The sequence below is a fragment of the Myceligenerans indicum genome (assembly GCF_016742955.1).
GTDB classification, from domain to species: domain Bacteria; phylum Actinomycetota; class Actinomycetes; order Actinomycetales; family Cellulomonadaceae; genus Myceligenerans; species Myceligenerans indicum.
Genome location: NZ_JABBYC010000016.1, coordinates 1 through 56519 on the forward strand (window position 1 = coordinate 1; position 56519 = coordinate 56519).

Sequence of the window (56519 nt, forward strand, 5' to 3'; positions counted from 1 at the left end):
CCTTATCGTCGGCAGCGTCAGATGTGTATAAGAGACAGCCACCCGCCGCCCCCCCGCGGCCGACGCCGACGCCCACGCCGTCGCCGGCCACGACATCGCCGTCGATGGAAGCGCGGCCATCAACAGGAACGTCGTGGTCGGGCGCGGACATCGGCGAGGTGGTGGCAGATCTGGTCGGCGGCGCCGATCTCGTTGTGGCCTCGCCCGGGTGGCCGCCGTCGTCGCCGCTGCTCGTCGCCGCAGCCGCGGCCGGGCTTCCCGTGTGGAGCGAGATCGAGCTGGCGTGGCGGCTCCGGGTGGATCGGACGCCGTCGGACCGTGATCCCGCGGGCCGGCGCGGCCCTGCGCTGGGGTTGGATGGTGCCGGTCCTGGCCCGGCGCCGTGGCTCGCCGTGACCGGAACCAACGGCAAGACCACCACCGTCGAGATGCTCGACTCGATCCTGCGGGCCGCCGGGCTGCGGTCCGTGGCGGTCGGGAACGTGGGCCGCCCGCTGATCGAGGCCGCGCTCGACCCCGAACTCGACGTGCTCGCCGTGGAACTGTCCAGCTTCCAGCTGCACCACACCCACACGATGGCGGCCGAGGCCGCCGCAGTCCTCAACCTGGCCCCCGACCACCTCGACTGGCACGGCTCCTTCGAGGCGTACGCCGCGGACAAGGGCCGCATCTACGAACGCGCCCAGGTGGCCTGCGTGTACAACAAGGCAGACCGGCACACCGAGGACCTCGTGCGCGCGGCCGACGTCGCCGACGGTGCCCGCGCCGTCGGGTTCGTCGCCGGCATCCCCGGACCCGGCGACGTCGGTCTGGTCGAGGACGTGCTCGTCGACCGCGCGTTCCACCTCGCCGCCGACGACCCCGCCCGCGGCGGCGGCGCCGCCGAGCTCGCCACCCTCGCCGACCTCGAGCACCTGTCCGGCGGCGTCACCCCGCCCGCGCACGTCGTGGCGAACGCCCTGGCCGCCGCCGCCCTGGCCCGCGCCCACGGCGTCCCGGCCGCCGCGGTGCGCGACGGACTGCGCGCCTTCGCCCCCGGCGACCACAGGATCCGGCGCGTCGCGGTCATCGACGACGTCACCTACGTGAACGACTCCAAGGCGACCAACGCGCACGCCGCGGCCGCGGCGCTCTCCGGCTTCCCGCACGGCACCGTCGTCTGGGTGGCCGGAGGCCTCGCGAAGGGCGCCGAGTTCGACGAGCTCGTCGCCGGCCGCGCCGACCGGCTGCGCGCCGCCGTCGTCATCGGAGCCGACGCCGCACCGATCACCGGCGCCCTCGAGCGACACGCGCCCGGGATCCCCGTGGTCCGAATCGATCCGGGCGACACTGGGACCGTGATGCGCCGGGCCGTCGCCGCCGCCCGCGGCCTCGCCCGGACAGGAGACACCGTGCTGCTGGCACCCGCCGGCGCGTCCATGGACCAGTTCGCCTCCTACGCCGAGCGTGGCGAGGCCTTCGCCGCCGCGGTGCGCCACGAGGCGCGGCGCGGCACCCGCGACGGTGAGCCCGACCAGACGCACGACGGGGCCGGGCACCAGCACTGACGAAGCGAGGGGAGCATGGCGACGACCTCGTCTGCCGGGAACGCGCGCGACGAGCGCGAGTGGCTGGGCCAGTGGAACAACGCCGTGACGAGCTACTTTCTGCTCGTCGGCGCCACGGGCCTGCTCACCGTCATCGGCCTCGTCATGGTGCTGTCCAGCTCCGCGGTCACCTCCATCGCCGACGGCGACTCCCCGTACCGCGACTTCGTCACCCAGGCGCAGTACGCGCTCATGGGCCTGCCCGTGATGCTCGTGGCCACGCGCGTGCCCCTGCGCTGGTACAAACGCCTCGCCCTGCCCGCCCTGCTGGTTGCGATCGTGCTGCTCTTCCTCGTGATCTTCCTCGGAGAGATCCGTAACGGGCAGCAGAACTGGCTGGTCCTCGGCCCGATCACCTTCCAGCCGTCCGAGCTCGCCAAGCTCGCGCTCGCGCTCTGGCTAGGTACCGTCCTCGGTCGCAAGCAGGCACTGCTGGGCTCCTGGTCGCACTCGATCATGCCCGCCGTGCCCGGCGCCGTCGTCGTGCTCGGACTGGTGCTGGCCGGCGGTGACCTCGGCACGGCCATCGTCGTCGGGATGCTGGTGGCCGGAGCCTTCGTGGTGGCCGGCGTGCCCGCCGGCCTGCTCGGCCTCGGAGCCGGCGTCGCCGGCGTCGTCGGCTACGTGTTCGTGGTCCTGCAGGAGAGCCAGGACCGCCTGGACCGCATCCTGGCCACGTACGGCGCCGACTGCGACGCGTCGAGCGAGTGCTACCAGTCCCTGCACGGGCTGTTCGGCCTCGGCACGGGCGGGCTGTGGGGAGTGGGGCTCGGAGCCGGCCGCGAGAAGTGGTCCTACCTGCCCGAGGCCCACAACGACTTCATCTACGCCGTGATCGGCGAGGAACTCGGCCTGCTGGGCACGCTGCTCGTCCTCGGCCTGTTCGCCGTCCTCGGGCTCGCGATGAGCCGGATCGTCCGGCGCCACGAGGACCCCTTCGTCAAGGTCACCACCGCCGCCGTGGCGTGCTGGATCGTCGGGCAGGGACTGGTGAACATCGGCGTGGTGATCGGCCTGCTGCCCGTGATCGGCGTGCCCCTGCCCCTGGTGTCGGCCGGCGGGTCCGCGCTCATCACGACCATGGGCGCGCTCGGGATGGTGATCTCCTTCGCCCGGACCGAACCGGGTGCGTCGGAGGCGCTCGCCGCACGCGGTAGCGTCATCCGCAGGTCGCTGGCCGTGCTCGGCGCGGCGACGAGAAAGAAACGATGACGAGGTGGAACTGAGTTGACCCAGACAAACGTCCGGTCGGTGGTGCTCGCCGGGGGCGGGACCGCGGGACATGTGAACCCCCTGCTCGCGGTCGCGGACGAGATCCGCCGCCGGGATCCTGAGGCCAGGGTGCTCGCCCTGGGGACCGCGACCGGCCTCGAGGCCGACCTGGTCCCGTCCCGCGGCTACGAGCTCCGGCACGTTCCCCGCGTACCACTGCCCCGCAAGCCCTCGGCCGACCTGTTCGCGCTGCCCGGCCGGCTGCGCGAGGCCGTGCACGCCGCCGAGGCGGCCATCGAGGAGATCGACGCGCAGGCCGTGGTCGGATTCGGCGGCTACGTGTCCACCCCCGCCTACCTCGCCGCCCGGCGCAAGGGCGTCCCCGTCGTGATCCACGAGCAGAACGCCCGCCCCGGCCTCGCCAACAAGCTCGGCGCCCGCTGGGCCGCCCGCGTCGGCCTCACCTTTCCCGGCACCCCGCTCAAGGGCGGCGTCGTGACAGGTCTGCCGCTGCGCGCCGAGATCGCCCGGCTCGTCGACGAACGCACCGCCGACACCGCCGCCGCCCGAGCGCGGGCGGCCGCCGCCCTCGGCCTCGACCCCGCCCGGCCCACCCTCGTCGTCACCGGCGGCTCCCTCGGGGCGCTCAGCCTCAACCGCGCCGTCGGCGGCGCCGCACGCGCCATCACCGCCACCGGCGCCCAGGTGCTGCACCTGACCGGCAAGGAGAAGGACGGCCCCGTACGGGAGGCCGCCGCGGCGCTGCCCCCTGAGACCGCCCCGCTCTACCAGGTGCGCGACTACCTCGCCGAGATGCAGCTCGCCCTCGCCGTCGCCGACCTCGTCGTGTGCCGCGCCGGCGCCGGGACCGTCGGGGAGCTCGCCGCCCTCGGCATCCCCGCCGTGTACGTCCCGCTGCCCATCGGCAACGGCGAGCAGCGGCTCAACGCCGCCCCCGTCGTCCAGGCCGGCGGCGGACTCCTCGTCGACGACGCCGACCTGACCACCGACTGGGTCACCGCCACGATCCCCGCCCTCCTCGGAGATCCCCAGCGGCTGGAGGTCATGGCCAAGGGCGCCGCGACCGCCGGCGTGCGCGACGGCGCCTCCCGCGTCGTCGACCTCGTCGCGGAGGCGATCGCGTGACCTACGCCGTCGCCGACCTCGGCAGGGTCCACATGATCGGCATCGGGGGAGCCGGCATGTCCGTCATCGCTCACCTGCTGCACGCCCGGGGGGTGCCCGTGCAGGGCTCCGACGGCGTCGACTCCGCCACCGTCACCCGCCTGCGCGACGCCGGTGTCCCGGTCTGGGTCGGGCACGACGCCGCGCACGTCTCCGGCGAGGACGGCGACGGCGACAGCCCCGCCGGCCCGGACGCGGACGGCGGCGGCCCGGTCGCCCGTACCGGTCCGGCCGACACGGTCGTCGTGTCCAGCGCCGTGCGCGACGGCAATCCCGAGCTCGCCGCCGCCCGCGCCGCCGGGTTGCGGGTGCTGCACCGGTCCGAGGCGCTCGCCGCCCTGATGGCAGGGGGCCGGGGCGTGGCGGTCGCGGGGGCGGCGGGCAAGACCACGACGTCCGCCATGCTCGCCGTGGTGCTGCGGGAGACCGGGGCCGACCCGTCCTACGCGATCGGCAGCACGGTCCGAACCGCCGGCACGGAGACCCCGGGCGGCCACCTCGGCTCCTCGGACATCCTGGTCGCCGAGGCGGACGAGTCCGACGGCTCCTTCCTCAACTACGAGCCCGTCGTCTCGGTCGTCACGAACGTGGAGCCGGACCACCTGGACCACTGGGGCACCACGGAGGCGATCCACGACGCGTTCGTGGAGTTCGCCGGACGCCTCAGGCCCGGCGGGATGCTGGTCGCGTGCGCCGACGACGACGGTTCGCTGGCGGTCGCGCGCCAGGTCACCGCGTCCGGAGGACGAGTGGTCACCTACGGCGAGTCGGCCGGCGCGGACGTGCGCGTCACGGACGTCACCACGACGGCCGACGGGGCCGGCGCGACCCTGACGGGAGCACCGCTCGGCCCGGAGCCGCTCGCGATGCGGCTGGTCGTCACGGGACGGCACAACGTGCTGAACGCGACGGCGGCGGTGGTCGCCGCCGTGCTGCTGGGTGTTCCGGCACGGGACGCCGTCGCGGCGGCGCGGGCGTTCACCGGCACCGGGCGCCGGTTCGAGCTGAGGGGCAGCGCCGGCGGGGTGCGCGTCGTCGACGACTACGCGCACCACCCCACCAAGGTGGCGGCGCTCCTGGAGGCGGCCCGTACCGTCGCCGCCCCCGGGCGCGTCCTGGTCCTGTTCCAGCCGCACCTGTTCTCGCGCACCCGGGACTTCGCCGCGGACTTCGCCCGCGTGCTGTCACCGGCGGACAAGGTGGTCGTCACCGGCGTGTACGCGGCGCGTGAGGACCCCGACCCGCAGGTGGGCCCGCGCACCATCACGGCGCTGATGTCGCCGGACACGGCCCGCGCCGTCGACGACATGCACGACGCCGCCCGCGAGGTGGCGGACCTGGCCCGGCCGGGGGACCTCGTGCTCACCGTGGGCGCTGGGGACGTCACCCTCCTCGGTCCCGAGATCCTGGACCGGCTCGCCGCGCGCGTGGCGGCGGGAGAACTGGCCGATGCGGGGACCGCACGCGGATGAGACCGCCGTCGACGCCCGCACGGCGGGGACAGCAACCGGCTCGGGGGGAGGACCGCGGGACGCGCCGCCAGGTGCGGGCGGAGCGTGAGGACGTGCCCGCGCCGGCGCGCCCCCCGGCCCAGGACGCCGATCCGGACAGCCCGGTCAGCGTCGTCGACCGCATCGCCGAGCGGGACGCGGAGCGTAGGGCCGTGGTCCGCACCCGCCGTTGGCGCCGCGCCGCCTGGACCGCGGGCGGCGTGGCGGCGGGTGCGGCGCTGGGCTGGCTGGCCTTCGTCTCGCCCGTGCTCGCGCTGGACCCCGCGGAGGTCCTGATCTCCGGGGAGGGCACCACGATCGACGTCGGCGACGTCCGTGACCAGATCCTCCCGGCAGGCGGCGTGCCGCTGCCGCGCCTCGACACGGTCGCCCTGCGTGAGCGGGTGCTGGAGCTGAACGGCGTCAAGGACGTGCGGATCATGCGCGACTGGCCGCGGGGGCTGACGGTCGAGCTCACCTCCCGGGAGCCGGTCGTGGCCGTGCCCGACGGCGGTGCGTACGCGCTGCTCGACGAGGACGCGGTGCGAGTGGGAACCGCCGGCTCGGCGCCCGGCGTGCCGGTGGTCAGCGTGCCGCTGACCGACGACGCCACCTCGCGGGCCGCCCTCTTCGCCGCGCTCGACGTCATGGCGGCGCTGCCGCCCGATCTCGTCGGCACGGTCACGTCGGTCACGGCCGGTACCCAGGACGACGTGCGCACCCGCCTGGAGGACGGGACGACGGTGGTCTGGGGGAGCGGCGACCGCCTCGAGCTGAAGGCGCGGGTGGTCACCACCCTGCGCGCCGCGGAGCCGGACGCGCGCATCATCGACGTCTCGTCACCGGACCTCCCGGTCACGCGCTGAGGCCGTCCTCTGTTGCCGCGGGCGGGTGAAATCACATGAGTGTGATTCGAGCGTGCGTCGCGGCGCGACACGCGCGACGATGTTCTTGGACCGGCAGTGGTACGCACATACCGTCGGAGTCAGCAGCAACGTGACATAACACTAACCCTCTACCTTAACCTGAGACTTTCTCGCAGGACAGGGGGCGGTCGCAACAACCCGGATCGAAAGGCGACGACGTGGCAACTCCGCAGAACTACCTGGCAGTGATCAAGGTGGTCGGCATCGGGGGCGGTGGTGTGAACGCCGTCAACCGCATGATCGAGGTCGGCCTCAAGGGTGTCGAGTTCATCGCGATCAACACCGACGCGCAGGCGCTTCTCATGTCGGACGCCGACGTCAAGCTCGACGTCGGGCGCGAGCTCACCCGTGGTCTGGGCGCCGGGGCGGACCCCGAGGTCGGCAAGAAGGCCGCCGAGGACCACGCCGAGGAGATCGAGGACGTGCTGCGCGGCGCGGACATGGTCTTCGTGACCGCCGGTGAGGGCGGCGGCACGGGCACGGGCGGCGCGCCGGTGGTGGCGCGCATCGCGCGGTCCCTCGGAGCCCTCACCGTCGGCGTCGTGACCCGCCCGTTCACCTTCGAGGGCCGCCGCCGCGCGGTCCAGGCGGACCAGGGCATCGAGAACCTGCGGGACGAGGTCGACACGCTGATCGTCATCCCGAACGACCGGCTGCTGTCCATGTCGGACCGCAACGTGTCCGCGATCTCCGCGTTCCACTCGGCCGACCAGGTGCTGCACTCCGGTGTCCAGGGCATCACCGACCTCATCACCACGCCCGGCCTGATCAACCTCGACTTCGCCGACGTGAAGTCCGTGATGCAGGGCGCCGGGTCCGCGCTCATGGGGATCGGCTCGGCCCGTGGTGAGGACCGGGCCGTTCAGGCAGCCGAGCTGGCGATCTCCTCGCCGCTGCTGGAGGCGTCGATCGACGGCGCCCACGGCGTGCTGCTCTCCATCCAGGGTGGCAGCGACCTCGGCCTGTTCGAGGTGCACGAGGCGGCGCGCCTGGTGCAGGAGGCCGCGCACCCGGAGGCCAACATCATCTTCGGCACGGTCATCGACGACGCCCTGGGCGACGAGGTGCGCGTCACGGTCATCGCCGCCGGGTTCGACGGCGGCGTCCCGCAGCAGCGCAAGGACTCCGGTGCGCTCGGCACGGTCGCGGGCGGGCGCAGCTCGGCCCTGGCCACCGCGCAGGTCCCCGCCGTCTCGTCCTCGGACGCGGCGCGCCGGGCGCCCGAGCCGGTGCCGGCGCCCCCGGGTGACGACCGGCCCGTGGCGATCCCGCCCGCGGCCGGGGTGACCACGCTGCCGCACGTCGTGACCGACGACGGCGGTGACGACGTACCCGAGAGCCTGGACGAACCGGCCGTGGTGGTCGCGCCCGCGTTCGACCGCCGCAACGCCGGGGACATGTCGGGTGGCGGCGCGCGCGTGGAGGTGCCGCCGCTGTACGACGAGTCGCGGCGGCCGGCAGACGAGCTGGACGTTCCCGACTTCCTGAAGTGACGCGCGCGGCGTGCCGGAGGACCCCGTAGGCTCGCGTCCATGACAGCGGCCACCGGTATCGACGCGATCTCCGTCGACCTGGGCGAGGGGGTTCGGGCCTTCTTCACCACGGCGTCCGGGGGCGTCTCCCCGGCGCCGTGGGCGGGCCCGTCCGGCCCCGGCCTCAACCTCGGCCTCAACGTGTCCGACGACGTCGTCCGTGTCCGGGAGAACCGGGCGCGGCTCGGTGTGGTCCTGGATGGGGCCCCGGTGGCGTTCGCCACCCAGGTGCACTCCGACCGGGTGATCCCGCTCGGCTCCCGGGACCGCTCACGGTGGTCCACCGAGCCGGCCCCGGAGTCGGCGGGCCACGGTGACGCGCTCGTGACGGCCGAACCCGGCCTGGGTCTGGGCGTCCTCGTCGCCGACTGCGTGCCCGTGCTGCTTGCCGACCCCGAGGCAGGAGTGGTCGGCGTCGCGCACGCCGGGCGCAAAGGTACCGCCGCCGGCGTCGCCCTGCGCGCGCTGGAGTCCATGACCGAGCGGGGCGCCCGTCCCGACCGGGTGCGGGCCGCGGTGGGCCCGGCGGTGTGCGGTCGCTGCTACGAGGTGCCCGACGAGCTGCGGGACGAGGTCTCCGCAGCGGTACCGAGCGCCTTCGCCCGGACATCCTGGGGGACACCGGCGCTCGACCTGCCCGCCGCGGTCAGCGCCCAGCTCTCCGGCGCGGGAGTCGCCGTGACACGGGTCCGGCGGTGCACCCTCGAGGACGAGACGTTTTTCTCCCATCGCCGCGCGACGGCTCGCGGCACGGCGACGGGCCGGCAGGCGGGCGTCGTCGCGCTGGCCTGAGGCCCGCGCCGCCTCTCCGCGGCGGGAGCACGGCGCTCCCACGGCGATGTCAGACACTCCGGTTACCGTTCGAGACCTGACCTGCAGAAGCACAAAGCTGTAATTTCAGGGGGCGCAAGTTGAACAACTTTGGCAAAGTTGGTCACGGCGCGGCGTGTCGCACTTCGGTGTCGGAACGCGCCAGGCTACTTTTGTCAAGCCGCCCGGGTTCGTGCGGTGACACGCAGGCAGACCGGATGGCAGAGAAGGACTCGCAAGAGGGCGACGAACGGAGAGAGCGATGGCCGGAGCGCTTCGAAAGACCATGCTGTATCTGGGCCTCGCCGACGAGCAGGGCGAGCGGGACGCGTACTACGACGAGTACGAGGACGTGGAGGAGACCGTGCAGGACCACCGACACGCCCAGGTGACCCCGCTGCACCCTGACGGCGCCCCCGGCGACGTCCCGTTGTCGACGTCGGAGCTGCGCCGCATCACCACGGTGCACCCGCGCTCGTACAACGACGCGCGGATGATCGGCGAGGCGTTCCGCTCGGGTACCCCGGTCATCATGAATCTCACCGACATGGACGACGCCGACGCCAAGCGCCTGGTCGACTTCTCGGCGGGCCTGATCTTCGGGCTGCACGGCTCGATCGACCGCGTCACCAACAAGGTCTTCCTGCTGTCGCCGGAGCACGTGGAGATCGCCGGCGAGGAGCAGGTCGAGCAGCCGCCCGCCGGTAAGGGCGGCTTCTACAACCAGAGCTGACAGCACCCCTGCGGGGCCGGTTCCTGCCGACCGGTCGGGCGCGCCGGGCATCGGTCACCGATGCCCGGCGCGCCCTTCTGTGTGCGCGTCCCGCGGTGCGCTGGTACCGCACGGCAGCGTGCATCGCGTAGGTTGGTCCCGTGGCTCTGTTCTGGGGAATCATCAACTTCGCGTTGTTCGCGTTCCTGCTGCTCCTGATCGGGCGGTTGATCTTCGACTGGGTGCAGTACTTCGCCCGCGACTGGCGGCCGTCCGGGGTGGCCCTTGTGCTCGCCGAGGCCATCTACACCGTCACGGACCCGCCCCTGCGGGCGCTGCGGCGGATCATCCCGCCGCTCCGGCTGGGCTCGGTGCAGTTGGACCTTGCTTTCATGGTGCTCTTCTTCCTGGTGGTTATTGCCAGGCAGATCGTCGGCGGGCTTGCATTCGCCGCCGCGTGACTGTGACCCTTGTCATGGTGCATGTGATGAGTTCGTGACCGGACGGGGTCCTGGTGTCCAGCCCGGTAACAATCCGCTAACGTGGGAACCCGGCGGATGCGCCGGCAGCCACCGTCGTCGGTGAGCGCCCGTGTTCCGCCGAGCAATTCCGGCTTCAAGGCATTGAGGTGACATGCATGGCACTGCTGACAGCTGAGGACATCCTGAACAAGAAGTTCTCTGCAACAAAGTTCCGTGAAGGGTATGACGTCGAGGAAGTCGACGACTTTCTTGACGAGGTGGTGCGGACCCTCACGTCCGTCCAGGAGGAGAACGAAGGGCTGCACTCCAAGCTGGCAGCCGCCGAGCGGCGTATTGCCGAGCTGTCGCGCGGGGAGGGTGCCGCGCAGCGTCAGGCAACCCCGGCGCCGGCCCCGGCTCCCGCCCCGGTCGCGGCGCCGATGGCCGGTCCGCAGGGTGCGCCCGAGCCGGAGAACGCCACAGGGATGCTCCAGCTGGCGCAGAAGCTGCACGACGACTACGTGCGTTCCGGCCAGGAGGAGGGCGACCGCCTGATCACCGAGGCGAAGGCCGAGGGTGCCAGGATCGTGCGGGACGCCGAGGAGACGAGCCACCGCACCCTGTCGCAGCTCGAGCAGGAGCGTTCGCTGCTGGAGCGCAAGATCGACGAGCTGCGTCTCTTCGAGCGCGACTATCGCACACGCCTGAAGAGCTTCCTGCAGAACCTGCTCGGCGACCTCGACGCCCGCGGCTCCGCGCTCCCACAGGGGCGCGGCCCCCAGCAGCAGGGCCGTCCCGCGGAGATGGCTCAAGGAATCTGACGCCCCGGCGGGCGGAGCGGCCGCAGGCCTCCGTCCGCGGTCGCAAGGGCGCCGAGCGCCGGCCCCGGAAGACGACCTCATTGCCACCGGCGCGCGGCGGCACGGTCAGCGGCCCGTACAGCGCGGAATCGCCGTTCTCACGGCGAGTCCCGTTGTGCGGGCCGCTACTTGTGCCTACGCTGCTCGGACTTGACCCGGGGCGGCCGTGAAGGGGTACCCATGACCAAGATTTCGACGACGACGCGCACCGCGCTGAAGCAGTCGTTTCCGAACCTTGCCAAAGATGTGAAGAAGTTCCCGGTGCGCGATGGCGAGGACCCGTGGACGCTGCGTGAGGTCGAGGAGCTCGCGGTCCTCCTGCTCGAGGACAAGGAGCGCCTGGAGGGCGAGCTGCGGGCGGCCGATGCCGAGCTCAGCGACCTCCTGCGCAACTCCGGCGACGGCGCGGGCGACGACCAGGCGGACTACGGCTCGAGCGCGCTCGAGCGCGAGCAGGAGTTGACGCTCGTCAACAACATGCGCGACCTGTTGGAGCAGACGGAGCATGCCATCGACCGCATCGCGGCGGGCACCTACGGTGTCTGCGAGGTCACGGGCCTGCCCATCGGAAAGGCGCGGCTCCAGGCCTTCCCGCGAGCCACGCTCTCGGTGGAGGCAAAAGCTCGCGAAGAGCGTCGCTGAGCGCTTTTTCGGGATGGTTCTCGCTGTCCGTGTCGAGCGGATATCTGCTCGAATATCAATGTGGTGATGTCCGGGTTGCGGTTGTTGCTGGCGCATTGTGTTGAGATTCTATCGTGAAATGTCGCATTCATCATTGATGTTTCTCCTGACGTTCCGATTGACATGATGTATTTCTCGACAGATGCTCTTCTCGATGAATCACACGCATGTCATTCATGCGTGTGATTCGTCGGTTATCACACGACGCTATCGAGGAGACACAATGAAGCGAGGAATCCGTGCGGCAGGTCGTGCGGTTGCGGCCGTGGTCATGGCGGCCGGCGTGGTCGGCGCCGCCGCGACGGGTGCGAGCGCGGCGACCAGCGCCGAGAGCGTGGCCCAGGCCGCGGGCGACGGCAGCCTCAACGTGCTGAACAACGTCTGTGTCGCGCCGTGGTACTGGGAGGGTCCGGGCAACGCCAGCAACAGCGGCAACCTGACCAGCTACGTGGCCTGCAACGGCGAGCAGGCGGAGCTCGGCGGCGAGGGCTCGATCAACGTGCTCAACAACGTCTGCCTCCTGCCGTGGCACTGGGACGGCCCGCTGAACCTGCTCAGCACGGCCAACGTGACCGAGTACACGGCCTGCAACGCGCAGCCCGCCACCGTCCAGTCGGTCTACTGACCGTCCGCGGGGCCTGCGGCTGAAGCAGGCTGCCGCGTACGTTCGTGCGGTACGGCGCCGCCTTGGCGGCGCCGGATCTGGTGAGGCCCTTTCCCGGAACCCGGGAAAGGGCCTCACCTACTTCTGCCGCGTTCCGGGTGCCGGGGATCTCGCGGCCGTGCCGCATTGTCCTTCCGAGAGGCGTGTGACGTTCTTGGGAAGGGGCACGCGGCCGCGGTCCGCCCATCGCTCGCCGCATGGGAGACTTTGCCTGATGTCTACTCCCGCAGAATCCTCCGCCTCGGCCGGCGACGAGATGAGCTCCCCGGCCACGCCCCCGCCGTCGGGCAGCCGCGTGCTGATCGCCTGGACCGGCGTTCTCGCGGCCGGTGTCCTCGTGGCCGACCAGCTCACCAAGTGGTGGGCGGAGTCGGCCCTCAGCACGGGCGGGGAGCCGGTCGAGCTGATCGGGGATCTCCTCCAGCTGCGGCTCGTGTACAACTCGGGTGCCGCGCTGTCCATCGCCACGGGGATGACCTGGGTACTCACGATCATCGTGGTGGCCGTGGTGATCGCGATCCTGCGGCTGATGCGCAGGATCGGCTCGCGGGGCTGGGCGGTGTCGCTCGGCCTGCTGCTCGGCGGCGCCGTGGGGAACCTCGTGGACCGTCTGCTGCGTGACCCCGGGTTCGCGCGCGGCCACGTGGTCGACTTCATCGACTACGCCGGATTCTTCGTGGGGAACGTCGCCGACATCGCCATCGTGGTGGCCGCGGTGTGGATCGCGGTCCTCTCCCTCCTGGGGATCGGCGTCGACGGACGCCGCGACGGCGCCGAGCGCGACCCGGCGTCGGGCGGGAACGATGCCCCCGCGTCGTCCGGTGACGGCGACGGCAGCGGTGACGCCGACGGCGCCGACGCGCCCGGCCGCCCGGCCGGGTCCGTCTGATGCCGCTGCGCACCCTGCCCGTCCCCGACGGGCTCGACGGCGACCGCGTGGACGCCGCTCTCGCCCGGATGCTCGGGTTCTCCCGGACACGGGCGGCCGACCTGGCGGCGTCGGGCGCCGTGCGGCTGGACGGCCGTGAGGTCGGCAAGTCGGACCGCGTCCTGGCCGGTTCGAGCCTCGAGGTGGACGTGCCCGACGAACGTCCGGCGGCGGAGGTCGTCGCCGAGCCGGTCGAAGGCATGGCCATCGTGCACGACGACGACGACGTCGTCGTGATCGACAAACCCGTCGGTGTCGCAGCGCACCCGTCGCCCGGCTGGACCGGGCCGACCGTGGTCGGGGCACTGGCCGCGGCCGGCTACCAGATCTCCACCTCGGGTGCGCCCGAGCGGCAGGGGATCGTGCACCGGCTCGACGTCGGCACGTCGGGCCTGATGGTGGTCGCGAAGTCGGAGGCCGCGTACTCCGCGCTGAAGCGGGCGTTCAAGGAGCGCACCGTCGAAAAGGTCTACCACGCGCTCGCGCAGGGCCACCCGGACCCGACGTCGGGCACCATCGACGCACCGATCGGCCGGCATCCGAGCGCGGACTGGAAGTTCGCGGTGACGGCCGACGGGAAGCCGTCGGTGACGCACTACGAGACCCTCGAGATGCTGCCCGCCGCCTCACTGGTCGAGGTGCACCTGGAGACCGGGCGGACGCATCAGATCCGCGTGCACTTCGCCGCGTTGCGGCATCCCCTGGTCGGAGACCTGACCTACGGTGCCGACCCGGTGCTGGCGAGCCGGGCGGGGATCACCCGGCAGTGGCTGCACGCGGTGCGCCTCGGGTTCGACCACCCGGGAACGGGGGAGTGGCTGGAGGTCACCTCCCAGTACCCGGCCGACCTCGAGGCCGCGCTGGAGGCGGTCGGGGGAGACTACCGCTGAGGCGGTGACCGTGCAGGCCCCGGCAGCGCCGGACCGGCACTCGGCCTGTGCCCGACCGCACCCGGATCGCACGGTCAGGGGCCGGTTCCGGCACCGCGAGGCCCCGCCCGTGGAGGCGGCGCCGGGGGCGTGCCCCTGACCTTTCCCGCACCCTGCGCGTTGCTCTTCGTCCGTGTCCGACACCCCGCATAGGATCGGCCCATGCCCACCGCGACTGCTCCCTCCGCCGCCTCGAAGAGCGAGGATTTCGTCCACCTCCATGTCCACACCGAGTTCTCCATGCTGGACGGTGCGGCACGGATCGGGGACCTCATGGAGGAGGTCGGGCGGCAGGGCCAGACGGCAATCGCGACCACCGACCACGGGTACCTGTTCGGCGCCCACGAGTTCTGGGCGCAGGCCACGAAGGCGGGCATCAAGCCCATCATCGGGGTCGAGGCGTACGTGACGCCGGGAACCAGCCGCTTCGACCAGACGCGCGTGCGGTACGGCGAGCAGGGCCAGGAGTCCGACGACGTCTCGGCGCGTGGCGCGTACACGCACATGACGCTGCTGAGCAAGAACAACACGGGCATGCACAACCTGTTCCGCGCCTCGTCGCTCGCGTCCATCGAGGGGCAGATGGGCAAGTGGCCCCGGATGGACCGCGAGCTTCTGGAGCGCTACTCCGAGGGCCTCATCGCGACCACGGGCTGCCCGTCCGGCGAGGTCCAGGTGCGCCTGCGCCTCGGGCAGTGGGACGAGGCGGTGCGCCAGGCGGGTGAGCTGCAGGAGATCTTCGGCAAGGAGAACTACTTCGTCGAGCTGATGGACCACGGGCTCGAGATCGAGACCCGGGTGACCAAGCAGCTCCTGGAGCTGGCCAAGCACATCGGCGCCCCCCTGGTGGCCACGAACGACCTCCACTACGTGCAGGAGGGCGACGCCACCAGCCAGGAGGCCCTGCTCGCCATCAACTCCGGGTCCACGCTGGACGACCCGAACCGGTTCAAGTTCGACGGCACCGGCTACTACGTGAAGTCGGCCGCCCAGATGCGGCAGATCTTCGCCGAGTTCCCCGAGGCCTGCGACAACACGCTGCTCATCGCCGAGCAGTGCGAGGTGTCCTTCGACACGAGCGCCAACTACATGCCGCGCTTCCCCGTGCCGGACGGCGAGGACGAGATCTCCTGGTTCGTCAAGGAGGTCGAGGCGGGGCTGCACCGCCGCTACCCGTCCGGCATCCCGGACGCCGTGCGCAAGCAGGCCGAGTACGAGACCGACGTCATCATCCAGATGGGGTTCCCGGGGTACTTCCTCGTGGTCGCCGACTTCATCAACTGGTCCAAGGCGCAGGGGATCCGTGTGGGACCGGGTCGTGGCTCCGCGGCGGGCTCGATGGTGGCCTACGTCATGGGCATCACCGAGCTCGACCCGCTCGAGCACGGCCTGATCTTCGAGCGGTTCCTCAACCCCGAGCGCGTGTCGATGCCCGATGTCGACGTGGACTTCGACGAGCGCCGGCGCGGTGAGGCCATCCAGTACGTCACCGAGAAGTACGGCGACGACCGCGTGGCGATGATCGTCACCTACGGCACCATCAAGGCCAAGCAGGCGCTCAAGGACTCCGCCCGGCTGCTCGGCTTCCCCTTCGCCATGGGGGAGAAGCTCACCAAGGCGATGCCGCCCGCCGTGATGGGCAAGGACATCCCGCTGTCCGGGATCTTCGACCCCAAGCACCCCCGGCACGCCGAGGCGTCCGAGTTCCGGCAGCTGCACGACACCGACCCCGAGGCGCAGCGCGTCGTCGAGCTCGCGCGCGGCATCGAGGGGCTGAAGCGCCAGTGGGGCGTGCACGCCGCGGGCGTCATCATGTCCAGCGACCCGCTCATCGACATCATCCCGATCATGAAGCGCCTCCAGGACGGCGCCATCATCACGCAGTTCGACTACCCCACGTCCGAGGGCCTCGGCCTGATCAAGATGGACTTCCTGGGGCTGCGCAACCTCACGATCCTCGACGACGCGCTCGAGAACATCGTGATGAACGGCAAGGGCCCCGTCGACATCGAGAACGTCGCACTCGACGACAAGCCGACCTACGAACTGCTCGCCAGCGGCAACACGCTCGGCGTGTTCCAGCTCGACGGCGGGGCGATGCGTTCCCTGCTGCGGCAGATGCGGCCCGACAACTTCGAGGACGTCTCCGCCGTCATCGCCCTGTACCGGCCCGGTCCGATGGGCATGAACTCGCACATCAACTACGCGCTGCGCAAGAACGGGCAGCAGAAGATCGAGGCGATCCACCCGGACGTCAGGGAGCCGTTCGCCGAGATCCTGGACGAGACCTACGGCCTGATCGTCTACCAGGAGCAGGTCCAGCGCGCCGCCCAGATCATGGCCGGGTACTCGCTCGGGCAGGCCGACCTGCTGCGCCGCGCCATGGGCAAGAAGAAGCCCGAGGTGCTGGCCAAGGAGTACGTGAACTTCGAGAAGGGCGCGAGGGAGAAGGGCTACAAGCCCGATGCGATCAAGGCGGTCTGGGACACGCTGGTCCCGTTCGCCGGGTACGCCTTCAACAAGGCACACTCCGCCGGCTACGGCCTCGTCGCGTACTGGACGGCCTTCCTCAAGGCGAACTACCCGGCCGAGTACATGGCCGCGCTGCTGCAGTCGGTGGGTGACAACAAGGACAAGATGGCGCTCTATCTCAACGAGTGCCGTCGCATGGGCATCACCGTCCTCCCGCCGGACGTCAACGACTCGGCCGTGAAGTTCACCGCGGTCGGAACCGACATCCGCTTCGGCCTCACCGGTGTGCGGAACGTGGGCAAGAACGTGGTCGACGCGATCGTCGCAGCCCGTGAGGAGCACGGCGCCTACACCTCGTTCACCGATTTCCTGGACAAGGTGCCCGCCGTGGTCTGCAACAAGCGCACCATCGAGTCGCTCGTCAAGGCCGGCGCCTTCGACTCCCTCGGGCACACGCGGCGCTCGCTGCTCGTCGTGCACGAGCAGGCGGTCGACTCCGTGATCAGCGTCAAGCGCAAGGAGGCGGAGGGCCAGTTCGACCTGTTCGCCGACCTGGGCGGCGGTGACGCGGGCGACGACGGCGGGATGAGCTTCGCGGTCGAGGTACCCGACCTGCCGGACTGGGAGAAGAAGCAGAAGCTCGCCTTCGAACGGGAGATGCTGGGCCTGTACGTCAGTGACCACCCGCTGTCCGGTCTGGACCATGTGCTGTCACGGGCGTCGGACACGTCGGTGGCCTCCCTGCTCGGGGACGGTGAGCGGCCGGAGAACTCCGTGGTCACGGTTGCCGGCCTGCTCACGTCCGTGCAGCGGAAGATGAGCAAGAACGGCAACCCCTGGGCCGCGGTCACCCTCGAGGATCTCGAGGGTGCGGTCGAGGTGATGTTCTTCGGCGAGACGTACCTGGCCTACTCCACGGTCCTGGCCGAGGACCAGGTCGTGGTGCTGCGCGGCAAGGTGCGCAAGCGCGACGACCAGGTCTCGCTGCAGGCGATGGAGGTCGCGCTGCCGGACATCACCGTGGGTGCGGACTCCCCGCTCGGTGTCACCGTGCCGCACACCCGCGCGGTCGAGCCCGTGATGGTGCGCCTTCGGGAGGTCCTGGCAGACCACCCCGGGTCGGCCGAGGTGCACGTGGCGGTGGACGAACCCGGCAAGCGGACGATCGTCCGGGCCGCGGACTCGCTCCGCGTCGAGAAGACCCCGGCGCTGTTCGGCGACCTCAAGGCCCTGCTCGGGCAGAGCTGCCTGTCATGAGCGATCCCACGAGTGTGCGAGAGGACGGGACCACCACCGTGCCCCTGGAGAACGACCGCTACGACGAACGGGACCACGAGCGGTTCGCGCTGGTGCCTGCCGCATACGTGGTGCTGCGGCGCCAGGCGCGGCCGGACCAGTGGGCCCGCGTGGGGGCACGGTCCGGGCAGGGCGCGCCCGGTCCCGGTGAGGTCCTGCTCCAGCTGCGCCAGAACACCGGGTACCGGGACGGCTTCTGGGCCTGTGCCGCGGCAGGCCATGTCGAGGAGGGCGAGTCCGTCGTCGAGGCGGCCGTGCGGGAGGCAGCCGAGGAGCTCGGCGTGACGGTCGACCCGGCCGACCTGCGGCCGCTCACAGTGCTGCACCGCGGCGAGCCCGGCGGCCCCGCCGTCGAGCAGCGTGTCGACTTCTTCTTCGAGACCACGCGCTGGGCCGGGACGCCGCGGATCCTGGAGCCGGAGAAGGCCGCGGACCTCGCATGGGTGCCGCTCGCCGAGCCGCCCGTGTCACTGGTGCCGCACGAGGCCGTCGTGCTGGACGCGCTTCGCGTCCGTGAGACCGGCGGGCCCGAGGTGCCGCCCCTCATGACCGTCGGGTTCGGCACGGCGGGAGGTGCCCGGTGATCCGGCTCAACCCGGAACAGCTCGTCTTCGTCACCGAGCGCCACCTGGCCACGCTCACCACGCTGCGCCAGGACGGCACACCGCACGTGGTTCCCGTGGCGTTCACCTGGGACGCCGCCGCCGGCGTCGTGCGCATCACGGCGAACCGCGGCTCGGTCAAGGCACGTAACGCGCGAGGCTACCCGCCGCGCGAAGGCTCCCCACGGGCGGCGGTGTGCCAGGTCGACGGGGGCCGCTGGATCACTCTGGAGGGACAGATCGACGTCAGCGAGGACCCGGACGAGATCACGGCCGCCGTGGCGCGGTATGCGAAGCGGTATCGCGAGCTGCGCCCGAACCCGGAGCGCATCGTGCTGCGGCTGACCCCGGACAAGGTCATGTCCAGCACCTACATGGCCTGACACCTGCATGGCCTGATACGGGCCCGCCTCAGCCGACGACGGCGCTGGCCTCCCCGTCCGGCCCCTGCACGGTCACGCGATCCCCGCGCGCGAGCTGCCGGCCCCGGCGGGTCTCCGTGAGGCCGTTGACCAGGACGTCGCCACCGGTGACGAGCTCACGAGCCTGGACGCCGTCCTCGGCGAGGCTCGCCAGCTTGAGGAACTGCCCGAGCCGGATCGACTCGTCCCGGATCGGGACGCGGTCGGGGTCGGGCAGGGCACCGGGCTGGGGGTCGCGGATCTTCACGGCTCCATCATCGCGCATCATCGTGGGCGTCCGTCCCCTGCCCGGCGTCTTCCGCGCCGGCCCGGCACTCCGCGGCCTGGCCGGCGTTCTCCTCCGACCGTTCCTCTCATCCCCCGCGGCGCTCCGTCCATGACCCGGCCGCGACACCCCGCGCCCGGCGGCGGAAACTAGACTGATCCGCGTGATCCAGCGCATCGATCTGACCGGGCGCGACCTGACGTCCCCGGCCGCCCGCCGAGACCTGCTTGCCACCCTGCCGCGTGCCGAGCTGCGCGTGGACGACGCCGTCCGCGTCGTCGAGCCGATGCTGCATCAGGTGCGCGAGGACGGCGCGGAGGCGCTGCGCGACATCGCCGAACGGTTCGACGGCGTGCGGCCCGAACACCTGCGCGTCCCGCCGGGAGCGATCGCGAATGCTCTTGAGAACCTCGCCCCGGACGTCCGTGACGGCCTGACCGAGGCGATCCGCCGCGTGCGCGAGGTGCACGCCGCCCAGGTCCCCGCCGAACGGGTCACGGAGCCTGCCCCGGGCGCCGTCGTGCGCCAGCGGTACGTGCCCGTGCAGCGCGTGGGTCTCTACGCGCCCGGCGGCCTGGCCGTCTACCCGTCGAGCGTCGTCATGAACGTCGTCGCGGCGCAGACCGCCGGCGTGCCCGGCATCGCGCTGGCGTCCCCGCCGCAGAAGGACCACGGCGGCCTCCCGCACCCCACGATCCTGGCGGCGTGCGCGCTGCTCGGCGTCGACGAGGTGTACGCCGTCGGCGGTGCGCAGGCCGTGGCGATGTTCGCCTACGGGGCGGCGGGCACCGCGCCGCAGGACGGCGAGACGTTGTGCGAGCCGGTCGACGTCGTCACCGGCCCCGGAAACGTGTACGTCGCCGCGGCCAAGCGCCTCGTGCGCGGCGTGGTCGGGATCGACGCCGAGGCAGGACCCACCGAGATCGCGGTCCTCGCCGACCGTACCGCCGACGCCACCCACGTCGCCCTCGACCTGATCAGCCAGGCCGAGCACGACCCGATGGCGGCCTCCGTGCTGGTCACGGAATCCGTCGAGCTCGCCGACGCGGTCGCCGGCCGGCTGGCGGACCTCGCCGCCGCCACCAAGCACAGCCGGCGCGTGGCCACGGCCCTGGAGGGCCCGCAGTCCGCCGTCGTGCTCGTGGACGACATGGAAGCGGGCCTCGCCGTCGTCGACGCCTACGGCGCGGAGCACCTGGAGATCCAGACGGCCGACGCCCCGGCACTCGCGGACCGCGTGCACAACGCGGGCGCCATCTTCGTGGGACCGTGGTCCCCGGTGTCCCTCGGCGACTACCTGGCCGGGTCCAACCACGTGCTGCCCACCGGTGGTACGGCGCGGTTCGCCAGCGCGCTCGGGGTGCACTCGTTCCTCAAGCCCGTTCAGGTCATCGAGTACACCCGGGATGCGTTGGAGCAGGTGGCCGGGCACATCACGGCCGTCGCGGAGGACGAGGACCTTCCGGCGCACGGCGAGGCCGTGCGGGGCCGGTTCCGCTGACGTCCTGCTCCCGGCTCGGTCGCATCGACGCGGGCGCTGGTCGCCGTCGGCCGGAGGCCGTCGGCGGCGCGTCCGTGGCGATGGTCCGGGCGGCGTCTGCGACCGCCGTGTGGGAATCCCTCATGCGTGACCACGAGGCAGCTTGCTAGCGTCCTGAACAAATACCGTGGCATCCCGCGCGGTCCGGACGTGGAAACTGAGGTGGTCGTCGTGAGATCCCGTCGTTACCCGCTGTTCGTGGCGGCCTGTGCGGCCGCCGCGCTGGTCACAGGCGCCGTCGTCGTGCCGGGTCTGGCGCTGCCCGCCATGGCGGCCGAGTGCACGGCGCCGGTCTGGGCCGAGGGCTCCAGCTACACGGCCGGCGATCAGGTCACGTACCAGGGCCGCACGTACACGGCGCTCGTCACCCACACGGCGTACGCCGGTACGGGCTGGAACCCCGCCGACACGCCGTCGCTCTGGACCGACGGCGGAGCCTGTGAGGGCGACCCCCAGCCGACACCGAGCGAGCCCGACCCGACGCCCACCCCTGATCCGACGCCCACCCCTGATCCGACACCGACTCCCGACCCGACACCGACCGACCCGCCGGACACCACCTGCGGGGTGCAGGGGCGTCCGGGAGGCAAGGTCCTGCAGGGCTACTGGGAGAACTGGGACGGTGCCTCGAACGGGGTGCACCCGGGCATGGGCTGGATCCCGATCGACGATCCCCGGATCTCGGACCACGGGTACAACGTCGCGATGCTGGCCTTCCCGGTCATCCTCCCCGACGGCACCGCGCTGTGGGAAGACGGCATGGACAGCGGCGTGGACGTGCCGAGCCCTGCCCAGATGTGCGCCGCGAAGGCGGACGGCACGCGCCTCCTGCTCTCGATCGGCGGCGCGACGGCGAGCATCGACCTCAGCAGCCAGGCCGTGGCGGACCGGTTCGTCGAGACCATCGTGCCGATCCTGCAGGACAACCACTTCGACGGGATCGACATCGACATCGAGGCAGGACTGGTCGGCAGCGGTGACATCGGCACGCCCTCGACCCAGCAGGCGAACCTGATCCGCATCATCGACGGAGTGCTCGCCCGTATGCCGTCCGGTTTCGGGCTCACGATGGCGCCCGAGACGGCCTACGTGACCGGCGGCAGCGTCACGTACGGCGGAATCTGGGGTGCGTACCTGCCGATCATCAAGAGGTACGTCGACAACGGCCGACTCTGGTGGCTGAACATGCAGTACTACAACGGGGAGATGTACGACTGCGACGGCAACGGGTATGCGGCCGGAACGGTCCAGGGCTTCGTGGCGCAGACCGACTGTCTCGACGAGGGCCTGGTGATCCAGGGCACGACGATCCGCCTCCCGTACGACATGCAGGTCCCCGGCCTCCCCGCACAGGAGGGCGCGGGCGGTGGATACATGTCGCCGTCGCTCGTCAGCCAGGCCTACTCGTCGTACAACGGGCAGCTCAAGGGCCTGATGACCTGGTCGATCAACTGGGACGGGTCACGGGGCTGGACGTTCGGAGACACCGTCACAGGGTTGCAGGGGCGCTGATCCCGGCTGTCCTCCGCCCGGGCCGGGCGGCCAGGGACCTCGGGAGCCGTGCGGCTCCCTGGCACCCGTCCGGCTCGGGTGGTCGCTGCGTGCGGCGGAGTCCGCTCAGGCGACCGCGAGCAGGGCACATCCGCCGTCGGACGCGTCGTCCTCGGGCGGCTGCACGTGGCGCTCCGTCTCGCGCAGCCCGGCCTCGGACATCCATCGTGCGACCTGGTCGGGCGTGAACGGATACCGCACGAGCTCGACGTCGTGGCCGTACCGGCGGTAGGCGGGCGCGACGTCGCGGACACCCGCGCCCGTCTGGAAGCCCGCGAGCACCCACCCGCCCGCGCGCACCACACGCCGGACCTCGGCGAAGATCGCAGGCTGGGCGTGAGCCGGCGTGTGGATGATCGAGTACCAGAGCAGGACACCGGCGAACTCCCCGTCGTCGTACGGCAGGTCCGTGAGCGTCCCGACGTCGAACGGGACTCCTGGCTGGGCCCGGCTCGCCTGCGCGATCATGCCCGGGGAGAGATCGAGGCCACGGACCGCCGTCCCGCGGGCTGCGAGGTAGCGGCTCATCCGGCCGCTCCCGCAGCCGGCGTCGAGGACGGAACCGGGTGCGGGACCGGCGGCCACCGCGTCGGCGAACGCGTCGATCACGGCGAGGTTGTCCGGTGTGTCGGTGCGGGCGTCGTGGAAGTACGCGGCGTAGTCCTCCGCGACGGTGTCGTAGGCGCGGCGGACGCTCGCGGCCTTCTGGGTCCCTGCCACGTGGAAAGAGTATCGGCCATTGGCGCCGCTGCAGGTCAGAAGGCCGTCGAGCCGTCGGTGGCCTACCGGATCCCCAGCACGAAGGGAAGCACCCGAGCCGCGCCCGCCTGGCGCAGCAGCCGGGCGGCGACCGTGAGGGTCCAGCCCGAGTCCGTGTAGTCGTCCACCAGGAGCACCGTCCGGCCCGGCAGGCCGCGCAGCGCACCCTCCCCGAGGTGCAGTTCGAGCCTGCGTGCCACACCGGCGAGACGCATCGCCGAGTTCACGTCGTGCCGGCCGGGTTCCTCCTGCCCCTGAGCCGGGCCCACGGCACCGATCATGGGTACTCCCAGATAGGCCGCCAGTCCCGTGGCCAGGTGGTAGGACAGCTGAGGCCGTGTCACGGACCGCACGCCGACCACGCCCTCGACCACGAGACGTCCAGGTGCTGCCCCGGACTCGTCGGCGGCGGCCGGAGCGCCGTCCGCGTCGTCCTGGCCGGCCGCCTCACGCAGCGCCGGCCAGTCGTCCAGAACGCGGGCCGCGGCGCGGCGCAGCGGGACCGGCAACTCGCCGTCGGGCGTCGCGGCGGCGAACAGGTCGCGCAACGGTCCGGACCAGCCGAGCCCGTCCAGGCGGGCGACGGCCCGGCCCTGCTCGGCCTGCTCCTCGGCGGGGATCTTCCCGCGCAGCTCCAGCCCGAGCGAGGAGAGTCCGCTGGGCCACATGCGGCGTGCCTCGATCGAGGTTCCCGGACGGTCCATCTCGGAGCGGGCCTCCGTGACGGCGTCAGGGTCGGGAGGATCGGGAAGATCCACGCCGTCGCACCGGTCGCACCGCCCGCACGTCCAGTCCTGGGCGAGATCCGGGTCGTCGAGCTGAGCTCGCAGGTACGCCATGCGACAGCCGGGTGCGGCGACGTAGTCGATCATCGCCTGCTGTTCGGCGGCCCGCGTCGCGGCGACCCGCTCGTAGCGTTCCCGATCGTAGGCCCACTCCTGCCCGGTCGACTCCCAGCCGCCCTTGACCCGGCGCACGGCGCCGTCGACGTCGAGCACCTTGAGCATGGTCTCCAGGCGTGAGCGCTTGAGATCGACGTGTGTCTCCAGCGCGGCCGTCGACAGCGGCGTCCCCGCCTGCCGCAATGCCTCCAGCGTGGCACGCACCTGCGGCTCCGCAGGGAACGCCTGCGCGCCGAACCAGTCCCAGATCGCCTTGTCCTCCTGCCCCGGCAGCAGCACCGCCACTGCCTGATCCACACCACGTCCGGCGCGGCCGACCTGCTGGTAGTAGGCGATCGGGGAGGAAGGAGCTCCGAGGTGCACGACGAACGCCAGGTCGGGCTTGTCGAAGCCCATGCCCAGGGCGGAGGTGGCGACCAGTGCCTTGACACGGTTCTCCTTGAGGTCGCCCTCCAGCTGCTCGCGCTGCGCGGGCTCCGTGCGCCCGGTGTAGGCCGCCACGGCCAGTCCGGCGGCGCGGAGCTGCTCGGCGACCTGCTCGGCCGCCGACACCGTCAGGCAGTAGACGATGCCCGAGCCCTCGACATCCTGCAGCGTCTGCGCGAGCCATGCCAGCCTGGTCGGCTGGTCGCCCAGTTCGAGGACCGCCAGGTGCAGTGACTCGCGGTCCAGTGCTCCGCGCAGCACGAGCACGTCCTCCCGTGGCGCGGCAGCGGCGTGCACGCCGAGCTGCTCGGCGACGTCGTCGGTGACGCGCCGGTTCGCCGTGGCCGTCGTGGCGAGTACCGGAATCCCGGAGGGCAGGTCCGCCAGGAGCGTCCGGATGCGCCGGTAGTCCGGACGGAAGTCGTGTCCCCAGTCGGAGATGCAGTGCGCCTCGTCGATCACCACGAGGCCCGCGTCGGCGGCCAGTCGTGGCAGGACGTCGTCCCGGAACGCCGGGTTGTTCAGGCGTTCGGGCGAACACAGGAGCACATCCACGCTGCCGGTCGCGATATCGGCGTGCACCTGCTCCCACTCGGTGACGTTGGCCGAGTTGATCGTCACGGCGCGGATCCCGGCGCGCTCGGCCGCCGCGATCTGGTCGCGCATGAGCGCCAGCAGGGGCGACACGATCACGGTCGGGCCGGCTCCGCGCGCACGCAGGAGTTTGGTCGCCACGAAGTACACCGCGGACTTGCCCCATCCGGTCCGCTGCACCACCAGCGCCCTGCGCCGGAACGCCGCCAGGGCCTCGATCGCCCGCCACTGGTCCTCGCGCAGCGCGGCATCGTCCCGGCCGACGAGCGTCCGCAGGGCGGCCTCGGCCTCGGCCCGCAGCCCCGATCCCGGAGCCGCTGCGACCGACCGCGGCGCGGGCTCGTGGACGGCGTGAGCCTCGTCGGCAGCCTCGGCACCGGGAATCCCGGCACCGGTCTCCTCGGCGCCGTGCCGTGCGGGTCGCGGCTCGTCACGGCGCGGCTCCGCGCGTGCCGTGTCGGGCGCACCGGACACCGCGCCGTCGTCATCGGCCTCAGGGGCGACACCGCCGGCCCCGCGGGCGGAGGTGGTACCGCTCGAGCTGTCCGCCTCGTCGAGCAGCCCGCGCAGCATCTGGAGCCTGGCCGCCTGTGTCTCGGGCGTGTTGCGGGCCGACGGCGGCAGCGCGGGGTCGCCGAGATCGACGAGGACGGCGTCGTCGTCCGGCGGCTCCTCCACGGCGAACGGGAGGTCTGCGAAGGGATCGTTGGTCACGCCGTCGATCGTAGAGGCGACCACCGACACGCGTCCGCTCCGCCGCCGAACCTGTGGAAAACCCTGCCGGTCGCGTCGCTACGCGGCGCCCCGTTCCCGCAGCATCGCCATGCCCGAGCCGACGATCGCGGTGAGGTCCGCCATCGCGGAGACGATCTCCGCCGTGCCCGCGAACTCGAAGGGCGTCATCACGCTGAAGAACCCGACGGTCGCGGACAGCACGTACGCCGTCAGCGTGAGCAGGCCGAAACCGATCCCGCCCAGCAGCGGAAGCCAGTGGCGCCACACCAGGATGGCCACGGCCAGAACCACTCCACCCGCGGCGTTGAGCAGGAACAACGGGCCGACGACCTCCAGATCTCGATATCCCTGGAACCAGAGCACGAGATGGACGGCGGCGGACGCGAGAACGCCCACGGCGCCGATCCAGCGCCATACGGTCGCCGCGGAGGAGCGGTTCGGATGCATCGCTGGCGTGTCGCCAGGTGAAGGGGCCATGATCGACATGCTGCCGAATGCGGCCCCGGTTCGCCAGAGGCATTTCGCCCCGGCAGAGCCCGGACACCGGACCAGCACCTGCCCCTCGGCCACCCACGCGAAGGACGAAGCCTGATGACACGAACCCGAACCGACCCGGCAGCCACGGCTCCCGCGGTGTCACCGGAACCGGCGCGCGACCCGACCCGCCGCGAGATCCTGCGCGGTGCGGGAGTCGCTTCCGGGGCGCTGGTCGGCGGTGCCGCGCTCGCCGCCTGCTCCGCAGGAGGGGGCGCAACGTCCGACGGAACCGGAGCGGACTCCGCGTCCGGCGGCGTCGTGGCGGTCGCGGACGTCCCCGTCGGCGGCGCCGTGTCCGCGACCATCGACGGCCAGGAGGCGCTCGTCACACAGCCCGTCGAGGGCGAGATCCACGCCTTCAGCGCGATCTGCACGCACCAGGGCTGCACCGTCCTCCCCGGCGACGGGGACCTTGCCTGCCCCTGTCACGGGTCACGCTATGCGCTCACCGACGCGGCGGTCCTCGCGGGCCCCGCCCCCAAGCCCCTGCCGGAGATCCCGGTCACCGTGGACGGCGGCGACGTGGTCCCCTCGTCGTAACGGCCCGGCGGCGCAAGCCGAGCCCGTCCCGGGTCCGCCCGCTGGGCGGACTCCGGGACGGCCGCGTCGTACTGCTTCCGTAGACTGGCCCGGTGATCGCATCCAGCACCGAGGCCCGTTCGGGCGGCTCCGGCGCGCCCGGCGGGCGTGCGCCCTTCAACGGCTTGCCGATCCGGCCCGAGCTCGCCCACGAGCAGCCCTACGGCGCCCCCCAGCTGGACGTCCCGGTGCTGCTCAACGTGAACGAGAACCCCTACCCGCCGTCACCGGACGTCGTGGAGACCATCTCTCGCGAGGTCGCCCGGGCGGCCGAGGGGCTGAACCGGTACCCGGACCGGGACTTCAGCGAGCTGCGGCAGGACCTCGCCGACTACCTCGCCCTGGAGACAGGTGTGGCGATGGATCCGTTCTCCGTGTGGGCCGCGAACGGCTCCAACGAGGTGATGCTCCACCTGCTGCAGGCGTTCGGCGGCCCCGGGCGCACCGCGCTGTCCTTCGCACCCACCTACTCCATGTACCCGGAGTACGCCCGCGACACCCACACCCGCTGGATCACCGCCCGCCGCGACGAGGACTTCACCGTCGACCCGCGCACCGCGGCCGCCGCGATCGCCGAGCACCGTCCTTCCGTGATCCTGCTGGCCAGCCCCAACAATCCCACGGGTACCGCGTTGCCGCCGAGTACCATCGAGGCGGTCCTGGAGGCAGCCCGGACCGCGGATCCCGCCACACCGGCCGTCGTCGTCGTGGACGAGGCCTACGCGGAGTTCCGCCGCGCAGGCACGCCCAGCGCCGTCAGCCTCCTCGCCGACCACCCCAACCTCGCCGTCACGCGCACGATGTCCAAGGCGTTCGCGCTCGCGGGCGCCCGCGTCGGCTACCTCGCCGCACAGCCGGACCTCGTCGACGCGTTGCGCGTGGTCCGACTGCCCTACCACCTGTCCGCCGTCACGCAGGCGGTCGCACGCGCTGCCCTGCGGCACCGCGACACGCTGATGGCCCAGGTCGGCGGGCTCCGTGAGGAGCGAGACGCGCTCGTCGCCTGGCTCCGCGAGCAGCGCACCCCGGCCGGCGCCGGCCTCCGGGTCGCCGATTCCGACGCCAACTTCGTCCTGTTCGGCACCTTCGCCGACCGCCACGCGGTCTGGCAGGGCCTGCTGGACCGCGGGGTCCTGATCCGCGAGACCGGCCCGGACGGCTGGCTCCGTGTATCCGTCGGCACCCCGCAGGAGAACGCCGCCTTCCGCAGGGCCCTGACCGACGTGGTCGAAGCCCTCACGAACGTGATCGAGGAGACCGCATGACCCCCGACGACGCAGCCGGCCCCGCCACGCGCCGCGCCCGCATCGAGCGCGCCACGTCCGAGTCCAAGGTCACCGTCGAGCTCGACCTCGACGGCTCCGGTCGCACCGACATCGCCACCGGCGTGCCCTTCTACGACCACATGCTCACAGCACTCGGCAAGCACTCGCTGATCGACCTGACCGTCCATGCCTCCGGCGACACGCACATCGACGCCCACCACACGGTCGAGGACGTGGCGATCTGCCTCGGGCAGGCCCTGCGGCAGGCGCTCGGCGACAAGCACGGCATCGCCCGCTACGGCGACGCGACCGTTCCGCTGGACGAGTCCCTCGCCCTCGCCGTCGTCGACGTGTCCGGACGCCCGTACCTCGTGCACGAGGGTGAGCCTGCCGGCCAGGAGTACCACCTCGTCGGCGGCCACTTCACCGGCAGCCTCACGCGTCACGTCCTGGAGTCGCTGGCACACCACGCGCACGTCACGCTGCACGTGCGGGTCCTCGCCGGCCGCGACCCCCACCACATCGTCGAAGCCCAGTTCAAGGCCCTGGCGCGTGCCCTGCGCGCCGCCGTCGCGCGCGATCCGCGCGTCGAGGGCATCCCGTCCACGAAGGGTGCGCTGTAACGCCCATGACCGACACACCCCGTCCCGCAGGCGAACCCGGCGAGAACGAGCCGGAGGTCCCCGCCGTCCCCGACGACCTGAGCTCGCTCGACGAGCTCGGCCTCGAGGTGCCGGACGACCTGTCCGAGCTCACCGGGCCGTCGTCCGACCCGGACATGGCCGTCCTGATCACCCAGATCGCGTCCGCCGAGCCGCTCGCCGCGGCCGCGTCGCTCGCCGGGATCGACCTGGACGCGGTACCCACCGAGGTCGGGGCGCTTGCCGTGCTCCGCGACCCGTCGGGCAGCCGGCCCGACGACGCCGCCTCCGCGCTGTCACAGGTCGTGCGAGGCGTTCCCCTGGTGCAGGTCACGCGCAAGGGCGAACAGCTGACGTGCGTGCGCTGGTCCGACGGTGAACGTGGGGACGAGATCTCCCCGGCGCTGCTGCTCGGCGGCGCGCCGCAGACGGTCGAGGACATCCTGACCGGTTTCGCCAAGCCGGCCGACCTCGAGGGAGTCGTGGCCTCCGGCTCCATCGGCAGGATGAAGGCGATGCGGATGCTCACCTCGGCCGCGCGCAAGGCCCGCAAGGCGAGCCGCGGCAAGCCCGGCACCAAGGACGACGGCTGATGGGCGCGCGCGTCGTCGTCCTCGACTACGGTTTCGGCAACGTCCGCTCCGCGACGCGCGCCCTGGAACGGGTGGGTGCGGAGGTGACGCTCACTGCCGACCGGACCGCCGCGCAGGACGCGGACGGTCTGGTGGTGCCCGGTGTCGGCGCGTTCGGCGCATGCATCGCGGGGCTGAGGAAGGTGCGGGGCCACGAGGTGATCGGCCGCCGGATCGCGGGGGGACGCCCGGTGCTCGGCATCTGCGTCGGCATGCAGATCCTGTTCGACGCCGGCGTGGAGCACGGTGAGCGGGCCGAGGGCATGGGCGAATGGGCCGGGACCGTCGAACGGCTCGACGCCCCGGTGGTGCCGCACATGGGCTGGGCGCCGGTCGAGGTCCCCGAGGGATCGCGGCTGTTCGCCGGCGTCGAGAACGAGCGCTTCTACTTCGTGCACTCCTACGCCGCCCAGAACTTCACGCAGGGCCACGACTCGTTCGCCGACCCGCGCTTCCGACCGCCACTGGTGACCTGGGCGCACGCGGGGACGCCCATCCGCGGCACACGGTTCGTCGCCGCCGTGGAGGACGGTCCGCTGGCCGCCACGCAGTTCCACCCCGAGAAATCCGGTGACGCCGGTGCCCGGCTCCTGGAGAACTGGGTCCGCACACTCGGCTGAGCGCCACGCGTCCCGCGACGGCGCCCGGGCCCCGTGCCGTGCGGTGACGTCCCGCGCGGTGCGCACCCACGGAGCGCCGTCGTGCACCGGCGACGGGCCGCACGATCGACAGACCGCATCATCGACAGACCGTATCTACAGACAGAGGAATTCCATGACCGACCGACTGGTGCTGCTGCCCGCCGTCGACGTCGCGGACGGCCAGGCCGTCCGCCTCGTGCAGGGCGAGGCCGGCTCCGAGACCTCCTACGGCGACCCGCTCTCGGCGGCGCTGGACTGGCAGAGCGGGGGAGCGGAGTGGATCCACCTGGTGGATCTGGACGCGGCGTTCGGGCGGGGCTCGAACGCGGAACTGCTGGCCGACGTCGTCGGGCGGCTGGACGTGCAGGTGGAGCTGTCGGGCGGGATCCGCGACGACGCCTCGCTCGCCCGCGCGCTGGAGACCGGGGCGCGCCGGGTCAACCTCGGCACGGCCGCGCTCGAGGACCCGGCCTGGACGGCCGAGGCCATCGCCGAGTACGGGGACCGGGTCGCGGTCGGCCTGGACGTGCGCGGCACGACGCTCGCGGCGCGCGGCTGGACGCGTGAGGGCGGCGATCTGTACGAGGTGCTCGGACGGCTCGACGAGGCGGGCTGCGCGCGCTACGTGGTCACGGACGTGACGAAGGACGGCACACTCCGCGGTCCCAACGTGGAGCTGCTCGCCGAGGTTGCGGAGCGGACGCCCGCGCAGGTCGTGGCATCGGGCGGGATCTCGTCGCTGGACGACCTGAGTGCGCTGCGCTCCCTGCGGACTCCCACGGGGAAGCAGATCGAGGGAGCCGTCGTGGGCAAGGCGCTGTACGCGGGAGCGTTCACGCTGCCCGAGGCCCTGGACGTGGCGGGCCGGCCGTGACGGCCTCACCGGCGGGCGAGGGCGACGCCACCGGGGCGGGCCGGTCGATCCAGCCCACGAGCCAGTTCGCGGGGGACGACGGCTCGGCCGACGAGGAGCTCGCCGGGCTGCTGGCGGGGCATGCCACCGGCGCGGTTGCGCTGGCCGACGTCGTGGCCCGCCTGGCGTCCACGCGTGTGCTCGTGCCGGTGCTCGCCGAGCTGGCGGTCGGCGAGGAGGTGGCCGGCCCGTCCGGGCAGACGCTGCACGTCGACAAGGAGGCGTCCTCCGGAGTGGTGGCACTGCAGGCGCCGGACGGACGCCGGGCCCTGCCGGTGTTCACCTCGGTGGCCGCGATGTCGGCCTGGCGCGCGGACGCCCGGCCGGTTCCGGTCGAGGCCACCCGCGCGGCGCTGTCGGCCGTGAACGAGGACTGGTCGCTGCTCGTCGTCGACCCGGGCGGACCGGTGACCGTGCAGGTCCCGCGACCCGCGGTGTGGGCGCTGGCCCAGGGGGAGCCGTGGCGTCCCGCGCTGGAGGCGACGCAGGACGGGCTGCGGGTGGAGCAGGAGGTCGCCCAGGCGGTGACGGTCGCGGCGGCGCCCGTGCAGCATGTGGTCAGCGCGCACGCGGAGCCGGGGCGCAAGGCCGAGGTCGCGGTGGTGCTGGCCCTCGATCCGGGCCTGGACCGGTCCGGGCTGGATACCGTGCTCGGTCAGGTCAACGCCCGGCTCGGTGCGTCCGACGTCATCTCGCGTCGCGTGGACTCGCTGGAACTGCGCATCGGCGCGGCACGGTAGGGAGTTCGCCGGGCCCCGGCGTGGACGGGCCGCGTGCTACGAGCCGGTGCAGGTGGTGACGTCCTCGAACGCGGCCGAGTCCGAGAGCATCTCCCGTACCGTGGAGATCGGCACGAGAAGGCTGTCGTCGTCGGCCGTCTTGGCGTAGACCACGCCGATCACCCGGCCCTGGCTGTCCAGCGCGGCCGAGCCGGAGGAGCCCGGCTCCACCTTCGCGTCCGTGACGAGCACCTCGCCGAGGTTGGCGTTCAGAGGGTCCCGCGTCGAGCCGATCACGAGACCCGAGGAGATGGTCAGCTCCCCGCCGGACGGATACCCGATGATCGTCACGTCGTCGCCCTGCTCCGGGTCCGCCTCCGCGAGTTCCGGGAAGGAGGGCAGCGCGTCCCGGGTGCGGACGATCGCGAGGTCCGCGAGGGCGGCGGTGGCGGCGGTCCCGACGTCGATGTCACGGCCGTCGTACGTGCTGACCTGGAGGTTGCTGCTGTCGGCGACCACGTGCTTGTTCGTGATCAGCGTGTGCTTGTCGATCGCGAAGCCCGATCCGGTCGACAGTTCGTCGCACCCCACGTTGCGCACCCGCACGGCCATGCGCTGGACGGCGTCGAACCCGTCGGGCGAGAGCGGGTCGCTGCCCAGAGCCGGCTCCAGACCGGCCGCCCCGGACGGTGTGATCTCACTCGGCACGGGCTCCGGCAGCGGGGGCAGGACCCCGCAGCCCGCCGTGGTGACGGCGATCAGCGTGGCAAGTCCCCAGGCGCGCCACGTGCCCCGCCTCATGACCGCAGCTCCTCTTGCAGCGCCTGGTTGGCGTCGTTGGCCTTGTCGCAGAGCTCGCCCACCTCGTCCTTGAAGCGTGTCAGGCCGGCGGGGTCGTACGCGTCGGCGTCCTCCAGGTAGCCGATGAGCTGGTCCTGCGCGTTCACGCACTGGCCGAGCGCGACGGCTACCTTCGCCGCGGCCTGGCTGACGCGAGCCTGGTAGTCGAGGTGCTGCCGCGAGGCTACGTTCTCGTCCCCGAGCTGCGCCTTCTCGTTGGCCAGTTCGCTGATCCTGCCGGTGGCGGCGGCCAGTTGCTCCCGCGCGGCGTCCACCTCGGCGTTCGCGCCGTCGAGCTGCTGGTCCAGCGTCGCGGCCTCGGACGCGTAGCGGTTCGCCTCGTCCTGCCACTCCTGGGAGGTGCGCTGCCATTCCGTCGTGGTCACCCACAGGTAGCCGGCCAGCGCGAGTGCCAGCACCAGTGCGACGGCGAGCCAGGGCGCGGCGCCGGACCGGCGTCCTCGCGGGCCGGCTCCGGGCGGTGAGGGAGGGGGATGCGGAACATCGGGCCCGGCGGCCGGCGGCAGGACGGGAGGGGTGGTGGTCATGGGCCTACTTCGGTCGCGGACAGGGTCGGACGACGGCGAACGGGGTGCGGACGACGACGGGCTGGTCGGACGACGGGCTGGTCGGACGACGCGCTGGTCAGACGACGGAGCCGGTGTACTTCTCGCCAGGGCCCTCGCCCGGCTCGTCGGGGATGACGGACGCCTCGCGGAACGCGAGCTGGAGCGAGCGCAGGCCGTCGCGCAGCGAACGGGCGTGCTGGTTGCCGACATCGGCGGCCGACGCCGTCACGAGAGCGGCCAGCGCCGTGATGAGCTTGCGGGCCTCGTCGAGATCCAGGTGCTCGCGGGCGTCCTCGCCCTCGGCGAGGCCGCATTTCACAGCGGCGGCGCTCATCAGGTGGACCGCGGCCGTCGTGATGACCTCGACGGCCGCGACGTCGGCGATGTCCCGGGTGGCGTCCCCGGCGTTCGTCTCGCTGGTGCTGCTCATGGGAGCCATCCTTGCATCCGGTACGAGGTAGGCTCGACACCCGCGGTCATGCGTGGTGAGCCGCGTGTCACAGGGGTTACGGGTGTCCGGGGCGGCGGCATGCGTGCTAGCCTGGTCGGCGACCAACCCGGAGACTTGTGATCCGGGTGCATCAAGTGGATTCCATCCCACCCGAGTCGCCACCGTGCGCCAAGCGCCGACAGTGTCCGGGTTTCGGTCGGGCGGTCGCGTCCAGCATCCTGCGGCCCGCCCACCCTCGATGGCCTCCGCTTGTGCTCAGGGCGGGGGCCCTTCTCGTTCCTGGTGGTCCACCTGCAACTTCCTAGGAGCATCACCATCAGCGAGCCTCGCATCAACGACCGGATCCGCGTTCCCGAGGTCCGGCTCATCGGCCCGGGCGGGGAGCAGGTCGGCGTGGTTGCCACGGCGGTCGCCCTGAAGCTTGCCCAGGACGCTGACCTGGACCTCGTCGAGGTCGCCCCGAACAGCCGGCCCCCTGTCGCCAAGCTCATGGACTTCGGCAAGTTCAAGTACGAGTCCGACATGAAGGCGCGAGAGGCGCGGCGGAACCAGACGAACACGATCCTCAAGGAGATCCGTTTCCGTCTGAAGATCGACCCGCACGACTACGCCACCAAGAAGGGCCACGTGGAGCGGTTCCTCGCGGCAGGCGACAAGGTCAAGGTCATGATCATGTTCCGCGGCCGTGAGCAGTCCCGCCCGGAGATGGGTCGGCGCCTGCTCGAGCGCCTGGCGGACGACGTCATGGAGCTCGGGTTCGTCGAGTCCATGCCGAAGCAGGACGGTCGCAACATGACGATGGTTCTCGGCCCGGTGAAGAAGAAGGCCGAGGCCAAGAACGAGCGTCCGCTCAAGCAGCGCGGTCACGAGAAGCTGAGCAAGTCCCAGGCGCGCCGGGCCGCGGAGGCGGCCGAGGCGGCGGAGGCGGAGCCGGTCCCGTCCGGCGCCGCGAAGGTCGCGGCCGCGTCGTCGGCCCCTGCGTCGGCTCCGGCGCCGGCGGTGTCGGACGTCAAGAGGTCGGCCCCCGCGCCGCGTCCGGACACGGCCTCGAAGCCCGCGTCTGCCTCGAAGCCCGCGTCTGCGCCGAGGCCGGCGTCTGCCTCGAAGCCCGCTGCCGAGGCGAGGCCCGCGTCCGCGCCGAGGCCCGCGTCCGCGCCGAAGCCCGCGGCCGAGGCGAAGCCGGCAGCTGCGCCGAGGCCGGCGGCTGCGCCCAAGCCTGCTGCCGCCAAGCCGGTGGCGGCGCCCAAACCGGCCGCCGCACCGAAGCCGGCCGCGAAGCCTGCGGCTCCCAAGCCGGTCGCGCCCAAGCCGCGCGCACCGCGCAAGAGCTGAGCGAGAACCAGAGACCACCCTGACACCGGGACCGCCTCATCGGGCCCGGTACGCAGTGCCGGGCCCGGCGGGCCCGGCTGACATGAGGAGAGACGGCAGTCATGCCGAAGAACAAGACGCACTCCGGTGCCAAGAAGCGGTTCCGGGTCACCGGCAGCGGCAAGGTCATGCGTGAGCAGGCCAACCGCCGCCACTACGCCGAGCACAAGCCGACCACGCGTACCCGCCGCCTGGCGCTGGACCAGCAGGTCAGCCAGGCCGACGTCAAGAAGATCAAGAAGCTGCTCGGCAAGTGACCTCCCGGGTGCCGTGAGGTCACGGCACCGGCAGACCACTTCCAGCCCGAAGGACTAGGAGCATCACGTGGCACGCGTGAAGCGGGCGGTCAACGCCCAGAAGAAGCGTCGTACGACTCTCGAGCGGGCCAGCGGTTACCGCGGCCAGCGCTCGCGCCTCTACCGCAAGGCGAAGGAGCAGGTCACCCACTCGCTGGTGTACAGCTACCGCGACCGGAAGGCCCGCAAGGGTGACTTCCGCAAGCTGTGGATCCAGCGCATCAACGCCGCGTCCCGCGCGCAGGGCCTCACCTACAACCGCCTCATCCAGGGCCTGAAGGCCGCCGGTGTCGAGGTCGACCGCCGCATGCTCGCCGAGCTCGCGGTGAACGACGTGGCCGCGTTCAACGCGCTCGTCCAGGTCGCCAAGGACGCGCTCCCGGCGGACGTCAACGCCCCGGCCGCGGCCTGAGGTTGGCCGACAACCACCCGGACGCCCGGACGGCGCCCAGCACCCTCGACGTGACGCTCGCGAATCCGCGGGCGGATCGGATCAAGCAGGTGCGGGCCCTGTCCGGGCGTTCGGCGCGTTCCCGGCACGGGCTGTTCCTGGTGGAGGGCCCGCAGGGGGTGCGTGAGGCGGTGCGCTGGGCCCCGGACGGCTCGGTGCGCGACGTCTACCTGACGCCGGCCGCGGCCGAGAGGTACCCCGAGATCGTGGCCGCGACCCGCGACCGGGCCACCGCGCCGGCGGGAGCGCGAACGGAACGGAGCCGTGGACACGCGGGCTCGCTCCGGATGCATGTCGCGACGCCTGAGGTGCTGGATGCGATGAGCCCCGACGCGCAGGGCGTTCTCGCGGTGCTGCGTTCCGAGACGGCCGGGCTCACCTGGCCCGACGTGGCTCGGCCCGGCGCGCGGCTGGTCGCGGTCCTCGCCGATGTGCGCGATCCCGGCAACGCCGGGACGGTGATCCGCGCCGCCGACGCGGCCGGGGCCGACGCGGTCGTTCTCGCCGGCCGGAGTGTCGACGTGCACAACCCCAAGGTCGTGCGCTCCACGGCGGGCTCGCTCTTTCACCTGCCCGTCGTCACGGGGCCGGCGCTGGCCGACGTCGTGGCACATCTTCGCGGGGCCGGGTGCCAGGTGCTGGCCGCCGACGGCGCCGGGTCGCACGACCTCGACGACCTCCAGGACGCCGTCGGGCAGGGGGGTGTGCCTGACCTGACCGCCCCGACCGCCTGGGTGTTCGGGAACGAGGCGTGGGGCCTGCCCGCCGCGGACCGCGCCCTGGCGGACGCCGTCGTACGCGTCCCGATCCGGGGCCGGGCGGAGTCGCTCAACCTGGCGACGGCCGCCGCCGTCTGCCTGTACGCGAGCAGCCGCGCCCAGCGCTGACCGCGCCCGCGGGATGTCGGCGTCACGTCCCGTGGCCTGCGGCGCAACCCCTGGCAGGGAATGGCGTCCGCCGATAGCGTGAACCCCATGAGATATGTGCCGGATCTGACACGCCTCACGAACGCCGCGGCCGAGCAACTCGGCGTACGGCAGGTCTTCGGCGAGGCGTACGAGCACGGCGGGAGGCTCGTCATCCCGGTCGCGCGCATCTGGAACGGCGTCGGCGGCGGTGGTGGCGGAGGAGCCGAGGGCCCCGAGGACGGTCCGGAGGGCGGCGGCGGGGGCATCGGTTTCGGCCGCCGTGGCGAGCCTGCCGGCGTCTTCGAGGTGGACGACGACGGCGCCCGCTGGATCCCGGCGGTGAACGTGGGGCGTATCGTGCTGGGTGGCCAGCTCGTCGCTGTCGCGATCGCCGCGGCGGTCTGCTGGGCGGTCGCCCGGCGCCGTGCCGGTGGGTCGTGAAACAGCTACCGGTTCCGGGCCACGCACGCCTAGGATCAACGCGTGCGGTTGTTCACGGCGGTCCTTCCGCCCGAGGATGTCCTTGACCATCTCGATCTCGCCGTCCACGGCGTGACCAGCACGGGGGCTTCCCCGCGATGGGTGCCGCGCGAGAACCGGCACATCACGTTGTCGTTCTACGCGGACGTGCCGGAGGGTGCCGTCGAGGACCTGTCGGCCGAGCTCGCTGTCGTCGCCGGCAAGCACGGCCCGTTCGACCTGCGCCTGCGTGGTGCGGGATCGTTCGGCAGCAGAGTGCTGTGGATCGGCGTCGACCACGAGGTGGGCCGGCTGCGGGATCTCGCGGGGGACTGCCTCGTCGCGTCGCCGCGCGAGGTGCCCGAGGACGTCAAGCCGCACCGTCCGCACCTGACCATCGCGCGGGCGCGGGCCGGGCAGGTGCGGGCGCCCCGGGGCCGGGACCGCTGGGGCAAGCGGCGCACCGGGTACGACGCCAAGAGCGGTGGCGGCCGGGGCGGCGGAGCCCGGACGGCGGGGCCTGCACGCGAGGGGCCTGCACGCGAGGGGGCCCGCGATCCCTTCGCCGACGCCCGGTCGGAGCTGGAGCCCGCCGCGCACGCGTTGTCCGTGTACGCGGGACCGCCGTGGCCGGTCGAGTCGTTCGCGCTGGTCGAGTCCCGGCCTGGCGAGGGCGCGCAGGGTGGGCCCCGGTACACCGTGCTCGAGGCCTTCGAACTGCGCGGCTGAGGTCTCGGCTGCCGGCTGTGCTCGTCACGGACCACACCGAAGCGAGCAGGCGGTAAATAGTGTGCCAAGCGCGGCGTACCCGGGTGGGGGCGTGACGTGGATCGCCGGGATGTGCCAGGATGAGCGCCATGCAGGCGCGTGATCACCGATTTACCAGGCCCGTCACGGGCCTGGTGGGACGCGCACCTCGCGCGCACTGATCGTCGCGAGATACCTCCCTGTGGATGGAGCGACCAGGGCCCTGGCGGGCATCTAGACTGCACGTGCCGCGTGCGGCGCCGTCCGATCCGGATCGGTGCCCCCGGCTCCCGACCCCGCCAGGAAGGCAAGCATGTCCACGCCCGACATTCAGGCCACCGTCGACCCGCTCGACGAGGCGGCTCTCGACGCCGCCGTCGAGCAGGCCCTCGCCGAGATCGCGAAGGCTGCTGACCTCGACGAGCTCAAGGCCGCCCGCACCGCACACACCGGAGACCGCAGCACGCTGGCGCTCGCGAACCGCGCCATCGGCACCCTGCCCGGACCAGACAAGGCGCGAGCCGGCAAGCTGATCGGCCCGCGTCGCGGGCGCGTCAACAAGGCCGTCGCGGCGCGCCAGACGCAACTCGAGGCGGAGCGTGACGAACGTGTGCTCGTGGAGGAGGCCGTCGACGTCACCCTGCCGGCCGTGCGCACCGCCTCCGGTGCCCGCCACCCGATCGAGTCGGTCCAGGAGCGAATCGCCGACTTCTTCGTCGGCCTGGGCTGGGAGATCGCGGACGGACCCGAGCTGGAGTCGGAGTGGTTCAACTTCGACGCGCTCAACTTCGGCCCCGACCACCCGGCCCGCCAGATGCAGGACACGTTCTACGTCGGCGGGACCCGGACGGCCGGCGGGCCGCAGGACGCCGGGGCGGGCGCCGCGTCGTCGAACCTCGTGCTGCGTACCCACACCTCGCCCGTGCAGGCTCACAGCATGCTCGATCGGGGAGCGCCGCTGTACATCGCATGCCCCGGCAAGGTGTTCCGCACCGACGCGCTCGACCAGACCCACACCCCCGTGTTCCACCAGGTCGAGGGGCTCGCGGTGGACAAGGGCCTGACGATGGCGAACCTCGTGGGCACCCTGGACGCGTTCGCGCGGGCGATGTTCGGGCCCGAGGCCCGTACGCGTCTGCGCCCCAGCTTCTTCCCGTTCACCGAGCCCAGCGCCGAGATGGACCTGTGGTTCCCGCAGAAGCGGGGTGGCGCGGGCTGGATCGAGTGGGGCGGCTGCGGCATGGTCAACCCCAACGTGCTCCGGACGGCCGGGATCGACCCGGACGAGTACTCCGGCTTCGCGTTCGGCATGGGCATCGAGCGCACGCTCATGCTGCGCCACGGCATCGCTGACATGCATGACATCGTGGAGGGCGACGTCCGCTTCTCCACCCAGTTCGGGACGGAGATCTGACGTGCCCCGCATCGTGAAGGACTGGCTCGCGGACCACGTCGAGCTGCCCGCCGGCCTGACGGCCGCCCAGCTCGCCGAGGCCCTCGTGAAGGTCGGCCTGGAAGAGGAAGAGATCCACCCCGCCGCGGTGACCGGGCCGCTCGTGGTGGGCCGGGTCCTGGAACTGACGGCCGAGCCGCAGAAGAACGGCAAGACGATCAACTGGTGCCAGGTCGACGTCGGCACGCACAACGAGGACGGCCGCTCCGTCGCCGACGGAGGCACGCCACGCGGGATCGTCTGCGGTGCGCACAACTTCGGCGTCGGGGACCTGGTGGTCGTCTCGCTGCCCGGTACCACGCTGCCCGGCGGGTTCGAGATCGCCGCGCGCAAGACCTACGGCCACGTGTCCGACGGCATGATTTGCTCCCCGGCAGAGCTCGGCCTGGACGGCGACTCCGGTGGGATCATCGTGCTGCCGCGCGACATGGGCTTCGCCAAGGAGGACCTGACCCCCGGCCAGGATGCGATCGCGCTGCTCGGTCTCGGCGACGAGGTCCTGGAGATCAACGTGACGCCGGACCGCGGGTACGCGTTCAGCTATCGCGGCGTGGCACGCGAGTACTCGCACTCCACGGGCGCCAAGTTCACCGATCCTGGTGCGCTGACCGGTGCGGAGCCAGCCGCCACGCCGGACGGGTTCGAGGTGCTGCTCCAGGACGCGGCGCCGATCGCCGGGCGGCTCGGCTGCGACCGGTTCGTCACGAGGATCGTGCGGGGCATCGACCCCACCGCGCCCTCGCCGGAGTGGATGCGCCGTCGCCTGGAGAACTCCGGGATGCGGTCGATCTCGCTCGCCGTGGACGTCACGAACTACGTGATGCTGGACCTCGGCCAGCCGCTGCACGCCTACGACCTCGTCCAGGTAGCCGCCCCGATGGTGGTGCGCCGCGCGGCCGCGGGGGAGCAGTTCACCACCCTGGATGATGTCCGGCGCACGCTGGACGCGGAGGACCTGGTCATCACCGACTCGCCGGACGGCGCCGTCGGCTCCCGGGTGCTGAGCCTCGCGGGCGTGATGGGCGGGGCGTCCTCGGAGATCTCCGCGACCACGACCGACGTGCTGGTCGAGGCCGCGCACTTCGAACCGACCACCGTGGCGCGCACCGCTCGCCGGCACAAGCTCCCGACGGAAGGCGCCAAGCGCTGGGAGCGCGGGGTGGACCCGCTGCTGCCTGCCGTGGCGGCCCAGCGCGTCGTGGACCTGCTGCTCGAGTACGGCGGTGGCACGGCGGATCCCGCGGTGAGCGACGTCGGTGACGCCGCCGCCACGGCCCCGCGGGACTCGATCACGCTCCCGGCCGGTGAGCCGACCCGGCTCTCCGGTGTCTCGTACACGCCGGAGCAGGTGCGGTCGACGCTCGAGGACGTCGGGTGCGAGGTCTCCGTGTCGAGCGAGCGGGACGTTCCTGCCGAGGCGTTCACCGTCACGCCGCCGACCTGGCGTCCTGACCTGACCGGTCCGGCCGACCTGGTCGAAGAGGTCGTGCGCATCCAGGGATACGACCAGATCCCGTCCGTGCTGCCCAAGGCGCCGGGAGGGCGGGGACTGACCACGGAGCAGCGGACCCGTCGCTCCGTCGCCCGTGCGCTGGCCGAAACCGGGTTCGTGGAGGTGCTCAGCTACCCGTTCGTCGGTGCGGCCGACTACGACGCTCTCGGCCTGCCCGACGACGACCCACGTCGTACCTCCGTCCGGCTCGCCAACCCGCTGGCCGAGGATCGTCCGTTCATGCGAACGAACCTGCTGGTCACCCTGCTGGAGACGGCGCGGCGGAATGTCTCGCGCGGGTTGTCCGACCTCGCGGTCTTCGAGATCGGCCTCGTCACGCGCCCCGCGCCGGACGCGCCGGCTGCGCCTGCCCTGCCGGGTGGTGTCCGTCCGTCGGACGCCGACCTGGATCTGCTCGCCGCCGCGACACCGGAGCAGCCGCGCCGCGTCGCGGGTGTCCTGACGGGCAACCGGGAAGCTGCGGGCTGGTGGGGCAAGGGCCGTGTCGCCGACTGGGCGGACGCGGTCGCCGCCGCCCGTCTGGTCGCGGAGCGCGCGGGCGTCGAGGTCACCGTGACGGCGGACACCGAGCACCTGCCCTGGCACCCGGGCCGCTGCGCGAAGCTGGAGGCCATCGATGCCTCCGGCCGCACCCATCTGGTGGGCCACGCCGGGGAGCTGCACCCCAAGGTGGTCGAGGCATTCGGACTCCCGGCCCGCGCCTCGGCGTTCGAGCTCGGCCTGTCGACGCTCGTCGCCGTGGCGCCCGGTGAGCCGGTGGCAGCCAGCCCGGTGTCCGCCTTCCCCGCCGCGAAGGAGGACTTCGCGTTCGTCGTCGACGCCGGGCTGCCCGCGTCCACGCTCCGCGAAGCGATCGTCTCCGGCGGCGGTGGGCTGCTGGAGGACGTCAGCCTGTTCGACATCTTCACCGGCGAGCAGGTCGGGGAGGGGCGCAAGTCCCTCGCCTACGCGGTGCGGCTGCGCGCTGCCGACCGCACGCTGTCCGCGGACGAGGTGCGCGGGGTGCGCGAGGCCATCGTCGCCGCGGCCGAGCGGGTCGGGGCGGTGCTGCGTGCCTGACGAGCAGGTGCAGGCCGGGACGGCGGCCGTGCCGCCCGCCCGGACTGCGCTCGTGACGGGCGCATCGCGGGGGATCGGGCGAGAGGTGGCGCTCGGCCTGGCCCGTGCCGGGCTCGACGTGGCGCTGCTCGCGCGGGACGAGCAGCGCCTGGCCGAGGTCGCGGACGAGATCCGTGAACTCGGCCGCGCCGCTGTCGTGCTCACTGCGGACGTCACGTCCGAGGCGGAGGTGCGCGACGCCGTCGCACGGGCCGAACGGCCGGACGGCGGGCTCGGGTCGGTCGACCTGCTGGTGAACAACGCAGGCCGCCTTGAGTCCGAGGCTCCGCTCTGGGAGGCGGATCCCGAGGACTGGTGGGCCACCTTCGAGGCCAACGTACGTGGGGTGTTCCTGCTGAACCGCCATGTGGTTCCCGGCATGCTGGCGCGCGGCGGCGGCCGGGTCATCGACCTCGCGTCCGGGGCGAGCACCCATGAAGGGCCTCTCGGGCACTCGGCCTACAACGCGAGCAAGACGGCGCTCGTCCGGATGGGTGCCGCACTGCACGCGGAAGGGCACGACCGCGGGCTGCGCGTGTTCGAGCTCGCGCCCGGCACGGTGAAGACCAGGATGTCGACCGCGCTCGCCATCCACGCGAACCGCACCGACTGGACGCCGCCGGAGCGAGTGACGGACCTCGTGAACGCGATCGCGGCCGGACACCTGGACGCCTGCGCCGGCTGGCTCGTCCGCGCCACGCACGACACACCGGAGTCGTTGCGGCAGCTCGTTGCCGCCGCGGAGAGCGGCCAGGTGCCTGCCACGGCGCGCCGCCGCCTCCGCATCCTGCCCGCCGGACCGGAGGACCCCTTGAGGGACGTGCTCATCGGGCGGTGACCGGCGGGCGGTGTTCCCGCCGGTCACCGCCGGGCGTACGCGCGGGGTGTCCTGAGCTGGTGACCTGGCCGGGCCCACGGTCTCAGCGGGCGCCGGACTCCGCGCGGGTCTTGAGGCTCGCGAGCTCGGTGTCGACCAGTGTGTGGGTGTGTTTGCCTGTCACGGCTCCGAGGACGCCCGCGAACGACCCGACCTGGGTGATGGTGAGGGTGACGCGGGAGCGGCCCTCGCCCAGGTCTTCGACGACGTGTTCGGCCTGGGTGCGCATGCCCGGCACGGCGCTGGTCCAGGCGAACATGCGCGGCGGGTCCCAGTCGTCGACCGTCCAGATCGCCAGCGGCAGGCCCGGCTGCTCGATCCGCACCTCGGTGCCGGCATCGGGCGGGTTGGGGCCCTCCACGATCCGGACCGAGGTCATCGAGGACGTCCACTCCGGCCAGGCCTCGATGTCGGCCACGATCTGCCAGACGTCCTCCGGCGGCGCGTCGATCTCGGCGGACACCGTGTACGGGGTGGACATCAGCCCGCGGCCCGTGCGTCGCGCCAGTCGATCCACTCCTTGACGGTCGACAGGTCGTAGTCCGGGCCGCCCACGCCGATCGTGAGCAGGGTGACGCCGGCGTCGAGCATGGCCTGGCCCTGCTGGGCCGGGTCGCCGTCGACGCCTGCCGACCGTTCCACCAGGCCGGCGGTGTCGCGGCCCACGTCGGTGCCGTGCTGGTCGAGGATCGCCGACTTGGTGGCGATCGTTCCCGCGTCGCCGAAGCCGTGCCAGATGTCCGCGTGCTCGGCCACGATCCGCAGCGTCTTCTTCGGGCCGCTGCCGCCGATCATGATCGGGATGTCGCGCACCGGGGCCGGGTTTCCGGCCGCCAAGCGGTTCTTGATGCGCGGCAGGTCCTCACCGAGCTTCTTGATGCGGGCGCCGGCGGTGCCGAACTCGTAGCCGAACTGGTCGTAGTCCTTCTCGAACCAGCCCGCCCCGACCCCCAGGATCAGCCGGCCACCGGACATGTGGTCGACCGTGCGTGCCATGTCGGCCAGCAGGTCGGGGTTGCGATAGGAGTTGCAGGTCACCAGGGCGCCGATCTCGACGCGCTCGGTCTGCTCCGCCCAGGCACCCAGCATGGTCCAGCACTCGAAGTGCTTGCCGTCCGGGTCGCCGTAGAGCGGGTAGAAGTGGTCCCAGTTGAAGATGACGTCGACGCCCAGGTCCTCGGCGCGCAGGACGGCGTCGCGGATCTGGGAGTAGTCGGCGTGCTGTGGCTGGAGCTGGACTGCGATGCGGATGGGGCGCTTGGTCATGGCGTCAGGCTACGCCCGGGCGCACCGGTGATTCGCGGGCTAGGCTCTCGGCGAACTCGGGAATAGGCCTGCGGGACCGGGCCTGGGGCCTGCAGGATCGTGAGCCCGTTCGCTGGATCCATCACCTGGCCGCTCTTCCGGTCGAGCTGGACCGTGATGACGCCGGCGCCCCGTTCCGTGGCGCGTCAGGTGCGCGACGCGATCGCGAACACCCTGCGGAACGCCAGCGGTGTCCCGTAAGGGCGCTCGGGATACGCCTCGCGCAGCGCGGCGCCGTAGTCCTTCTCGAACCGCGCACGCAGAGCGGGGTCGGCTTCCTCGAGCGCGTGCAGCGTGGGCTGGGCCCCGGTGGCGCTGATCCACCGAAGCACCGGGTCCGGCCCCGCGAGGACGTGCGTGTACGTGGTCTCCCACACGTCGACGGCCCAGCCCGGGGCGGCCAGCAGGTCCGCGTAGCCCACGGGGTCGTCGGTGGCCCGCCGTGTCACCGGTGCGCCGAGGGCCGACGCGTAGGGCTCGCGTGCGGCGACCTCTCGCAGCAGCAGGTGTGACGGCGCGTCGTGGTTTCCCGGGACCTGGAACGCGAGGGCCTGGCGGGCCCTGTCGCGCAGCAAGGGCAGGAGGTCCCGGTGCTCGGGCACCCACTGCAGCGCGGCGTTGCTCACCACGACGTCCGCTCCGGTCACGTCGAGACGCCCGGCCGCGAAGTCGGCGATGTCGCCCTCGACATAAGTGGTCCGTCGATCGTGCTCCCTCGCCCGCTCGATCATCGCCGGCGAGGAGTCGATGCCGGTCACGGTGGTGTCCGGCCAGTGCGACCGCAGCACCTCGGTGAGATGACCGGGCCCGCATCCGAGGTCCACGACGTCCGAGGGTGTCACGTCCCGCGCGGCCAGGAGTTCGGCCAGGCGGGTGACCAGGTCCCGGAAGGACCGGGAGCGCTCGTCGCTGAACTGCAGGTATCGGGCGGGAGACCAGTCGGCCATGGGAGACCCTTCACTCGACGTCAAGTATCTTGATGTCAAGATACACCCGTCTCGTAGGCCCACCGTGCGACCTCGACGCGGTTGCGGGTGCCGGTCTTGGCCATGATCGCCGCCAGGTGTGTCTTGACGGTGCTGAGTCCGAGATGCAGGTCGGCGCAGATCTCGCTGTTCGTGCGGCCCATGGCGACCTGGCGCAGCACCTCCGTCTCGCGACGGGTGAGCGGAGCCGTGGGCGGACGCCGGCTCCTGTCGGGAGCGGTCCGGGCGAAGTGTGCGAGGAGGCGCACCGTGACGGCGGGATCGATGAGCGCGTCGCCGTCCGCGGCCGCCCGGACCGCCTGCGCCAGGAGCGCCGGCCCGCCGTCCTTGAGCAGGAACCCGCGCGCGCCCGCGCGGAGGGCGGCGTGCACGTTCTCGTCCAGGTCGAACGTCGTGATGACCACGACCGCCATGGGCTCGGCCACGTCGGGCCCCGCGAGCAGTCGGGTGGCCGAGACGCCGTCGAGCCGCGGCATGCGGATGTCGAGCAGGCAGACGTCCGGGAGCAGGCGGCGCGCCTCACTCACCGCGCGTTCCCCGTCCGCGACATCCGCGACGACCTGGATGCCCGGCTGGGCGTCCAGGATCGTACGCAGGCCCGTGCGCACGATCTCCTGGTCGTCAGCCACCAGGACGCGGATCGTCATCGCCCCTCCCCGCCCGGTTGGTCGTGCCGTGCCGCCGGGACGGGGAGCACGGCACGTACGGTCCAGCCGCCTGCCTCGCCGGGGCCGGCCTCCGCCACTCCACCGAGAGCTCGCGCCCGCTCGCGCATTCCGGTCAGACCGAATCCCGCGCCTGGCAGCGCTTCACGGCCCGGACCGCGGCGGACCTGCGGCACGGCCGCACCGTCGTCGTGCACGATCAGTTCCAGGTGCCCCTCACGCTTCTCCAGGGTGACCGTGATGCCGGTGGCGTCGCGTGCGTGACGGCGGGCATTGGCCACGGCCTCCTGGGCGATCCGGGCGACGGCCGTGCCGGTGGGTGCGGGGACCGATCCGATGTCGCCGGCCACGCGGACGCTCACTCGTGGCGGGCCGGAGTCGGCCAGATCATGGACGTGTTCCAGGCCTCGGGTGAGTTCGTGCGGCGACTCGCTGCGCAGCATGCCGACCAGGGACCGTATCTCCGCCAGGCCCAGGCGGGCCTCGGCCTCGACGAAGCGGAGGGCCTCGGCGGCAGCTTCCGGACCCCCGCTGCCCGCGGTCACGACCACCTGACCGGCCTGCGCGCGCACGGCGACGGCCGACAGATGGTGGGCGACCGTATCGTGCAGGTCCCGGGCGACGGCCTCACGCTCACGCGCGCGGACGCGATCGAACTCCCTCGCGCGGGCGATCGACCGCTGGCGGGCCACCTCGCCGACGAGCGCCACGAGGACGACGACGGTACCGCCGGCGATCACGTCGTCGACGCCGCCCGAGTCGGTGGCGGCGGACAGCGCGACGCCCGCGGTCACCAGGGGCACACCCGCCAGGATCGCGCGGCCCGAACCCCAGCGGAAGAGCGCGTACGGGGCGAGGATCAGGACGGCCGCGGAGTACACGGGAGCGGAGTCGTGGCCGGCCAGGACTCCCACGAGATCGCGCGCCGCGCCGAGCCCGATCGTCCACGCAACCACGACGAACGGACGCACCCGCCTCCAGGGGAGCGCGGCGAGTGCCGCGACGACGGCGGACGCCGTGGCCGCCGGCCACGCCACGTCGGGGCGGACGGCGGTCTCCACGACGGTCCCGGCCGCTGCGAGAAACACGATGACCCAGTCCCGCCGCCCGGGCGGGGCGGCGCCGGGTGCCGCAGGTCGCCGCAGGGCGGCGCCGAGCGGGCGCCGGAGCACCTGCCCGTTCGCGGTCCGCATACCGGCGATCGTAGTCATCGCGCGATCCGGCCGGGGCGCCGGCCGCGGCGGATCGCCCATTCGGCCACCAGGGCATTCAGGACCCATGCCAGCGTCATGAGGACCGTGTTGACGACCAGCGTCGAGGGCGCACCCGGCTGCGGCGCGGCGATCACGAACCACGGGCCGAGCAGCAGAGTCTGCGTGCCGGCGCCCATCGCGAGTGCGTAGGCCCGGGTCATCCACGCGCCGTGCGTGACGTAGTCGTGACGGAGCAGCGCGCGGACCGCCAGGACGAGAGCGGCCAGCATGAAGGTCCCCACGGCGAGGCGGGCGCCGTTGACCACCGCCGTGTCCTTGGCCGGAAGGTCGTAGAACACCGTCATCCACAGGCCGGACAGCGCGGTCGCGAAGGCAGCCGGGATCAGCAGAGTCCCGGCCGCCCTATGCCAGCCGTTGTGACGGCGCCGGAGGCCGGGGGAGAACTGGAACGCCCCCAGCATCGAATAGGTCACGACGGCCAGGACGTGGACCACCACGGGCACGGGGGCCTCGACGAACCGGGCGTTCTCCGCGGTGACGGCCGGGTCGCCTGCGAGCTCTGTGAGGCGCGCGGTGCCGGCCAGCGCGGGGACGAGGGAGAGCAGGACGAGACCGGAGGGGATGAGCCAATCGGCCCGTCGCATCGGCGGGTGGGTCCTGACGGCTTGGCGGGTGGTCGTGGAGGACATTCCCCGAGTCTCCGTGCGGGGCGCTCGCGGGGGTATCGGCCATCCGGTCGGTCTTCACCGGCCGGATGGCCGAGGTGAGCGACGCCGTCGATCGCTGTCGGCCGGCGTGCCGCCACCTTGTCGCGGGTGCGTGTCGCTCCGTCAGGGCAGCAGCACAACCTTGCCCGTCGTCGCACGGCCCTCGAGCGCGCGGTGTGCCGCGACGGCGTCGGAGAGCGGGAACCGCGCCCCGACCCGTACGTCCAGCTCGCCCGACGCCGCCGCGCCCAGCACCTCCGCGGCACGCCACTCGAGTTCGCCGCGTGTCGCGAGGTAGTGCCGGAGCGTCGGCCGGGTCAGGTACAGAGAGCCCTTGCGGTTCAGCACCTGGGGGTCCAGCGGCGGTACGGGCCCCGACGAGCCGCCGAACAGCACCATCGTGCCGCGTGGCCGGAGCGAGTCCAGCGACGCGCCGAAGGTCGCCCTGCCGACGCCGTCGTACACGACGTGCACACCCTGGTCGTCCGTGAGCCCGCGGACGGCCGCGGGCAGCTCGGTCGCCAGATCGGACATCGCCGCGTAGTCGATCGTGTGTGCGGCGCCCGCCGCTGCCGAGAGCGCCGCCTTCTGCGGCGTCGAGACCGTCGTGATGACGTGCCCGCCGCGGGCCACGGCGAGCTGCGTGGCCAACAGCCCGACTCCTCCCGCGCCGGCGTGCAGCAGCACGTCGTGCCCCGGGCCGACCTTGAACGTCGAGGCGACCAGGTAGTGCGCCGTCATGCCTTGCAGGGGGAGTGCCGCAGCGGTCTCCAGGTCGAGCCCGGCGGGAACGTGGATGGCCTGCGCGGCGTCCACGGCGGCGAGCTGCGCGTAGGAGCCCGGAGCCTCCGCCCAGGCCACCTCGTCGCCGACGGCGAACCCCTCGACGCCGTCCCCGACCGCCTCCACCGTCCCCGCTCCCTCGGACCCGACCACGTGCGGGAACTCCATGGGATACGTGCCAGAGCGGCGGTAGGTGTCGATGAAGTTCACACCGGCGGCCGCGACGCGGACCAGGAGCTGGCCCGCACCGGGGTCGGGGTCGGGCACCTCGTCGTAGGACAGGACCTCCGGACCGCCCGCCTCACGGGCTCTGACTGCACGCATGGTCCGACCCTACGGCGAGGAACAGTCGACGGCGATCGCCTTCACCGACGCCCGCGGCCGCGGCGGGACACACGGGTACCGTACGTTCCGTGACCCGAATCATCCGGCCGCTGGCCGACGCCGACTGGTCCTCCGTCTGGCCGATCGTCGAGGCCGTGTGTCGCGAGGGCGAGACGTACGTGTACCCGACGGACATCACCGAGGAACAGGCCCGGAGCTACTGGCTGGAGTCGCCGCCGGGCGCCGTCGTCGTGCTGGAGGAGGACGGCGAGATCCTCGGCACGGCCAAGATGGGTCCCAACCGTCCTGGTCACGGGGACCACATCGGCACGGCGTCGTTCATGGTGGCGGAGGCTGCCCGTGGCCGTGGCCGTGGCGTGGCACGGGAGCTGGGCGAGCATGTCATCGCGTGGCACCGGGAGCACGGCTTCCGAGGCATCCAGTTCAACGCCGTGGTCGAGTCCAACGCGCCGGCCGTGCACCTGTGGCGCAAGCTCGGGTTCGAGATCGTCGGGACGGTTCCGGGCGCCTTTCGCTCGCCCGCTCACGGCGAGGTCGGACTGCACGTGATGTTCCTGCCTCTGGCCTGAGCGCCCCCTGGCCTGGGCGCCCCCTGCCCTGAGCGCCGCGGGCCGATGGGTGACCAGCGCCGCCCTATGCGTGCTGTGACGTCTCGTGGCCGATGTGCCCGGCGGGCTCCAGCTGGAACGTCGAATGCTCGATGCTCACCGCGAACTCGGTGGCGACGCACTGTTGCAGCGCGTCCAGGACCTGCGGTGCGCAGCCTTCCCGGAAGCACTCGTCGTGGACGACGACATGTGCCGACAGCGTCGGCAGGCCGGTGGCGACGAGCGAGGCGTGCAGGTCGTGCACCTCCGCAACGTGGTCCACGGCGAGCAGGCGGTCTCGCACCGCACCCAGGTCGAGCCCAGGCGGCGCGGTCTCCAGCAGAACCGAGGCCGTCTCGAGCAGGAGCCGCACGGCGCGCGGCACGATGAGTGCGGCGATCAGGAGGCCCGCCACGGCATCGGCACGCTGCCACCCGGTCGTGGCGATGACCACCGCGGCCACGATGACCCCGACGGATCCCAGCGCGTCGTTCAGCACCTCCAGGAACGCGGCGCGCAGGTTGTACGACGCCGACCGGGCGCCGACCAGCACCGCGAGCCCCACGAGGTTCCCGACGAGTCCGAGCACGCCGAAGGCCAGCAGTTCCGCGCCGGGCACGTCGGCAGGCTCGACGAGCCGGATCACGCCTTCGACCAGCGCGTAGACGCCGACGGCCAGCAGCACCGCGGCCTGTGCGAGGGCGGCGAGCACCTCGGCGCGGCGGAATCCCCAGGTGCGCTGCGCGGTGGGCGGCCGCAGCGCGAGCGTGGCGGCGACGAGCGCGATGCCGAGTCCCGCGACGTCGGTCAGCACGTGTGCGGTGTCCACGAGCAGGGCGAGGCTGCCCGTGAGCCAGGCGCCGACGGCCTGCGCGACGAGGATGACGGCGCCGACGGTGAAGGCGATCGTGAGCCGTCGCCGGTGTCCGGGCGCGCCGGGGTCACCGGTGTGGGCGTGGTCGTGTCCGTGCTCAGTCATCGTGGCCATCCTCGGGCAGCAGGACCTGCCGCGCCTCCCGGCCCGCGCGGGCTGTGGACGGCCCGGTCCTCACCGCGTGCCCCCGTCACGCCCGTGGACGGGGCAGAGGGCCACCGCGGTGCCGGTGAGGGCGAGCAGGCTCTCGGCGGACGCCAGGAGGTCGAGTGTCGCCTCGGGCCGGGCGAGCGAGTACACCGAGGCTCGGCCCTCCGGGCGGACCGTGACCAGGCCGCAGTCCCGCAGGCACGCGAGATGCTTGGAGACCGTGGACTGAGCGAGCCCCAGGTGGCGTGTCAGATCGACCACCCGGTGCTCGCCGAGCGCCAGATGCCGCAGGATGGTCAGCCGGGACGGGTCCGAGAAGCCGTGGAAGAGGTGCGCGGCCGCAGCGAGCGGGTCGGCGGCTCCGGCTTCGTCGGGGTGCGGTCCGGCAGGACCGGGTTCCGGGGCCCTGGTGACCTGATTGATCGACATATGGCGATGCTATCGCCGATCGGCGTCCGGACTCAAGGGTGCCACGGCGGCGGGAGCTTGAGGGTCGCCGTATAAGTATGTAGACTCCCGAATATGTCTTCCACGATCCGCGTCGCCGTCGCGGGTGCGTCCGGGTACGCAGGCGGCGAGATGCTGCGGCTCCTCGCCGCGCACCCGCTGGCCGAGGTCGGTGCGGTGACGGCCCACACCTCCGCCGGCTCGTCTCTCGGTGAGCACCAGCCGCACCTGCGCTCGCTCTCCCACCGCGTCATCGAGCCCACCACGCCTGAGGTGCTCGCCGGGCACGATGTCGTGGTGCTCGCCCTGCCGCACGGCGCGTCCGGTGAGATCGCGGCGCGGCTGCCCGGTGACACCCTCGTCCTGGATCTGGGTGCGGACCACCGGCTCACCGATGCCGACGCGTGGCGGGCGTTCTACGGCAGCGAGCACGCCGGTTCCTGGCCGTACGGCCTGCCGGAGCTCATCGTCGCGGGGGACGGCTCCGGATGGACGGCCGGCAGGCAGCGGGACCGCCTCCGGGGCGCCACCCGCATCGCCGTACCCGGCTGCAACGTCACGGCGGTCACGCTCGGCCTGCAGCCCGGCATCGCGGCCGGACTCATCGACCCGGCCGACATCGTCGCCGTCCTGGCCAACGGCTACTCCGGTGCGGGCAGGAGCCTCAAGCCGCACCTGCTGGCAAGTGAGGGACTCGGTTCGGCCCGGCCGTACGCCGTCGGTGGCACGCACCGGCACGTCCCGGAGATCGTGCAGAATCTGCGTGTCGCGGGCGCGCCGGACGTGCGGCTCAGTTTCACGCCCACCCTCGTCCCGATGGCGCGCGGCATCCTCGCCACGGCCACGGCGCCGCTGGCTGCGGGGATCGACCCGGCTGCCGCGGCCCAGGCGGTCCGCGAGGCGTGGGCCACGGCGTACGCGGGGGAGCCGTTCGTTCAGCTCCTTCCCGAGGGGCAGTGGCCCAGTACCGGCATGACGCAGGGCGCCAACACCGCGCTGGTCCAGGTCGCCGTGGACGAGGCCGCGGGACGTGTGGTCACCGTGACCGCGATCGACAACTTGGTCAAGGGCACCGCGGGGCAGGCCGTCCAGGCCATGAACATCGCACTCGGGATGCCGGAGGCCAGCGGCCTCGATGCCGAGGGAGTCGCACCATGAGCGCCGGGTACGAGCCCGGCGGACAGCGGACGGGCCTGGCGGTCGCCGGGACGAAGACGTCCACGACGAACGCGGTCACGACCGGCGCGGCAACGGCAAGCGCACCAATGGCGAAAGCGGCCACGACAGGAGGAGCACAGTGAGCGTCACCGCCGCCCGGGGATTCCGGGCCGCCGGCATCACGGCCGGGCTCAAGGATTCCGGCAGGCCGGACCTGGCACTGGTGGTCAACGACGGCCCGCAGTTCGCGGCCGCCGCGGTGTTCACCTCCAACCGCGTGGTCGGCGCCCCGGTCCTGTGGTCGCGCCAGGCCGTCAAGGACGGCGCGGCGCGCGCCGTCGTGCTCAACTCCGGTTCGGCCAACGTCTGCACCGGGCCGGGGGGCTTCCAGGACGCGCACGCCACGGCCGAGGCGGTCGCCGGCAGCCTGGAGATCGGCGCGATCGACGTGCTCGTCGCCTCGACCGGCGTGATCGGTGTGCGCCTGGCGCGCGAGAAGCTGCTCGCCGGTATCCCCGTCGTGTCGGAGGCTCTGTCGAGCGACGCGGCCGCGGGGCAGGCGGCCGCCGCGGCGATCATGACCACCGACACGGTGTCCAAGACGGCCACCCGCACCATCGAGACGCCGCATGGTGTGGTCACCGTCGGCGGTATGGCCAAGGGGGCAGGCATGCTCGCCCCGGCGCTGGCCACGATGCTGTGCGTGATCACCACCGACGCCGTCGTCCCGCACGAGGAGGCCGATGCCGCGCTCCGGGCGGCGACCCGTGCCACCTTCGACCGCGTGGACTCGGACGGCTGTCAGTCCACGTCGGACACCGTCGTCCTCATGGCCTCCGGTGCGTCCGGCGTGGAGCCGGGGCGCGACGAGTTCGCCGTCGCTGTCCGGGAGGTCTGCGCGGACCTCGCCCAGCAGCTCCTGTCCGACGCCGAGGGCGCGGCCCACGACATCGCCATCACGGTGAAGAACGCCACCACCGAGGACGCGGCGCTCGCCGTGGCCCGGGCGGTGTCGCGGTCCAATCTGGTCAAGACCGCGATCTACGGCAACGACCCGAACTGGGGCCGCATCCTGGCGCAGGTCGGCACGGTGCCGGAAGGCGTGGCGCCGTTCGATCCCGAGGTGCTCGACATCTACGTCAACTCGGTAAAAGTGTGCCAAGCGGGTGGTGCTCACGAGTCGCCGGAGAAGGTAGACCTGGCCTCCTCCCGGAAGGTCGCGATCGACATCGACCTGCACGCCGGTGGCGCCGAGGTCACCCTCTGGACCAACGATCTCACGCACGCCTATGTCGAAGAGAACAGCGCGTACACCTCATGAGTGCTTCCCCGAACAGCGCGGTCCTGGCCTCCCTGACCGCGGACCAGAAGGCGGAGGTCCTGGTCGAGGCCCTCCCGTGGCTGCAGGAATTCGCCGGTGCGCTCGTCGTGATCAAGTACGGCGGAAACGCCATGGTGCGCGACGACCTCAAGGCGGCCTTCGCGCAGGACATGGTGTTCCTGCGGCAGGTGGGGCTGAAGCCGGTCGTCGTGCACGGCGGCGGGCCGCAGATCACCGCCATGCTCGACCGGCTCGGGATCGAGTCCGAGTTCCAGGGCGGCTTGCGCGTCACCACCCCCGAGACCATGGAGGTGGTGCGCATGGTGCTCACCGGCCAGGTCTCCCGCGAGCTCGTCGGCCTCATCAATGCCCACGGCCCCAACGCCGTGGGCCTGAGTGGTGAGGACGGCGGCCTGCTCGGCGCCGCGCGGCGGCACGCGACGGTCGACGGCCAGCCGGTCGACGTCGGACTCGTGGGTGACGTCGTGCAGGTGGACCCGCAGGCCGTGCAGGACCTGCTGGACGCCGGCCGGATCCCCGTGGTCTCCACCATCGCCCCCGACATCACCGATCCGACCCAGGTGCTCAACGTGAACGCCGACACCGCCGCGAGCGCCCTCGCGGTTGCGCTGGGCGCGAAGAAGCTGATCGTGCTGACGGACGTGGAGGGCCTGTACACGGCGTGGCCGGACAAGGACTCGCTGGTGGAGCAGATCGCGGCGCCGGATCTGAGGGCGCTGCTGCCGAGCTTGGCCTCGGGGATGATCCCGAAGATGGAGGCGTGCCTGCGGGCGGTCGACGGCGGTGTGCCGCGGGCGACGGTGATCGACGGCCGGCAGCCGCACAGCGTGCTGCTGGAGGTCTTCACGGCGCGCGGGAACGGAACGATGGTGGTGCCCGCGCCGGCGGACGGGGATCTGGCCGGGGCGGAGCAGGAGGCGATGTCGGAGGTGGTGCCGGAATGAACGATCTGACGACGGCGGCGGGTGCCGGTTCGCCGGACCGCGCGCACGGTGCGGTGGAGCAGGCCGAGGCCACGACGGGTGCGGCCTGGACGGACCGCTACTCCGGGGCGGTGATGGACACGTTCGGTCCGCCGCAGCGGGTCCTGGTGCGCGGTGAGGGCGCGTACGTGTGGGACGCGGACGGGAAGCGTTACCTGGACCTGCTGGCGGGGATCGCGGTGAACGCGCTGGGGCATGCGCATCCGACGCTGACGGCGGCGATCAGCGCGCAGCTGGGAACGCTGGGGCACACGTCGAACTTCTTCGGGACGCCCACGCAGATCTCGCTGGCCGAGCGGCTGCTGGCGCTGTCCGGCGCGCCTGCCGGGTCACGGGTGTTCTTCACGAACTCGGGCACGGAGGCGCTGGAGGCTGCGTTCAAGATGACGCGGCGGGTGCCGGCCGCGGGTATGGGGGCCGTGACTGGCGTGGTCGAGGGCGGCCGGGTCGCCGACGGTCACCGTACGCGGGTCCTCGCGCTGGAAGGGGGTTTCCACGGTCGGTCGATGGGCGCGCTGGCGCTCACGCACAAGCCCGCCTACCGCACGCCGTTCGAGCCGCTCCCCGGCGGGGTGGAGCATCTGCCGTTCGGTGACTCGGCGGCCCTGGAGGAGGCGTTCGGTCCAGAGGCGGTCGCGGAGCGGGGCGCGGTGGCGGCCTTCGTCGCGGAACCGTTGCAGGGCGAGGCGGGGGTGCGCCCGCTGCCGCCGGGCTACCTGGCGCTGGCTCGCCGCCTCACGCGTGAGCACGGGGCGTTGCTCGTGCTGGACGAGGTGCAGACCGGGATCGGCCGCACCGGTGAGTGGTTCGCCTTCCAGCATCCGGATGTCCTGGGTGCTGCTGCGGGTGCCGGCCTCGCCGGCACGTCCGGTGCGGACCTGCTGCCCGATGTCGTCACGCTCGCGAAGGGGCTGGGCGGCGGCTTCCCCGTCGGTGCCGTGATCGCGTTCGGTGAGGGGCCGGCGCGGTTGCTCGGCCGAGGTCAGCACGGTTCGACGTTCGGCGGCAACCCGGTCGCCGCGGCGGCGGGGCTGGCGACGCTCGGCGTGATCGAGCGGGACGGTCTGCTCGACCAGGTGGTCGAGACGGGGCAGCTGCTGCGCCGCGAGATCGAGGCCGGCGGCAGCCCGCTGGTGAGGGGTGTGCGCGGGCGTGGTCTGCTGCTCGCGGTGGAGCTCACCGCTCCGGTCGCCCCGCAGGTGGTCGCCCGTGCCCTGGATGCGGGGTTCATCGTGAACGCGGTCGCTCCGGATGCGGTCCGGCTGGCGCCGCCGCTCATCCTGACTGCCGACCAGGCGCGCGAGGCCGCGGCGTTCTTCGCCGGCCTTCCGGCCGGGATCGCTGCTGCCGACGAGCCTGCCGGGCCCGGCACGCCTTCGGGAACCGCCACACCTTCGGGAACCGCCACTGCCGGCGCCGCCGTCGGCCCTCAGACCCAGACCGAGGAGACCTCATGACCGTCCGCCACTTCCTGGCCGACGACGACCTCACGCCCGCACAGCAGCGAGAGGTCCTCGACCTCGCGATGACGCTGCGCGCCGACCGGCTTGCCCGCCGTCCTCTGGAGGGACGCCGGGACGCCCCGGGCGCCGTCGCCTTCATCACGGACAAGCCGACGCTGCGTACGCAGGTCTCGTTCGCGGGTGCGATCGCGGACCTGGGCGGGTACCCGATCGTGGTGGACGGCAACCTGGCGCAGATCGGCACGCGCGAGTCCATCGAGGACACGGCGCGCGTGCTGGGCCGTCAGGTCGCCGCGATCGTGTGGCGCACCTACGGGCAGGACCGCCTGGAGACCATGGCGGCCCACGCGGGCGTCCCCGTGGTCAACGCGCTGACCGACGACTACCACCCCTGCCAGATCCTCGCGGACCTGGTCACCGTCGCGCAGCACCGCGGGGGAGTGGCGGCGCTGCCGGGCACCACCCTCGCGTACGTGGGGGACGCCGCGAACAACATGGCTGCCTCCTACCTGCTCGGCGGTGCCACCGCCGGAATGCACGTCCGCGTCGGGGGCCCCGAGGGATTCCAGCCCGACGCCGACGTGCTGGCCCGTGCCGCGAGGATCGCCGAGACCACGGGAGGCTCGGTCACCGCGGTCACCGACCCGCGGGCCGCCGTGGCGGGGGCGGACGTCGTCGCCACGGACACCTGGGTGTCCATGGGCGACGACGCGGCAGGGAGGGAGACCGTCTTCCAGCCGTACCAGGTCGACGCGGGCCTGCTCGCCGGGGCCGCCTCCGACGCCGTCGTCCTGCACTGCCTGCCCGCCTACCGGGGCAAGGAGATCACCGACGAGGTGCTGGAGGGCCCCCGGAGCGTCGTCTGGGACGAGGCCGAGAACCGTCTGCACGCGCAGAAGGCGCTGCTGGCCTGGCTTCTGCAGGAAGGGGCGCGCGGATGAGCGGCACACCACGACCGTCCTCGGACGGTGCGCCGGCCGACCTGGTGTGGGGCGACGACAACACTCCCG

58 protein-coding genes (1 of these 58 running past the window's edge) are annotated in these 56519 nt (G+C 72.4%); 42 read left to right on the top strand and 16 right to left on the bottom strand.

The window, feature by feature from the left end:
• Positions 1–104: 104 nt before the first annotated feature.
• From murD to HGK34_RS10865, 17 genes are all read left to right on the top strand, one after another.
• Positions 105–1547 (top strand): UDP-N-acetylmuramoyl-L-alanine--D-glutamate ligase, encoded by a 1443-nt coding sequence (murD, locus tag HGK34_RS10785; protein ID WP_201847047.1) that lies wholly within the window; start codon positions 105–107, stop codon positions 1545–1547.
• Positions 1548–1562: 15 nt separating this feature from the next.
• The gene (gene ftsW / locus HGK34_RS10790; RefSeq protein WP_201847049.1) at positions 1563–2798 is read left to right on the top strand and encodes a putative lipid II flippase FtsW; all 1236 of its coding nucleotides are present in this window, start codon (positions 1563–1565) and stop codon (positions 2796–2798) included.
• Between the two features lie 15 nt (positions 2799–2813).
• Entirely contained in the window at positions 2814–3944 is a 1131-nt protein-coding gene (gene murG, locus HGK34_RS10795) for an undecaprenyldiphospho-muramoylpentapeptide beta-N-acetylglucosaminyltransferase (protein ID WP_201847051.1), read from the top strand.
• A 32-nt stretch (positions 3945–3976) separates the two neighbouring features.
• Positions 3977–5455 carry a UDP-N-acetylmuramate--L-alanine ligase gene (gene murC / locus HGK34_RS10800; RefSeq protein ID WP_201847170.1) on the top strand — a complete coding sequence of 493 codons (1479 nt, stop codon included), beginning with the start codon at positions 3977–3979 and terminating at the stop codon, positions 5453–5455.
• 92 nt (positions 5456–5547) lie between these two features.
• Positions 5548–6339, top strand: a complete 792-nt coding sequence (locus tag HGK34_RS10805; RefSeq protein WP_307815902.1) for a cell division protein FtsQ/DivIB — start codon at positions 5548–5550, stop codon at positions 6337–6339.
• Between the two features lie 218 nt (positions 6340–6557).
• Positions 6558–7892, top strand: a complete 1335-nt coding sequence (gene ftsZ / locus HGK34_RS10810; RefSeq protein WP_201847054.1) for a cell division protein FtsZ — start codon at positions 6558–6560, stop codon at positions 7890–7892.
• 39 nt (positions 7893–7931) lie between these two features.
• On the top strand, positions 7932–8723 hold the full coding sequence (pgeF, locus tag HGK34_RS10815) for a peptidoglycan editing factor PgeF (protein ID WP_201847056.1): 792 nt from the start codon (positions 7932–7934) through the stop codon (positions 8721–8723).
• A gap of 280 nt (positions 8724–9003) precedes the next feature.
• Positions 9004–9474, top strand: a complete 471-nt coding sequence (locus tag HGK34_RS10820; protein ID WP_201847058.1) for a cell division protein SepF — start codon at positions 9004–9006, stop codon at positions 9472–9474.
• A gap of 140 nt (positions 9475–9614) precedes the next feature.
• Positions 9615–9914: a YggT family protein gene (locus HGK34_RS10825; RefSeq protein ID WP_201847060.1), complete on the top strand. Its 300-nt coding sequence runs from the start codon at positions 9615–9617 to the stop codon at positions 9912–9914.
• Between the two features lie 176 nt (positions 9915–10090).
• The gene (locus HGK34_RS10830) at positions 10091–10735 is read left to right on the top strand and encodes a DivIVA domain-containing protein (protein WP_201847062.1); all 645 of its coding nucleotides are present in this window, start codon (positions 10091–10093) and stop codon (positions 10733–10735) included.
• Between the two features lie 219 nt (positions 10736–10954).
• Positions 10955–11416: a TraR/DksA family transcriptional regulator gene (locus tag HGK34_RS10835; protein ID WP_201847064.1), complete on the top strand. Its 462-nt coding sequence runs from the start codon at positions 10955–10957 to the stop codon at positions 11414–11416.
• Positions 11417–11678: 262 nt separating this feature from the next.
• Positions 11679–12080, top strand: a complete 402-nt coding sequence (locus tag HGK34_RS10840; protein WP_201847066.1) for a hypothetical protein — start codon at positions 11679–11681, stop codon at positions 12078–12080.
• Between the two features lie 253 nt (positions 12081–12333).
• Positions 12334–13008, top strand: a complete 675-nt coding sequence (locus tag HGK34_RS10845) for a signal peptidase II (RefSeq protein WP_201847068.1) — start codon at positions 12334–12336, stop codon at positions 13006–13008.
• A complete protein-coding gene (locus HGK34_RS10850) occupies positions 13008–13937 on the top strand; it encodes an RluA family pseudouridine synthase (RefSeq protein WP_201847070.1) in 930 nt (309 codons plus the stop codon). The genes HGK34_RS10845 and HGK34_RS10850 overlap by 1 nt, the downstream gene beginning before the upstream one ends.
• A gap of 201 nt (positions 13938–14138) precedes the next feature.
• A complete protein-coding gene (gene dnaE / locus HGK34_RS10855) occupies positions 14139–17705 on the top strand; it encodes a DNA polymerase III subunit alpha (RefSeq protein WP_201847072.1) in 3567 nt (1188 codons plus the stop codon).
• The gene (locus HGK34_RS10860; protein WP_201847074.1) at positions 17702–18328 is read left to right on the top strand and encodes an NUDIX domain-containing protein; all 627 of its coding nucleotides are present in this window, start codon (positions 17702–17704) and stop codon (positions 18326–18328) included. The genes dnaE and HGK34_RS10860 overlap by 4 nt, the downstream gene beginning before the upstream one ends.
• A complete protein-coding gene (locus HGK34_RS10865; protein WP_201847076.1) occupies positions 18325–18729 on the top strand; it encodes a pyridoxamine 5'-phosphate oxidase family protein in 405 nt (134 codons plus the stop codon). The genes HGK34_RS10860 and HGK34_RS10865 overlap by 4 nt, the downstream gene beginning before the upstream one ends.
• Before the next feature lie 28 nt (positions 18730–18757).
• Here HGK34_RS10865 and HGK34_RS10870 read toward each other — a convergent pair whose 3' ends face one another.
• On the bottom strand, positions 18758–19015 hold the full coding sequence (locus tag HGK34_RS10870) for an RNA-binding S4 domain-containing protein (RefSeq protein ID WP_307815903.1): 258 nt from the start codon (positions 19013–19015) through the stop codon (positions 18758–18760).
• Between the two features lie 181 nt (positions 19016–19196).
• Here HGK34_RS10870 and hisD point away from each other — a divergent pair, with 181 nt between their 5' ends.
• Positions 19197–20534 (top strand): histidinol dehydrogenase, encoded by a 1338-nt coding sequence (gene hisD / locus HGK34_RS10875; RefSeq protein WP_201847077.1) that lies wholly within the window; start codon positions 19197–19199, stop codon positions 20532–20534.
• 210 nt (positions 20535–20744) lie between these two features.
• Positions 20745–22085: a carbohydrate-binding protein gene (locus HGK34_RS10880; protein WP_307815904.1), complete on the top strand. Its 1341-nt coding sequence runs from the start codon at positions 20745–20747 to the stop codon at positions 22083–22085.
• Positions 22086–22190: 105 nt separating this feature from the next.
• Here HGK34_RS10880 and HGK34_RS10885 read toward each other — a convergent pair whose 3' ends face one another.
• The 3 genes from HGK34_RS10885 to HGK34_RS10895 form a co-directional block, all read right to left on the bottom strand.
• On the bottom strand, positions 22191–22844 hold the full coding sequence (locus HGK34_RS10885) for a class I SAM-dependent methyltransferase (protein WP_201847079.1): 654 nt from the start codon (positions 22842–22844) through the stop codon (positions 22191–22193).
• A 62-nt stretch (positions 22845–22906) separates the two neighbouring features.
• Entirely contained in the window at positions 22907–25519 is a 2613-nt protein-coding gene (locus tag HGK34_RS10890; RefSeq protein WP_307815905.1) for a RecQ family ATP-dependent DNA helicase, read from the bottom strand.
• Between the two features lie 78 nt (positions 25520–25597).
• Complete coding sequence (locus HGK34_RS10895) at positions 25598–26017, bottom strand: hypothetical protein (RefSeq protein ID WP_201847080.1); 420 nt, start codon at positions 26015–26017, stop codon at positions 25598–25600.
• Between the two features lie 114 nt (positions 26018–26131).
• Between HGK34_RS10895 and HGK34_RS10900 the strand changes: the two genes are divergently transcribed.
• The 7 genes from HGK34_RS10900 to HGK34_RS10930 all read left to right on the top strand — a co-directional run bounded on the left by HGK34_RS10900 (position 26132) and on the right by HGK34_RS10930 (position 31488).
• The gene (locus HGK34_RS10900; protein WP_201847082.1) at positions 26132–26617 is read left to right on the top strand and encodes a Rieske (2Fe-2S) protein; all 486 of its coding nucleotides are present in this window, start codon (positions 26132–26134) and stop codon (positions 26615–26617) included.
• Positions 26618–26781: 164 nt separating this feature from the next.
• Positions 26782–27921, top strand: a complete 1140-nt coding sequence (locus HGK34_RS10905; RefSeq protein WP_201847177.1) for a histidinol-phosphate transaminase — start codon at positions 26782–26784, stop codon at positions 27919–27921.
• On the top strand, positions 27918–28544 hold the full coding sequence (hisB, locus tag HGK34_RS10910; RefSeq protein WP_201847084.1) for an imidazoleglycerol-phosphate dehydratase HisB: 627 nt from the start codon (positions 27918–27920) through the stop codon (positions 28542–28544). Before HGK34_RS10905 ends, hisB begins: the two co-directional genes overlap by 4 nt.
• Positions 28545–28549: 5 nt before the next feature.
• Complete coding sequence (locus HGK34_RS10915) at positions 28550–29155, top strand: hypothetical protein (RefSeq protein ID WP_244666625.1); 606 nt, start codon at positions 28550–28552, stop codon at positions 29153–29155.
• Positions 29155–29814 (top strand): imidazole glycerol phosphate synthase subunit HisH, encoded by a 660-nt coding sequence (hisH, locus tag HGK34_RS10920; RefSeq protein ID WP_201847086.1) that lies wholly within the window; start codon positions 29155–29157, stop codon positions 29812–29814. Before HGK34_RS10915 ends, hisH begins: the two co-directional genes overlap by 1 nt.
• Positions 29815–29968: 154 nt before the next feature.
• On the top strand, positions 29969–30709 hold the full coding sequence (gene priA, locus HGK34_RS10925) for a bifunctional 1-(5-phosphoribosyl)-5-((5-phosphoribosylamino)methylideneamino)imidazole-4-carboxamide isomerase/phosphoribosylanthranilate isomerase PriA (protein WP_201847087.1): 741 nt from the start codon (positions 29969–29971) through the stop codon (positions 30707–30709).
• Positions 30706–31488 (top strand): SseB family protein, encoded by a 783-nt coding sequence (locus HGK34_RS10930; RefSeq protein ID WP_201847089.1) that lies wholly within the window; start codon positions 30706–30708, stop codon positions 31486–31488. The genes priA and HGK34_RS10930 overlap by 4 nt, the downstream gene beginning before the upstream one ends.
• A gap of 36 nt (positions 31489–31524) precedes the next feature.
• On the opposite strand, the gene HGK34_RS10935 is transcribed toward HGK34_RS10930, so the two are convergent.
• The 3 genes from HGK34_RS10935 to HGK34_RS10945 form a co-directional block, all read right to left on the bottom strand.
• Positions 31525–32268, bottom strand: a complete 744-nt coding sequence (locus HGK34_RS10935) for a S1 family peptidase (RefSeq protein ID WP_201847091.1) — start codon at positions 32266–32268, stop codon at positions 31525–31527.
• Entirely contained in the window at positions 32265–32855 is a 591-nt protein-coding gene (locus HGK34_RS10940; protein WP_201847092.1) for a hypothetical protein, read from the bottom strand. Before HGK34_RS10940 ends, HGK34_RS10935 begins: the two co-directional genes overlap by 4 nt.
• A gap of 97 nt (positions 32856–32952) precedes the next feature.
• Positions 32953–33306 (bottom strand): DUF1844 domain-containing protein, encoded by a 354-nt coding sequence (locus HGK34_RS10945; RefSeq protein WP_201847094.1) that lies wholly within the window; start codon positions 33304–33306, stop codon positions 32953–32955.
• 303 nt (positions 33307–33609) lie between these two features.
• Here HGK34_RS10945 and infC point away from each other — a divergent pair, with 303 nt between their 5' ends.
• The 9 genes from infC (at position 33610) to HGK34_RS10990 (ending at position 42461) form a co-directional block, all read left to right on the top strand.
• Positions 33610–34659 (top strand): translation initiation factor IF-3, encoded by a 1050-nt coding sequence (gene infC / locus HGK34_RS10950; protein ID WP_307815906.1) that lies wholly within the window; start codon positions 33610–33612, stop codon positions 34657–34659.
• Positions 34660–34760: 101 nt separating this feature from the next.
• On the top strand, positions 34761–34955 hold the full coding sequence (gene rpmI, locus HGK34_RS10955) for a 50S ribosomal protein L35 (protein ID WP_201847096.1): 195 nt from the start codon (positions 34761–34763) through the stop codon (positions 34953–34955).
• Between the two features lie 67 nt (positions 34956–35022).
• Positions 35023–35406, top strand: a complete 384-nt coding sequence (gene rplT / locus HGK34_RS10960; protein WP_192863042.1) for a 50S ribosomal protein L20 — start codon at positions 35023–35025, stop codon at positions 35404–35406.
• 2 nt (positions 35407–35408) lie between these two features.
• Positions 35409–36332 carry a TrmH family RNA methyltransferase gene (locus tag HGK34_RS10965; RefSeq protein ID WP_207193372.1) on the top strand — a complete coding sequence of 308 codons (924 nt, stop codon included), beginning with the start codon at positions 35409–35411 and terminating at the stop codon, positions 36330–36332.
• Positions 36333–36419: 87 nt separating this feature from the next.
• Positions 36420–36794, top strand: coding sequence for a hypothetical protein (locus HGK34_RS10970; RefSeq protein ID WP_201847098.1), 375 nt, complete (start codon positions 36420–36422; stop codon positions 36792–36794).
• A 42-nt stretch (positions 36795–36836) separates the two neighbouring features.
• Complete coding sequence (gene thpR / locus HGK34_RS10975) at positions 36837–37541, top strand: RNA 2',3'-cyclic phosphodiesterase (RefSeq protein ID WP_201847106.1); 705 nt, start codon at positions 36837–36839, stop codon at positions 37539–37541.
• A gap of 331 nt (positions 37542–37872) precedes the next feature.
• Positions 37873–38973 carry a phenylalanine--tRNA ligase subunit alpha gene (pheS, locus tag HGK34_RS10980; protein WP_201847108.1) on the top strand — a complete coding sequence of 367 codons (1101 nt, stop codon included), beginning with the start codon at positions 37873–37875 and terminating at the stop codon, positions 38971–38973.
• A 1-nt stretch (position 38974) separates the two neighbouring features.
• On the top strand, positions 38975–41584 hold the full coding sequence (gene pheT / locus HGK34_RS10985; RefSeq protein ID WP_201847110.1) for a phenylalanine--tRNA ligase subunit beta: 2610 nt from the start codon (positions 38975–38977) through the stop codon (positions 41582–41584).
• The gene (locus HGK34_RS10990) at positions 41577–42461 is read left to right on the top strand and encodes an SDR family NAD(P)-dependent oxidoreductase (protein WP_307815907.1); all 885 of its coding nucleotides are present in this window, start codon (positions 41577–41579) and stop codon (positions 42459–42461) included. Before pheT ends, HGK34_RS10990 begins: the two co-directional genes overlap by 8 nt.
• 82 nt (positions 42462–42543) lie before the next feature.
• Here HGK34_RS10990 and HGK34_RS10995 read toward each other — a convergent pair whose 3' ends face one another.
• The 7 genes from HGK34_RS10995 to HGK34_RS11025 all read right to left on the bottom strand — a co-directional run bounded on the left by HGK34_RS10995 (position 42544) and on the right by HGK34_RS11025 (position 48484).
• Positions 42544–43017: an SRPBCC family protein gene (locus HGK34_RS10995; protein ID WP_201847112.1), complete on the bottom strand. Its 474-nt coding sequence runs from the start codon at positions 43015–43017 to the stop codon at positions 42544–42546.
• Positions 42981–43766 (bottom strand): LLM class F420-dependent oxidoreductase, encoded by a 786-nt coding sequence (locus HGK34_RS11000; protein ID WP_201847114.1) that lies wholly within the window; start codon positions 43764–43766, stop codon positions 42981–42983. Before HGK34_RS11000 ends, HGK34_RS10995 begins: the two co-directional genes overlap by 37 nt.
• A gap of 185 nt (positions 43767–43951) precedes the next feature.
• Positions 43952–44752, bottom strand: a complete 801-nt coding sequence (locus HGK34_RS11005) for a methyltransferase domain-containing protein (RefSeq protein ID WP_201847116.1) — start codon at positions 44750–44752, stop codon at positions 43952–43954.
• Between the two features lie 35 nt (positions 44753–44787).
• Positions 44788–45438 carry a response regulator gene (locus tag HGK34_RS11010; protein ID WP_201847118.1) on the bottom strand — a complete coding sequence of 217 codons (651 nt, stop codon included), beginning with the start codon at positions 45436–45438 and terminating at the stop codon, positions 44788–44790.
• Positions 45435–46649: a sensor histidine kinase gene (locus tag HGK34_RS11015; protein ID WP_201847120.1), complete on the bottom strand. Its 1215-nt coding sequence runs from the start codon at positions 46647–46649 to the stop codon at positions 45435–45437. Before HGK34_RS11015 ends, HGK34_RS11010 begins: the two co-directional genes overlap by 4 nt.
• Before the next feature lie 14 nt (positions 46650–46663).
• The gene (locus HGK34_RS11020) at positions 46664–47359 is read right to left on the bottom strand and encodes a DUF2306 domain-containing protein (RefSeq protein WP_201847122.1); all 696 of its coding nucleotides are present in this window, start codon (positions 47357–47359) and stop codon (positions 46664–46666) included.
• A 141-nt stretch (positions 47360–47500) separates the two neighbouring features.
• Positions 47501–48484: a quinone oxidoreductase family protein gene (locus HGK34_RS11025; protein WP_201847124.1), complete on the bottom strand. Its 984-nt coding sequence runs from the start codon at positions 48482–48484 to the stop codon at positions 47501–47503.
• A gap of 89 nt (positions 48485–48573) precedes the next feature.
• On the opposite strand from HGK34_RS11025, the gene HGK34_RS11030 reads away from it, so the two are divergent.
• Positions 48574–49074, top strand: coding sequence for a GNAT family N-acetyltransferase (locus tag HGK34_RS11030; protein ID WP_307815908.1), 501 nt, complete (start codon positions 48574–48576; stop codon positions 49072–49074).
• 64 nt (positions 49075–49138) lie between these two features.
• Here HGK34_RS11030 and HGK34_RS11035 read toward each other — a convergent pair whose 3' ends face one another.
• Together HGK34_RS11035 and HGK34_RS11040 are read right to left on the bottom strand one after the other, a co-directional pair.
• On the bottom strand, positions 49139–50071 hold the full coding sequence (locus tag HGK34_RS11035; protein WP_201847126.1) for a cation diffusion facilitator family transporter: 933 nt from the start codon (positions 50069–50071) through the stop codon (positions 49139–49141).
• Positions 50072–50140: 69 nt separating this feature from the next.
• Positions 50141–50545 (bottom strand): ArsR/SmtB family transcription factor, encoded by a 405-nt coding sequence (locus tag HGK34_RS11040; protein WP_207193374.1) that lies wholly within the window; start codon positions 50543–50545, stop codon positions 50141–50143.
• A gap of 93 nt (positions 50546–50638) precedes the next feature.
• On the opposite strand from HGK34_RS11040, the gene argC reads away from it, so the two are divergent.
• The 6 genes from argC to HGK34_RS11070 all read left to right on the top strand — a co-directional run.
• Complete coding sequence (gene argC, locus HGK34_RS11045; protein WP_201847128.1) at positions 50639–51721, top strand: N-acetyl-gamma-glutamyl-phosphate reductase; 1083 nt, start codon at positions 50639–50641, stop codon at positions 51719–51721.
• A 139-nt stretch (positions 51722–51860) separates the two neighbouring features.
• On the top strand, positions 51861–53042 hold the full coding sequence (gene argJ / locus HGK34_RS11050) for a bifunctional glutamate N-acetyltransferase/amino-acid acetyltransferase ArgJ (protein WP_201847130.1): 1182 nt from the start codon (positions 51861–51863) through the stop codon (positions 53040–53042).
• The gene (argB, locus tag HGK34_RS11055; protein ID WP_201847132.1) at positions 53039–54007 is read left to right on the top strand and encodes an acetylglutamate kinase; all 969 of its coding nucleotides are present in this window, start codon (positions 53039–53041) and stop codon (positions 54005–54007) included. The genes argJ and argB overlap by 4 nt, the downstream gene beginning before the upstream one ends.
• Complete coding sequence (locus tag HGK34_RS11060; protein ID WP_201847134.1) at positions 54004–55503, top strand: acetylornithine transaminase; 1500 nt, start codon at positions 54004–54006, stop codon at positions 55501–55503. Before argB ends, HGK34_RS11060 begins: the two co-directional genes overlap by 4 nt.
• Complete coding sequence (gene argF / locus HGK34_RS11065) at positions 55500–56450, top strand: ornithine carbamoyltransferase (RefSeq protein WP_201847136.1); 951 nt, start codon at positions 55500–55502, stop codon at positions 56448–56450. Before HGK34_RS11060 ends, argF begins: the two co-directional genes overlap by 4 nt.
• Positions 56447–56519, top strand: the 5' portion of a protein-coding gene (locus tag HGK34_RS11070) for an arginine repressor (protein ID WP_201847138.1). 518 nt of this gene lie beyond the right edge of the window; only the first 73 of its 591 coding nucleotides appear in the window; the start codon lies at positions 56447–56449; its stop codon lies beyond the right edge, outside the window. Before argF ends, HGK34_RS11070 begins: the two co-directional genes overlap by 4 nt.

Coding starts and splice junctions, on each gene's coding strand:
- rpmI (WP_201847096.1), top strand. CDS start 34,761: ATGCCGAAGAACAAGACGCACTCCGGTGCCAAGAAGCGGTTCCGGGTC.
- hisH (WP_201847086.1), top strand. CDS start 29,155: ATGGGCGCGCGCGTCGTCGTCCTCGACTACGGTTTCGGCAACGTCCGC.
- HGK34_RS10835 (WP_201847064.1), top strand. CDS start 10,955: ATGACCAAGATTTCGACGACGACGCGCACCGCGCTGAAGCAGTCGTTT.
- HGK34_RS11035 (WP_201847126.1), bottom strand. CDS start 50,071: ATGACTGAGCACGGACACGACCACGCCCACACCGGTGACCCCGGCGCG.
- HGK34_RS10845 (WP_201847068.1), top strand. CDS start 12,334: ATGTCTACTCCCGCAGAATCCTCCGCCTCGGCCGGCGACGAGATGAGC.
- HGK34_RS10900 (WP_201847082.1), top strand. CDS start 26,132: ATGACACGAACCCGAACCGACCCGGCAGCCACGGCTCCCGCGGTGTCA.
- HGK34_RS11010 (WP_201847118.1), bottom strand. CDS start 45,438: ATGACGATCCGCGTCCTGGTGGCTGACGACCAGGAGATCGTGCGCACG.
- dnaE (WP_201847072.1), top strand. CDS start 14,139: ATGCCCACCGCGACTGCTCCCTCCGCCGCCTCGAAGAGCGAGGATTTC.
- HGK34_RS11000 (WP_201847114.1), bottom strand. CDS start 43,766: ATGACCAAGCGCCCCATCCGCATCGCAGTCCAGCTCCAGCCACAGCAC.
- HGK34_RS10840 (WP_201847066.1), top strand. CDS start 11,679: ATGAAGCGAGGAATCCGTGCGGCAGGTCGTGCGGTTGCGGCCGTGGTC.
- pheS (WP_201847108.1), top strand. CDS start 37,873: ATGTCCACGCCCGACATTCAGGCCACCGTCGACCCGCTCGACGAGGCG.
- murD (WP_201847047.1), top strand. CDS start 105: ATGGAAGCGCGGCCATCAACAGGAACGTCGTGGTCGGGCGCGGACATC.
- HGK34_RS11040 (WP_207193374.1), bottom strand. CDS start 50,545: ATGTCGATCAATCAGGTCACCAGGGCCCCGGAACCCGGTCCTGCCGGA.
- HGK34_RS10935 (WP_201847091.1), bottom strand. CDS start 32,268: ATGAGGCGGGGCACGTGGCGCGCCTGGGGACTTGCCACGCTGATCGCC.
- HGK34_RS10970 (WP_201847098.1), top strand. CDS start 36,420: ATGAGATATGTGCCGGATCTGACACGCCTCACGAACGCCGCGGCCGAG.
- HGK34_RS11015 (WP_201847120.1), bottom strand. CDS start 46,649: ATGCGGACCGCGAACGGGCAGGTGCTCCGGCGCCCGCTCGGCGCCGCC.
- HGK34_RS11020 (WP_201847122.1), bottom strand. CDS start 47,359: ATGTCCTCCACGACCACCCGCCAAGCCGTCAGGACCCACCCGCCGATG.
- priA (WP_201847087.1), top strand. CDS start 29,969: ATGACCGACCGACTGGTGCTGCTGCCCGCCGTCGACGTCGCGGACGGC.
- argF (WP_201847136.1), top strand. CDS start 55,500: ATGACCGTCCGCCACTTCCTGGCCGACGACGACCTCACGCCCGCACAG.
- HGK34_RS11005 (WP_201847116.1), bottom strand. CDS start 44,752: ATGGCCGACTGGTCTCCCGCCCGATACCTGCAGTTCAGCGACGAGCGC.
- hisB (WP_201847084.1), top strand. CDS start 27,918: ATGACCCCCGACGACGCAGCCGGCCCCGCCACGCGCCGCGCCCGCATC.
- HGK34_RS10915 (WP_244666625.1), top strand. CDS start 28,550: ATGACCGACACACCCCGTCCCGCAGGCGAACCCGGCGAGAACGAGCCG.
- HGK34_RS10820 (WP_201847058.1), top strand. CDS start 9,004: ATGGCCGGAGCGCTTCGAAAGACCATGCTGTATCTGGGCCTCGCCGAC.
- HGK34_RS11060 (WP_201847134.1), top strand. CDS start 54,004: ATGAACGATCTGACGACGGCGGCGGGTGCCGGTTCGCCGGACCGCGCG.
- argC (WP_201847128.1), top strand. CDS start 50,639: ATGTCTTCCACGATCCGCGTCGCCGTCGCGGGTGCGTCCGGGTACGCA.
- HGK34_RS10895 (WP_201847080.1), bottom strand. CDS start 26,017: ATGGCCCCTTCACCTGGCGACACGCCAGCGATGCATCCGAACCGCTCC.
- HGK34_RS11025 (WP_201847124.1), bottom strand. CDS start 48,484: ATGCGTGCAGTCAGAGCCCGTGAGGCGGGCGGTCCGGAGGTCCTGTCC.
- ftsW (WP_201847049.1), top strand. CDS start 1,563: ATGGCGACGACCTCGTCTGCCGGGAACGCGCGCGACGAGCGCGAGTGG.
- argB (WP_201847132.1), top strand. CDS start 53,039: ATGAGTGCTTCCCCGAACAGCGCGGTCCTGGCCTCCCTGACCGCGGAC.
- HGK34_RS10945 (WP_201847094.1), bottom strand. CDS start 33,306: ATGAGCAGCACCAGCGAGACGAACGCCGGGGACGCCACCCGGGACATC.
- HGK34_RS10860 (WP_201847074.1), top strand. CDS start 17,702: ATGAGCGATCCCACGAGTGTGCGAGAGGACGGGACCACCACCGTGCCC.
- HGK34_RS10830 (WP_201847062.1), top strand. CDS start 10,091: ATGGCACTGCTGACAGCTGAGGACATCCTGAACAAGAAGTTCTCTGCA.
- HGK34_RS10940 (WP_201847092.1), bottom strand. CDS start 32,855: ATGACCACCACCCCTCCCGTCCTGCCGCCGGCCGCCGGGCCCGATGTT.
- HGK34_RS10850 (WP_201847070.1), top strand. CDS start 13,008: ATGCCGCTGCGCACCCTGCCCGTCCCCGACGGGCTCGACGGCGACCGC.
- murC (WP_201847170.1), top strand. CDS start 3,977: ATGATCGGCATCGGGGGAGCCGGCATGTCCGTCATCGCTCACCTGCTG.
- pgeF (WP_201847056.1), top strand. CDS start 7,932: ATGACAGCGGCCACCGGTATCGACGCGATCTCCGTCGACCTGGGCGAG.